Source organism: Bacillus sonorensis NBRC 101234 = KCTC 13918, from assembly GCF_001592005.1.
Lineage (GTDB): Bacteria > Bacillota > Bacilli > Bacillales > Bacillaceae > Bacillus > Bacillus sonorensis.
On sequence record NZ_BCVZ01000006.1, the window covers coordinates 1 to 57671 of the forward strand.

The 57671-nt window shown below is 46.5% G+C and carries 58 protein-coding genes (1 of these 58 running past the window's edge); 53 read left to right on the forward strand and 5 right to left on the reverse strand.

Annotated features, from left to right (window positions below):
- From hag to uvrA, 22 genes are all read left to right on the forward strand, one after another.
- Window positions 1-853: flagellin Hag (gene hag / locus BTR1S_RS09395; protein ID WP_061781673.1), on the forward strand; the 853-nt coding region annotated here is incomplete at its 5' end.
- Window positions 854-1033: 180 nt separating this feature from the next.
- Window positions 1034-1375: a flagellar protein FlaG gene (gene flaG, locus BTR1S_RS09400; RefSeq protein WP_006639251.1), complete on the forward strand. Its 342-nt coding sequence runs from the start codon at window positions 1034-1036 to the stop codon at window positions 1373-1375.
- Window positions 1376-1393: 18 nt separating this feature from the next.
- Window positions 1394-2875, forward strand: a complete 1482-nt coding sequence (locus tag BTR1S_RS09405; protein WP_006639250.1) for a flagellar hook-associated protein 2 — start codon at window positions 1394-1396, stop codon at window positions 2873-2875.
- A gap of 21 nt (window positions 2876-2896) precedes the next feature.
- Window positions 2897-3298 carry a flagellar export chaperone FliS gene (gene fliS / locus BTR1S_RS09410; protein ID WP_006639249.1) on the forward strand — a complete coding sequence of 134 codons (402 nt, stop codon included), beginning with the start codon at window positions 2897-2899 and terminating at the stop codon, window positions 3296-3298.
- The gene (gene fliT, locus BTR1S_RS09415) at window positions 3298-3639 is read left to right on the forward strand and encodes a flagellar protein FliT (RefSeq protein WP_006639248.1); all 342 of its coding nucleotides are present in this window, start codon (window positions 3298-3300) and stop codon (window positions 3637-3639) included. The genes fliS and fliT overlap by 1 nt, the downstream gene beginning before the upstream one ends.
- Window positions 3640-3648: 9 nt before the next feature.
- Entirely contained in the window at window positions 3649-4026 is a 378-nt protein-coding gene (locus BTR1S_RS09420) for a DUF8042 domain-containing protein (RefSeq protein WP_006639247.1), read from the forward strand.
- A gap of 310 nt (window positions 4027-4336) precedes the next feature.
- Window positions 4337-4897, forward strand: a complete 561-nt coding sequence (gene hpf / locus BTR1S_RS09425; protein WP_006639246.1) for a ribosome hibernation-promoting factor, HPF/YfiA family — start codon at window positions 4337-4339, stop codon at window positions 4895-4897.
- A 162-nt stretch (window positions 4898-5059) separates the two neighbouring features.
- Entirely contained in the window at window positions 5060-7585 is a 2526-nt protein-coding gene (gene secA, locus BTR1S_RS09430) for a preprotein translocase subunit SecA (RefSeq protein ID WP_006639245.1), read from the forward strand.
- 60 nt (window positions 7586-7645) lie between these two features.
- A protein-coding gene (gene prfB, locus BTR1S_RS09435) for a peptide chain release factor 2 (RefSeq protein WP_100244896.1) occupies window positions 7646-8747 on the forward strand; the annotation gives its coding sequence in 2 pieces (ribosomal slippage) (window positions 7646-7717 and window positions 7719-8747; 1101 coding nt in all).
- A 204-nt stretch (window positions 8748-8951) separates the two neighbouring features.
- Window positions 8952-9806, forward strand: a complete 855-nt coding sequence (locus BTR1S_RS09440; protein WP_029419576.1) for a YitT family protein — start codon at window positions 8952-8954, stop codon at window positions 9804-9806.
- Window positions 9807-9852: 46 nt separating this feature from the next.
- Complete coding sequence (gene cccB / locus BTR1S_RS09445) at window positions 9853-10176, forward strand: cytochrome c551 (protein WP_006639242.1); 324 nt, start codon at window positions 9853-9855, stop codon at window positions 10174-10176.
- A 359-nt stretch (window positions 10177-10535) separates the two neighbouring features.
- On the forward strand, window positions 10536-11222 hold the full coding sequence (gene ftsE, locus BTR1S_RS09450; RefSeq protein WP_006639241.1) for a cell division ATP-binding protein FtsE: 687 nt from the start codon (window positions 10536-10538) through the stop codon (window positions 11220-11222).
- Window positions 11215-12105, forward strand: a complete 891-nt coding sequence (ftsX, locus tag BTR1S_RS09455) for a permease-like cell division protein FtsX (RefSeq protein ID WP_006639240.1) — start codon at window positions 11215-11217, stop codon at window positions 12103-12105. The genes ftsE and ftsX overlap by 8 nt, the downstream gene beginning before the upstream one ends.
- Window positions 12106-12193: 88 nt before the next feature.
- Window positions 12194-13462 (forward strand): murein hydrolase activator EnvC family protein, encoded by a 1269-nt coding sequence (locus tag BTR1S_RS09460; RefSeq protein WP_006639239.1) that lies wholly within the window; start codon window positions 12194-12196, stop codon window positions 13460-13462.
- A gap of 155 nt (window positions 13463-13617) precedes the next feature.
- Window positions 13618-14676 carry a tartrate dehydrogenase gene (locus BTR1S_RS09465; protein WP_006639238.1) on the forward strand — a complete coding sequence of 353 codons (1059 nt, stop codon included), beginning with the start codon at window positions 13618-13620 and terminating at the stop codon, window positions 14674-14676.
- Window positions 14677-14815: 139 nt separating this feature from the next.
- Entirely contained in the window at window positions 14816-16252 is a 1437-nt protein-coding gene (ctpB, locus tag BTR1S_RS09470; RefSeq protein WP_029419575.1) for a carboxy-terminal processing protease CtpB, read from the forward strand.
- Window positions 16253-16608: 356 nt separating this feature from the next.
- Entirely contained in the window at window positions 16609-16962 is a 354-nt protein-coding gene (gene swrA, locus BTR1S_RS09475; RefSeq protein WP_034326694.1) for a swarming motility protein SwrAA, read from the forward strand.
- Between the two features lie 339 nt (window positions 16963-17301).
- A complete protein-coding gene (locus BTR1S_RS09480; RefSeq protein WP_087962539.1) occupies window positions 17302-18471 on the forward strand; it encodes a PDZ domain-containing protein in 1170 nt (389 codons plus the stop codon).
- Window positions 18472-18597: 126 nt separating this feature from the next.
- Entirely contained in the window at window positions 18598-18891 is a 294-nt protein-coding gene (locus BTR1S_RS09485; protein WP_006639234.1) for a DUF5316 domain-containing protein, read from the forward strand.
- Window positions 18892-19014: 123 nt separating this feature from the next.
- Complete coding sequence (locus tag BTR1S_RS09490; protein ID WP_006639233.1) at window positions 19015-19248, forward strand: CsbA family protein; 234 nt, start codon at window positions 19015-19017, stop codon at window positions 19246-19248.
- A gap of 180 nt (window positions 19249-19428) precedes the next feature.
- Window positions 19429-21414 (forward strand): excinuclease ABC subunit UvrB, encoded by a 1986-nt coding sequence (gene uvrB, locus BTR1S_RS09495; protein ID WP_006639232.1) that lies wholly within the window; start codon window positions 19429-19431, stop codon window positions 21412-21414.
- A gap of 7 nt (window positions 21415-21421) precedes the next feature.
- On the forward strand, window positions 21422-24295 hold the full coding sequence (gene uvrA, locus BTR1S_RS09500; RefSeq protein ID WP_006639231.1) for an excinuclease ABC subunit UvrA: 2874 nt from the start codon (window positions 21422-21424) through the stop codon (window positions 24293-24295).
- 263 nt (window positions 24296-24558) lie between these two features.
- Here uvrA and BTR1S_RS09510 read toward each other — a convergent pair whose 3' ends face one another.
- A complete protein-coding gene (locus tag BTR1S_RS09510; RefSeq protein ID WP_006639229.1) occupies window positions 24559-24789 on the reverse strand; it encodes a hypothetical protein in 231 nt (76 codons plus the stop codon).
- Window positions 24790-25010: 221 nt separating this feature from the next.
- Between BTR1S_RS09510 and BTR1S_RS09515 the strand changes: the two genes are divergently transcribed.
- From BTR1S_RS09515 to BTR1S_RS09535, 5 genes are all read left to right on the forward strand, one after another.
- Window positions 25011-25337 carry a hypothetical protein gene (locus BTR1S_RS09515; RefSeq protein WP_006639228.1) on the forward strand — a complete coding sequence of 109 codons (327 nt, stop codon included), beginning with the start codon at window positions 25011-25013 and terminating at the stop codon, window positions 25335-25337.
- 23 nt (window positions 25338-25360) lie between these two features.
- Window positions 25361-26455 (forward strand): DUF4097 family beta strand repeat-containing protein, encoded by a 1095-nt coding sequence (locus BTR1S_RS09520; RefSeq protein WP_029419573.1) that lies wholly within the window; start codon window positions 25361-25363, stop codon window positions 26453-26455.
- Between the two features lie 4 nt (window positions 26456-26459).
- A complete protein-coding gene (locus tag BTR1S_RS09525) occupies window positions 26460-26657 on the forward strand; it encodes a PspC domain-containing protein (RefSeq protein ID WP_006639226.1) in 198 nt (65 codons plus the stop codon).
- On the forward strand, window positions 26658-27017 hold the full coding sequence (locus BTR1S_RS09530) for a phage holin family protein (protein ID WP_006639225.1): 360 nt from the start codon (window positions 26658-26660) through the stop codon (window positions 27015-27017). It begins immediately after the preceding gene.
- A gap of 94 nt (window positions 27018-27111) precedes the next feature.
- A complete protein-coding gene (locus BTR1S_RS09535; protein WP_029419572.1) occupies window positions 27112-31218 on the forward strand; it encodes a metallophosphoesterase in 4107 nt (1368 codons plus the stop codon).
- 17 nt (window positions 31219-31235) lie between these two features.
- Here the strand turns inward: BTR1S_RS09535 and BTR1S_RS09540 are convergent, their stop codons facing one another.
- Both BTR1S_RS09540 and BTR1S_RS09545 read right to left on the reverse strand, forming a co-directional pair.
- Window positions 31236-32126 (reverse strand): MFS transporter, encoded by an 891-nt coding sequence (locus tag BTR1S_RS09540; protein WP_029419571.1) that lies wholly within the window; start codon window positions 32124-32126, stop codon window positions 31236-31238.
- Between the two features lie 143 nt (window positions 32127-32269).
- Window positions 32270-32752 carry a MarR family transcriptional regulator gene (locus BTR1S_RS09545; RefSeq protein ID WP_006639222.1) on the reverse strand — a complete coding sequence of 161 codons (483 nt, stop codon included), beginning with the start codon at window positions 32750-32752 and terminating at the stop codon, window positions 32270-32272.
- A gap of 200 nt (window positions 32753-32952) precedes the next feature.
- Here BTR1S_RS09545 and hprK point away from each other — a divergent pair, with 200 nt between their 5' ends.
- The 5 genes from hprK to BTR1S_RS09570 are packed head-to-tail and all read left to right on the forward strand — an operon-like array spanning window position 32953 to window position 36831.
- Complete coding sequence (gene hprK, locus BTR1S_RS09550) at window positions 32953-33885, forward strand: HPr(Ser) kinase/phosphatase (RefSeq protein WP_006639221.1); 933 nt, start codon at window positions 32953-32955, stop codon at window positions 33883-33885.
- 11 nt (window positions 33886-33896) lie between these two features.
- Window positions 33897-34709: a prolipoprotein diacylglyceryl transferase gene (lgt, locus tag BTR1S_RS09555; RefSeq protein WP_006639220.1), complete on the forward strand. Its 813-nt coding sequence runs from the start codon at window positions 33897-33899 to the stop codon at window positions 34707-34709.
- Between the two features lie 22 nt (window positions 34710-34731).
- On the forward strand, window positions 34732-35679 hold the full coding sequence (locus BTR1S_RS09560) for a nucleoside recognition domain-containing protein (protein ID WP_006639219.1): 948 nt from the start codon (window positions 34732-34734) through the stop codon (window positions 35677-35679).
- Window positions 35669-36316 carry a pyrophosphatase PpaX gene (ppaX, locus tag BTR1S_RS09565; protein WP_006639218.1) on the forward strand — a complete coding sequence of 216 codons (648 nt, stop codon included), beginning with the start codon at window positions 35669-35671 and terminating at the stop codon, window positions 36314-36316. Before BTR1S_RS09560 ends, ppaX begins: the two co-directional genes overlap by 11 nt.
- The gene (locus tag BTR1S_RS09570; protein WP_006639217.1) at window positions 36313-36831 is read left to right on the forward strand and encodes an acyltransferase; all 519 of its coding nucleotides are present in this window, start codon (window positions 36313-36315) and stop codon (window positions 36829-36831) included. Before ppaX ends, BTR1S_RS09570 begins: the two co-directional genes overlap by 4 nt.
- Before the next feature lie 18 nt (window positions 36832-36849).
- On the opposite strand, the gene BTR1S_RS09575 is transcribed toward BTR1S_RS09570, so the two are convergent.
- On the reverse strand, window positions 36850-37515 hold the full coding sequence (locus BTR1S_RS09575) for a pectate lyase (protein WP_006639216.1): 666 nt from the start codon (window positions 37513-37515) through the stop codon (window positions 36850-36852).
- A gap of 356 nt (window positions 37516-37871) precedes the next feature.
- Here BTR1S_RS09575 and BTR1S_RS09580 point away from each other — a divergent pair, with 356 nt between their 5' ends.
- On the forward strand, window positions 37872-38906 hold the full coding sequence (locus BTR1S_RS09580; protein WP_029419570.1) for a glycosyl hydrolase family 18 protein: 1035 nt from the start codon (window positions 37872-37874) through the stop codon (window positions 38904-38906).
- A gap of 111 nt (window positions 38907-39017) precedes the next feature.
- Here BTR1S_RS09580 and BTR1S_RS09585 read toward each other — a convergent pair whose 3' ends face one another.
- Window positions 39018-39746 (reverse strand): C39 family peptidase, encoded by a 729-nt coding sequence (locus tag BTR1S_RS09585; RefSeq protein WP_006639214.1) that lies wholly within the window; start codon window positions 39744-39746, stop codon window positions 39018-39020.
- A gap of 228 nt (window positions 39747-39974) precedes the next feature.
- On the opposite strand from BTR1S_RS09585, the gene BTR1S_RS09590 reads away from it, so the two are divergent.
- The 20 genes from BTR1S_RS09590 to BTR1S_RS09685 all read left to right on the forward strand — a co-directional run.
- Entirely contained in the window at window positions 39975-41150 is a 1176-nt protein-coding gene (locus BTR1S_RS09590; RefSeq protein ID WP_006639213.1) for an ATP phosphoribosyltransferase regulatory subunit, read from the forward strand.
- Entirely contained in the window at window positions 41143-41784 is a 642-nt protein-coding gene (gene hisG / locus BTR1S_RS09595; RefSeq protein WP_006639212.1) for an ATP phosphoribosyltransferase, read from the forward strand. The genes BTR1S_RS09590 and hisG overlap by 8 nt, the downstream gene beginning before the upstream one ends.
- Window positions 41781-43061 (forward strand): histidinol dehydrogenase, encoded by a 1281-nt coding sequence (gene hisD, locus BTR1S_RS09600; protein ID WP_029419569.1) that lies wholly within the window; start codon window positions 41781-41783, stop codon window positions 43059-43061. The genes hisG and hisD overlap by 4 nt, the downstream gene beginning before the upstream one ends.
- Entirely contained in the window at window positions 43061-43645 is a 585-nt protein-coding gene (gene hisB / locus BTR1S_RS09605) for an imidazoleglycerol-phosphate dehydratase HisB (RefSeq protein ID WP_006639210.1), read from the forward strand. Before hisD ends, hisB begins: the two co-directional genes overlap by 1 nt.
- Window positions 43646-44284, forward strand: coding sequence for an imidazole glycerol phosphate synthase subunit HisH (gene hisH / locus BTR1S_RS09610; protein ID WP_006639209.1), 639 nt, complete (start codon window positions 43646-43648; stop codon window positions 44282-44284).
- Window positions 44281-45018, forward strand: a complete 738-nt coding sequence (hisA, locus tag BTR1S_RS09615) for a 1-(5-phosphoribosyl)-5-[(5-phosphoribosylamino)methylideneamino]imidazole-4-carboxamide isomerase (protein ID WP_006639208.1) — start codon at window positions 44281-44283, stop codon at window positions 45016-45018. The genes hisH and hisA overlap by 4 nt, the downstream gene beginning before the upstream one ends.
- Window positions 45015-45773 carry an imidazole glycerol phosphate synthase subunit HisF gene (hisF, locus tag BTR1S_RS09620; protein ID WP_006639207.1) on the forward strand — a complete coding sequence of 253 codons (759 nt, stop codon included), beginning with the start codon at window positions 45015-45017 and terminating at the stop codon, window positions 45771-45773. Before hisA ends, hisF begins: the two co-directional genes overlap by 4 nt.
- Window positions 45770-46399: a bifunctional phosphoribosyl-AMP cyclohydrolase/phosphoribosyl-ATP diphosphatase HisIE gene (gene hisIE / locus BTR1S_RS09625; RefSeq protein ID WP_006639206.1), complete on the forward strand. Its 630-nt coding sequence runs from the start codon at window positions 45770-45772 to the stop codon at window positions 46397-46399. The genes hisF and hisIE overlap by 4 nt, the downstream gene beginning before the upstream one ends.
- 293 nt (window positions 46400-46692) lie before the next feature.
- Window positions 46693-48153: a tetratricopeptide repeat protein gene (locus BTR1S_RS09630; protein ID WP_006639205.1), complete on the forward strand. Its 1461-nt coding sequence runs from the start codon at window positions 46693-46695 to the stop codon at window positions 48151-48153.
- Between the two features lie 167 nt (window positions 48154-48320).
- Window positions 48321-49271, forward strand: coding sequence for a thioredoxin-disulfide reductase (trxB, locus tag BTR1S_RS09635; protein WP_006639204.1), 951 nt, complete (start codon window positions 48321-48323; stop codon window positions 49269-49271).
- A 413-nt stretch (window positions 49272-49684) separates the two neighbouring features.
- Window positions 49685-50158: an 8-oxo-dGTP diphosphatase gene (locus BTR1S_RS09640; RefSeq protein WP_087962538.1), complete on the forward strand. Its 474-nt coding sequence runs from the start codon at window positions 49685-49687 to the stop codon at window positions 50156-50158.
- 19 nt (window positions 50159-50177) lie between these two features.
- The gene (gene rapZ, locus BTR1S_RS09645) at window positions 50178-51068 is read left to right on the forward strand and encodes an RNase adapter RapZ (protein WP_006639202.1); all 891 of its coding nucleotides are present in this window, start codon (window positions 50178-50180) and stop codon (window positions 51066-51068) included.
- Window position 51069: 1 nt separating this feature from the next.
- Window positions 51070-52023, forward strand: coding sequence for a gluconeogenesis morphogenetic factor MgfK (mgfK, locus tag BTR1S_RS09650; protein ID WP_006639201.1), 954 nt, complete (start codon window positions 51070-51072; stop codon window positions 52021-52023).
- Window positions 52024-52051: 28 nt separating this feature from the next.
- Window positions 52052-53002: a DNA-binding protein WhiA gene (gene whiA / locus BTR1S_RS09655; RefSeq protein ID WP_006639200.1), complete on the forward strand. Its 951-nt coding sequence runs from the start codon at window positions 52052-52054 to the stop codon at window positions 53000-53002.
- Window positions 53003-53025: 23 nt separating this feature from the next.
- Window positions 53026-53283 (forward strand): HPr family phosphocarrier protein, encoded by a 258-nt coding sequence (locus BTR1S_RS09660; protein WP_006639199.1) that lies wholly within the window; start codon window positions 53026-53028, stop codon window positions 53281-53283.
- Window positions 53284-53332: 49 nt separating this feature from the next.
- Complete coding sequence (locus tag BTR1S_RS09665; protein ID WP_029419568.1) at window positions 53333-54094, forward strand: arylamine N-acetyltransferase; 762 nt, start codon at window positions 53333-53335, stop codon at window positions 54092-54094.
- A gap of 359 nt (window positions 54095-54453) precedes the next feature.
- Complete coding sequence (locus BTR1S_RS09670) at window positions 54454-55158, forward strand: response regulator transcription factor (RefSeq protein ID WP_006639197.1); 705 nt, start codon at window positions 54454-54456, stop codon at window positions 55156-55158.
- A gap of 1 nt (window position 55159) precedes the next feature.
- Window positions 55160-56233, forward strand: a complete 1074-nt coding sequence (locus tag BTR1S_RS09675) for a sensor histidine kinase (RefSeq protein WP_029419567.1) — start codon at window positions 55160-55162, stop codon at window positions 56231-56233.
- A gap of 85 nt (window positions 56234-56318) precedes the next feature.
- A complete protein-coding gene (locus tag BTR1S_RS09680; RefSeq protein ID WP_029419566.1) occupies window positions 56319-57098 on the forward strand; it encodes an ABC transporter ATP-binding protein in 780 nt (259 codons plus the stop codon).
- A protein-coding gene (locus tag BTR1S_RS09685) for an ABC transporter permease (RefSeq protein WP_006639194.1) crosses the window boundary here: on the forward strand, window positions 57073-57671 show its 5' end (the start). It continues 1345 nt past the right edge of the window; only the first 599 of its 1944 coding nucleotides appear in the window; its start codon is at window positions 57073-57075; its stop codon lies off the right edge, out of view. The genes BTR1S_RS09680 and BTR1S_RS09685 overlap by 26 nt, the downstream gene beginning before the upstream one ends.

The window sequence follows — 57671 nt, forward strand, 5'->3', positions numbered from 1 at the left end:
AGGTCTTAAAATCAACCGTGCGGGAGATGACGCAGCAGGTCTTGCAATCTCTGAAAAAATGAGAGGTCAAATTCGCGGTTTAGAAATGGCTTCCAAAAACGCTCAAGATGGTATCTCTCTTATCCAAACTGCTGAGGGAGCATTGACTGAAACTCATGCGATTCTTCAACGTATGCGTGAGCTTGTTGTTCAAGCGAACAACACAGGTACACAAGATACTACTGATCTTGGTGCAATCCAAGATGAAATCAATGCACTGAAAGAAGAGATTGGTGGATCAACTAAGGCCGGTGCAAGTAAAGGTATCTCTGACCGTACACAATTCAATGGTAAAAACCTTCTTGATGGCACATTCAATTCTACTGACGGAGAAAAACTACAATTCCAAATCGGAGCAAACAGTGGCCAAACGATTTCAGTTAATATCGAAAGCATGGCCGTTGGTAAGATCGGAACAATCGTTGATCCAGCTGATGCTACAAAAAACTTCACTGTTGAGCAAATCGATGTTGTAGCACTAACTGGTAAAGTAGACGAAAAAGGAACTGATATTTCAGCTGATCCTTCAGGATTCACTTTTGACAAACAATTAGGTGCGATCGATAATGCAATCAAACAAGTATCAACTCAACGCTCTAAACTCGGTGCAGTCCAAAACCGTCTAGAGCACACAATCAACAACCTTGGTGCATCTTCTGAGAACTTGACAGCAGCTGAGTCTCGTATCCGTGACGTTGACATGGCGAAAGAAATGAGCGAGTTCACAAAGAACAACATTCTTTCTCAAGCTTCTCAAGCAATGCTTGCTCAAGCGAACCAACAGCCGCAAAACGTGCTTCAATTGTTACGTTAATTGCATAAAAAGATCTTGGCTTTGGCCAAGGTCTTTTTTTATTGAATGGCAAACAGGAATCCTCCAAGGTGGATTCCTGTTATTTTGATTTTAAAATAAGTTTTTTCCATAAATTTATTAAAATCTATCACTGGCTTAGCCGATATAAATTTTAGATCATAGCATAGGGGATGGTAAATAATGTCGATCGGGAGACTGACATCTTTGGAACCTATTATTGATGCTTACAAGACACAGATGACGAACAGGCAGCAAGAAGTTTCGGAAGAAGTGCAGGCGGCTGACATGGATGGTTTTTCATTTCCGCAGCTTGAAAAAACGGTCCAGGGAGCAAACAAGCTTTTGGAGCCTTCCCAAGTCCATCTCCAGTTTGAGCTTCATGAAAAACTGGGCGAGTATTATGTGAAGGTTGTGGACAATCAGACGGATGAAGTGATTCGGGAAATTCCGCCGAAAGAGTGGCTTGATTTTTATGCGGCCATGGCAGAGTTTATGGGTTTAATTGTCGATAAAACAACATAGAAGAGGAGTGTTTGGCATATGGTAATGAGAATTTCAGGTTTGGCTTCAGGAATGGATATAGACGATATCGTCAGTAAATTGATGAAAACAGAGCGCGCGCCGCTTGATAAGCTGAAACAAAAGAAACAGCTTCTTGAATGGCAGCGGGACAGCTACCGTGAAATCAATACGAAAATTAAAGACTTGCAGGAATCGATCAATAAAATGCTCCGCCCAAGTACATACGGCGCGAAAAAGGTGACAAGCTCTAACGAATCTGCAGTCACTGCGACAGCAACGACAAACTCGGCCTCTAGCACAATTCAAGTGAACAAGCTGGCAACTGCAGCAACCTATAAGTCTTCCGACATTTCAGGCTACACGGGAAGTGACCAGACGCTCACCTTTCAGGTGACAGCTCCTGGCGAAACTACAGCGAAGAAGGTTGAAATCAGTGTAAGCAGCACGGATACATTGGATAACATTGTTTCAAAATTAAACAGCTCCGGTCTAGGTGTTACTGCGATTAAAGATAAGATTTATAACGGATCCGAATATGTAGAGACGATCGCCTTAACATCCAAAGCGACAGGGGCGGGCGGCAGCATTCAAGCCGCTGATGCCGCGACGGCAAGTTTCATGACAGACCAGCTCGGCTTTGCGCTTGATGCCGACAACAAGCTGACGGCCAGCCAAGCGGGCCGAAACGCAGAAGTCGTCATCAACGGATTGCAAATGGAGAAAACGTCAAATAACTTCACTGTCAATAATGTAACCTATACGCTGAAAAATGAGACGGCCAGTCCTGTTTCACTAGATGTATCAACAGACGTTGACGGCATTTATGAATCGATCAAGGATTTTGTCACAAAGTACAATGAATTGATCGATATGGTCAACGGCAAGCTGACTGAGGAAAAATACCGCGATTATACACCGCTGACAGATGAACAGAAGGAAGATATGACAGATAAACAGGTCGAGCTTTGGGAAGAAAAAGCGAAAAGCGGGCTGTTAAGAAACGACACTATTTTAAGCGGCGCCACCAACCAAATGCGGACTGACTTCTATTCAAGTGTTTCCGTCAATGGAGAATCTTTGCAGCTTACCCAGTTCGGTATTACGACTTCAAGCTCTTACAGTCAGCGCGGTCATCTAGAAATCAATGAAGAAAAGCTGAAAGCGAAAATCAAGGAAGATCCCGACAGTGTGGCTAATTTGTTTATCGCAGGAACGAGCAGCACTGAGAATGATAGCGAAAAAGGCATCGTAAGACGGCTTCAGTCTGTTTTAACAAATACGAAGAAACAGATTGAAGAAAAAGCCGGAAACTCTAATATGTCGACAAACGATTATTCAATCGGGAAAAATTTAAACCGGGTCGCTTCCGATATTTCGACATGGACGGATCGTCTCACAAAAATTGAAGACCGCTACTATTCGAAATTCACAGCGATGGAAAAAGCGATTCAAAGAATGAACGAACAATCGACATATATATCGCAAATGCTAGGACAATAACCGTAATCTGGAGGATTAAGAATGGCTTTGAACAATCCGTATGCTGCTTATCAGCAAAATTCGATTAATATGAAAAGCCCGGGGGAACTGACGCTCATGCTGTATGACGGCTGCCTGAAATTCATGAAGCTGGCCAAACAGGCGATGGAGCAAGGGGATATGGAAATGAAAAATACGAACCTTGTCAAAGCGCAAAAGATCATCCAGGAGCTGAATTTGACCTTAAACCGGGAAGTGGAGCTGTCCCAATCAATGGGTGCGATGTATGAGTATATTCACCGCCGTTTAATCGAGGCGAATATCAACAATGACCAGGATATTGTGAGTGAAGTCGAAGGATATGTGAATGACTTCCGCGATGCCTGGAAGCAGGCGATTCAAATCGAACGGCAAGGCCGGTACGGAACAGGCGGACGAGCATAATGAACAGGACAGCGCTCTTGTACAGTGAAACCAAAAACATGCTGGCCAAGGTGAAGGATGCTCCTGAAAGCGATGAGCTGCTTCAGTCGATTGAAGAATTTCTCCAGAAACGCGAAGGCTTGATCAATGAGATCAAGCCGCCGCTTTCTGAGGAAGAAAAGCTGAAGCTGGAACAGGTGCTTGAATTGGAGCCGCTGGTGATGACCGAATTGAAAAGATTGCGGCAAGACGTCAAAAACGAGCTGCTTCTGGCGAAGAAAAAACGATCTCTGCATCAGACGTATAGAAATCCATATAACAATATGACGATCGACGGTACGTACTACGACAGGCGCAAATAGGTGATAGTTTTGACGAGCACCGGGGATTATATGCTTTTATCAACTTACTACCAACTTCTGTTTACTATCGAGGAGGGGCTGTGCTATTTAGTCGAGGCTGATCAGGATTTTGCCAAAACAGAAGGCGAACGGATCTTCCATGATCTCATCTATGCATTTTTTCAAATCGATTCATCGCATGCCCTTCTTCTTTCGATTATGAAGACGAGCTGTGCCGAGTCCTCCATCCGTTCTTTTGACAGAGTCTTCCGTGATTTCGACAGCCTGATCGATTGCTCTTTTCCTTCCGGCGAATTTCAAAACTACTTGCAAAACCGTTTTTTGCCTCTTTATCGAAGCTGGATGGATGCGATTCATCAATGTATGAAGCCGTTCGTCATTCATTAATTTTGGGAATCGAAAGAGTAGATGGAAAACAAGTCTGCCTTGCAGACGTCAGTTTGACCATTGGGGCATGATTGCCCCTTTTTTTGATCAAGGAAGCCGAGGGATTTCAGGAAAGCGGCAGAACTGTTCTGATTTCTGCCGTCCCTGAATATACTTAGAATTCTATAAAGGGTTACCTCTTCACATCTTTGGGACAAACTTCGTCAAAATTCACGAATTTTTCACAAAATTTTTATGTTTGTGCAGGAATGACGAAGGGAAAAGGCGAAATATATTTACATATCCTTAATATAAAGGAGGCGTTCTTTTGATGGAGTTCAACGTCAGAGGAGAAAACATTGAGGTGACAGCAGCATTAAGGGAACACGTCGAGAAGAAAATTGGAAAGCTGGGACGTTATTTTGAAAATGATGTCGATGCGATTGTCCAAGTCAACTTGAAATTCTACAATGATCAGGAATCCAAAGTTGAAGTGACAATTCCAATGATAGACCTCTCTCTCCGTGCCGAGGTTCATCACGAAGATATGTACAATGCAATCGATCTCGCAGCAACCAAACTCGAACGTCAAATACGCAAACATAAAACAAAAGTGAACCGGAAATTCCGTGAAAAAGGTTCACCAAAGCACTTGTTTGCGGAAGGAAACGGCATCGGCACAGCTGTGCAGGAAGAAACCGATGAAGAACAGCCTCAGGTTGTCCGTCAAAAACGATTTAATTTAAAGCCGATGGATAATGAAGAAGCGATTTTGCAAATGAACATGCTTGGCCACGACTTCTTCGTATTCACGAACGCCGAAACCAATCTGACCAATGTGGTCTATCGAAGAAATGACGGAAAGTACGGTTTAATTGAACCGAATGAATAGAAGATAACCAAATCCCTCTCGGTCTTCCCGCAGAGGGGTTTTTTTCCGCATCCGCACGGTAAATTGTTTGGAAATGACAAAAGGTGTGATATGATATTGCATATATGAAAATCACTGTTTGCTGTTGACTAAACAAGGAAATTTACAGAGGAGCGTTATTCTATGCTTGGAATTTTAAATAAAGTGTTTGATCCGACTAAACGCACGCTCAGCCGTTATGAAAAGAAAGCGAATGAGATCGATGCGCTCAAGGCCGATATGGAAAAACTTTCAGATGAGGCATTGAAAGATAAAACCATCGAATTTAAAGAGCGTCTTGAAAAAGGTGAAACACTTGACGACCTGCTGACAGAAGCATTCGCCGTCGTCAGGGAAGCCTCCCGACGGGTAACCGGTATGTTCCCGTTCAAAGTTCAGCTGATGGGTGGTATCGCCCTGCATGAAGGAAACATCGCTGAAATGAAAACCGGGGAAGGTAAAACACTGACCTCCACGATGCCTGTGTATTTAAACGCGCTTTCCGGAAAAGGCGTTCACGTCGTGACTGTCAACGAATATTTGGCAAGCCGCGATGCTGAAGAAATGGGCCAGATCTTTCAGTTTCTCGGTCTGACTGTCGGCTTGAATCTGAACAGCTTATCAAAAGACGAGAAGCGTGACGCGTACGCTGCCGATATTACGTATTCAACGAATAATGAGCTTGGTTTTGACTATTTAAGGGACAACATGGTTCTTTATAAAGAGCAGATGGTGCAGCGTCCGCTTCATTTTGCGGTCATCGATGAGGTGGACTCCATCCTGATCGATGAAGCGAGAACACCGCTGATTATTTCCGGCCAAGCGGCGAAATCGACAAAGCTTTACGTCCAGGCGAACGCGTTTGTCCGTACGCTGAAAGTTGAGCAGGACTACACGTACGATATTAAAACAAAGAGCGTTCAGCTGACTGAAGAAGGAATGACAAAAGCCGAGAAAGCGTTTGGCATTGAAAACTTGTTCGATGTGCGCCATGTGGCGCTGAACCACCATATTGCGCAGGCGCTTAAAGCGCATGTGGCGATGCATAAAGATGTTGACTATGTTGTTGAAGAGGGACAGGTCATCATCGTCGATTCGTTTACGGGCCGTCTGATGAAGGGGCGCCGCTACAGCGACGGACTTCACCAGGCCATTGAAGCGAAGGAAGGGCTTGAAATTCAAAACGAGAGCATGACGCTTGCAACGATCACCTTCCAAAACTACTTCCGTATGTACGAAAAACTGGCCGGTATGACAGGTACGGCGAAAACGGAAGAAGAAGAATTCCGCAACATCTACAACATGCAGGTTGTGACGATTCCGACGAATAAGCCGGTGATCCGTGATGACCGTCCGGATTTGATCTACCGCACCATGGACGGCAAATTTAAAGCCGTGGCTGAGGATGTCGCCCAGCGCTACATGGTCGGTCAGCCGGTTCTTGTCGGGACGGTTGCGGTCGAAACGTCTGAATTGATATCCAAACTGCTGAAAAACAAGGGAATCCCGCATCAGGTTCTAAATGCGAAAAACCATGAGCGCGAAGCCCAGATTATTGAAGACGCCGGTCAAAAAGGCGCGGTGACGATCGCGACAAACATGGCGGGACGCGGTACGGACATCAAGCTTGGCGAAGGCGTTAAAGATCTTGGCGGATTGGCAGTTATCGGTACGGAGCGCCATGAATCACGCAGGATCGATAATCAGCTGCGCGGACGTTCAGGCCGTCAGGGTGATCCTGGTATTACCCAATTTTATCTTTCAATGGAAGATGAATTAATGAAACGGTTCGGGGCCGAGCGGACGATGGCTATGCTCGACCGCTTTGGAATGGACGATTCAACGCCGATTCAGAGCAAAATGGTGTCAAGAGCGGTGGAATCTTCACAGAAACGGGTGGAAGGAAACAACTTTGACGCCCGTAAACAGCTGCTTCAATATGACGACGTTCTTCGTCAGCAGCGGGAAGTCATTTATAAACAGCGCTTCGAAGTCATTGATTCGGATAACCTCCGTTCAATCGTGGAGAATATGATCAAATCTTCGCTTGAGCGCACTGTTGCATCATATACTCCAAAAGAAGAATTGCCTGAAGAATGGAATCTTGACGGTCTGGTCGAACAGATCAATTCGAATTTCCTCGATGAGGGCGCGCTTGAGAAGAGCGACATTTTCGGAAAAGAGTCTGAAGAAATTACAGAGCTTGTCTTTGACCGAATCAAAACGAAATATGATGAAAAAGAAGAGCGTTTCGGCTCTGAACAAATGCGCGAATTTGAGAAGGTCATCGTGCTCCGCGAAGTGGATACGAAATGGATGGACCACATCGACGCGATGGATCAGCTTCGCCAAGGTATCCATTTGCGTGCATATGCCCAGACGAACCCGCTCCGCGAATATCAGATGGAAGGCTTTACTATGTTTGAAAACATGATCGCCGCCATTGAAGATGATGTCGCAAAATTCGTCATGAAGGCTGAAATCGAAAACAACCTTGAGCGCGAAGAGGTTATTCAGGGACAAACGACGGCCCATCAGCCGAAAGAAGGCGATGAGGCGAAGCAGGCTAAGAAAAAACCGGTCCGTAAAGCGGTCGATATCGGACGAAACGACCCTTGCTACTGCGGAAGCGGAAAAAAATATAAAAATTGCTGCGGAAGAACAGAATAAAAAGAGGGATGCACCTCTTTTTATTTTGACCGTACTGAATTTCATGATGAGGTGAAGGAAATGGAATTAACTGAAATCAGACAGGAACTTGAAAATATGGCTTCTCGATTAGCGGACTTTAGGGGGTCTCTTTGACCTCGAAGCAAAGGAAGCAAAAATAGCCGAGCTGGAAGAAAAAATGGCTGACCCGGATTTTTGGGGAGACCAGCAAAAGGCGCAGACGATCATTAATGAAGCGAACGCTTTAAAGGAATATGTGAACACGTATAAGGAATTAAGCGAGTCGCATGAAGAGCTGCAGATGACACACGATCTTTTAAAAGAAGATCCTGATGAAGACCTGCAAAATGAGCTCGAAAACGAACTGAAAAGCTTGACGAAGAAGTTTAATGAGTTTGAACTTCAGCTCCTGTTAAGCGAGCCTTATGATAAAAACAACGCGATCCTTGAGCTTCATCCCGGAGCCGGCGGAACAGAGTCGCAGGATTGGGGCTCGATGCTTCTCAGAATGTATACGAGATGGGCTGAACGCCGCGGATTTAAAGTGGAAACCCTTGATTACCTTCCTGGGGATGAAGCGGGGATTAAGTCTGTCACACTTCTGATTAAAGGCCATAACGCCTACGGCTATTTAAAAGCCGAAAAGGGCGTTCACCGGCTTGTCAGAATTTCTCCATTTGATTCCTCGGGGCGCAGGCACACCTCGTTCGTGTCCTGCGATGTCATGCCTGAATTCAATGAGGAAATCGATATCGAGATCAGGACCGAGGACATCAAGGTTGATACGTACCGGGCGAGCGGAGCCGGCGGTCAGCACGTCAACACGACAGACTCTGCCGTCCGGATTACCCACTTGCCGACAGGCGTCATCGTGACATGCCAAACAGAACGTTCTCAAATTAAAAACCGCGAACGCGCCATGAAAATGCTGAAGTCGAAGCTGTATCAGCGGCGGATTGAAGAGCAGCAGGCGCAGCTCGATGAAATTCGCGGCGAGCAAAAAGAAATCGGCTGGGGAAGCCAAATCCGTTCCTATGTCTTCCACCCGTATTCTCTTGTCAAGGACCATAGAACCAATACGGAAATGGGGAACGTCCAGGCTGTTATGGACGGTGACATTGACTCCTTTATTGACGCGTATCTGCGTTCTAAACTTTCGTAAATATAAGAGCACATCCGATGGGATGTGTTCTTTTTTTGCGGGTAAACCTGCTGTCAGTTGTCCATCCTAAGGTCGAGGTCCATGTGGACGGCCTTTTTTCCTCTGCCGCTTTATCCGATTAATACGTTATTTGGCTGTTATTTACTTACAATAGGCTACATGCTATACTCTCGATGGTATTAGACTTGGCGGGGGATGACAGAAATGACATTTAATAAAACGAGACATCATTTTTTTGCGGTTATGCGCGATTATAGCTATATTCTGATCGGTTCGGCGATTGTCGGAGTGTCATTTAATATGTTTTTGCTCCCCAACCGGATTGCAGCGGGCGGGGTCAGCGGAATCAGTACGATTTTGCAGACGTTTGGCTTTGAAGCGGCTTATGTGCAGTGGGCTTTTAACATCCCTTTATTTATAGCCGGCGTCCTGATACTCGGAGGAAAATTCGGGCTGAAAACGCTTGTGGGTTCAGTTTTTCTCCCGCTTGTCGTTTATTTGACGCGGGACATCAGTCCGGCGACCCACAATGCCCTCTTGGCAGCCATATTCGGCGGGGTCGGGATCGGAACCGGAATCGGAATGGTTTTCCTTGGAAGAGGTTCGACTGGCGGTACGGCGCTGGCAGCACAAATCATTCATAAATTCACCGGGCTGTCCCACGGAACATGTCTGGCATTGATTGACGGAATGATCGTGCTGTCGGCAATGTTCGTCTTTACTATTGAGCAGGGGCTTTACGCGATGCTCGGCGTTTATATATCAAGCAAAACTATTGATGTTATTCAGGTCGGGCTGAACCGCTCAAAAATGGCGATGATTATTACAAACCGGGAAGAGGAAATTCGCAAAGCGGTGCTGGTGAAGATCGACAGGGGCATTACAAAGATCTCGGCAGTCGGAGGCTATACAGATGATGAACGTCCCATTCTGATGTGTGTCGTCGGGCAAACCGAGTTCACAAAGCTGAAACAACTGGTAAAACATATTGATGAATCTGCTTTTGTCATTGCCATGGACGCTTCAGAGGTGCTCGGTGAGGGTTTTAAACGCGCGTAATCAAGGTTATAATAGTGGTTGATCTGTTAAAGGAGCTGACCTCAAAATGAAAAAGAAGCTGTTTACTCTGTTTTTAGGTGTTTCTTTTGTTCTTGCCGCCTGCGGAGGAAATAACGAAAGCAAAGACAACAATACAGGCGGACAGACGACTGCAAAAGACGGCGAGGAAATTTATCAGCAAAACTGCACCGGCTGTCATGGAAAGGATTTGGCCGGCGGTTCCGCCCCAAGCCTGAAAGAAGTCGGAGGCAAGCTTAAAGAGAGTGAAATCAAGGATATCGTTGAAAACGGCCGCGGCGGTATGCCAGGCGGACTTGCAAAGGGAGAAGAGGCTGAAGCGGTGGCAAAGTGGCTGGCAAAGAAAAAATAGCGGCTGCCTAAATGACGTTCCCGCTGAGCCTGGGGAAGGCGAAGGGACCATGTTCACTTTAATGTGAATATGGTCCCTTTTTCATTTGTAAAGAGTCTTTTTGACTATTTAAAAATGAGGGATTATCACGATTCACACCTTAAAAAAGGCCTAAAGTCCAAAGTTTTTGTCTGATTTTGCGTTTTTCCTATAACTTATGTCGGCATTGAAACAAAACTGTAATATCATTTTGTCTAATCATGACGTATAATGGGTGTTGTTGAAAAAGACAAGCATTTGCATTGACGTACATAAAGACAGAAAGCGACATACTTTCTCGAAGAGTATGACCGTATAAACATAAAAGATTAGGTGATTACATGATCGAAATGAAAGATGTGTATAAGACTTATTCCAACGGGGTGTCTGCGCTGAACGGAATAAGCATCTCAATACATCCCGGTGAGTTTGTTTATGTCGTCGGACCGAGCGGAGCGGGAAAATCAACTTTTATCAAAATGATCTACCGCGAGGAAAAACCGACCAAAGGGAAGGTTGTCATAGGCAATAAAAACCTGGCGCAGTTAAAAGAAAGAGAAATACCTTTTATCAGAAGAAAAATCGGTGTTGTATTCCAGGACTTCAAACTGCTTCCGAAGCTGACGGTATTTGAAAATGTCGCTTTCGCATTGGAAGTCATCGGCGAGCGCCCTGATGTCATCAGGAAAAAAGTGCTTGAAGTGCTTGATCTCGTTCAGTTAAAGCATAAAGCGAGACAATTTCCGGATCAATTGTCAGGCGGGGAGCAGCAAAGGGTCTCAATCGCAAGATCGATCGTCAACAGCCCGGACGTTGTCATCGCTGACGAACCGACAGGAAACCTTGATCCTGAGACATCCTGGGAAATCATGAAGACGCTTGAAGAAATCAACAACCGCGGAACGACGGTCGTTATGGCGACTCATAACAAAGAAATTGTTAACACCATGAAGAAACGGGTCATCGCAATCGAAGACGGAGTCATTGTGCGTGATGAAGCTAGAGGGGAGTATGGTTCGTATGATTAGAACTCTCGGACGGCATTTGCGCGAGAGCTTAAAATCTCTCGGAAGAAACACGTGGATGACTTTCGCATCCATCAGTGCTGTAACAGTTACACTCATCTTGGTCGGCGTATTTTTGGTCATCATGTTCAACCTTCTGAATATGGCATCAAACGCCGAAAAACAAGTGGAAGTCAAAGTTTTAATCGATTTAACTGCTAAACAGGATCAGAAACACACGCTTGAACAAGAGATTAAAAAAATATCAGAAATCAGCAGTGTTAAATACTCTTCAAAAGAAGAAGAGCTTAAAAACCTGAAAGACAGTTTTGGCGAGGATGGGAAAGTCTTTTCTATGTTTGATCAGGAGAATCCGCTAAACGATGCATATATCGTCAAAACAACGGATCCCCAAGACGCTCCTAAAGCAGCCAAAAAAATCGAAAAATTAGATAATGTTTATAAGGTAACCTACGGGAAGGAGAATGTGGACCGCCTGTTCAACATCAGTAATGTCGCCAAATTCATTGGAGGCGTACTGGTCGTCGGATTGCTGTTTACGGCCATGTTCCTCATCTCAAATACTATTAAAATCACAATTTTCGCGAGACGCAAAGAAATTGAAATTATGAAGCTTGTAGGCGCCACAAACTGGTTTATCCGCTGGCCATTCTTTATTGAAGGCCTGCTGCTGGGAGTCTGCGGTGCAATTATTCCGGTCGCTTTGTTGCTCTCAACCTATGATTATGTTGTTCAATGGATCGCACCGAAAGTTCAGGGAACGATTATCGAACTGTTGCCATACAATCCGTTTGTTTTCCAGGTTTCCGCCGTGTTAGTGCTGATCGGAGCACTCATCGGCGTATGGGGCAGCTTGATGTCTATACGGAAATTCCTAAAAGTATAGCCGGCTTGTTCTTCAGCCGGCCCTATTTTTCATGCTGGGACCTGTAAAAGCTGGATCCCTTGATTCTGAAGGCAAGGAGGAACCAAGGTTGAAAAGAAAGTTTATGACGCTGGGCTTAACCGCTTTACTCGGAACGTCGGCTGTTTTGCTTCCGTTAAAAAGCAACCAGGCTTCAGCATATGAAGACCTGGAGAAAAAAAAGAACGACGTCCAGAGCAAGCAGTCAAAAAACCAGACAAAGCAGGAAAAGAAGAAGCAGGAGCTTTCAGAGCTTGAATCAAAGGAAGCAAGCCTGAAAAGCGAGATTGAGAAAATAGACGGTCAAATGACTGATACGAATGAAAAACTGGAAAAGAAGAACGAAGAAATCGACAAGACGAAAAAAGAGATTGAAGAGCTGAAAGCACAGATTCAAGAGCTGAAAGAAAAAATCGAAAAGCGGAATAACATATTGAAGGACAGGGTTCGTTCCATTCAGGAAAACGGCGGTTCCAACCAATACATAGATGTTCTGCTGGGGGCAGAAAGCTTTGGTGACTTCATCAGCCGGGCCGGGGCTGTTTCAACAATTGTTGAAGCGGACAATGTTTTAATAGAAGAGCAGAAAAAGGATCTTAAGCTTGTTGAGGAAAAGGAAACGAAACTGAATCAGGATCTTCAAAGCCTTGAAAAAGCGCTGAAAGATCTGGAAAAATTAAAAAAGACGCTTGATGATCAGCAAAAGAAAAAATCGAAAGTGATGAAAAAGGTGAAGCATGATAAAGATCATGCCCACGCGGAGCTTGGTTCCCTTGAGAATGAAGCTGAGATTCTAAAGCGCCAGGATGAAGCGATTAAAGCCGAAGAAGCGTATAGAAAGAAGCAGGAAGCCGAAGAGCGGCGCAAAGCCCAAGAGGCTGCATCACAAAATTCCGGTAATTCAGAGGCTTCTTCATCCAAGCCGTCCGCTCCGAGCAGTTCAGGGTTTATCCGTCCTGCTGCAGGCACATTTACATCAGGATTCGGAAACCGTTCTCTCGGAAACCATTTCGGTGTTGACATTGCCAAGCGCGGCTCTGGTGTACCGATCTATGCGGCTGCATCAGGAACGGTTTACAACGCCCATTATTCGTCAAGCTATGGAAATGTCGTGTTTATTACCCATAATATCAATGGACAGACATATCAAACAGTTTATGCCCACATGTCATCCATAAAAGTTCACACGGGTCAGCGTGTCGAACAGGGCCAAATCATCGGGACAATGGGCAATACAGGCCAGTCCTACGGCCAGCATTTGCATTTTGAAATTCATAAAGGCCTGTGGAACAACGCGAAATCCAACGCTGTTGATCCGGCAGACTATATACCGCTGTAAGGCACGAATTGCCGGCTCGGTCATATTGACCAGGCCGGCTTTTTATTTTTCCTCCAAAATTTCTTTTCTGAATGTCTTGTCAGTACGCAGGACGGGGTATAGAATGAAAATGAAACAGTCGACCGTCGACAAATTAAAAAGTGGGGGATGAACTGATGAAAGGGTTCAGTATTGCGAGTATACCGGGAGACGGTGTGGGGAAAGAAGTAGTTCCTGCTGCACAGCGTGTTTTGAAAGCGATTTCAGATGTTCATGGCGGCCTGTCATTTGAATTTACAGAGTTTCCATATAGCTGTGAATATTATTTGGAACACGGGAAAATGATGGCTGATGACGGATTGGAGCGGCTGAAGGAATTTGACGCGATATTCTTGGGAGCGGTCGGCAACAGTCTGCTTGTTCCAGACCACGTGTCTTTATGGGGGCTCCTGATTAAAATAAGACGCGAATTTGAACAGGTGATCAACATCAGGCCTGCGAAGCTTTTGCAGGGGATCAGGTCTCCTCTGGCGAATCCCAACGATTTTGATCTGCTTGTCGTACGGGAGAACAGTGAAGGCGAATACAGCACTGTCGGCGGAAAAATGTATCAAAACGAAGATCAGATCGCGATTCAAAATAATGTGTTTTCAAGAAGGGGAACGGAGAGAGCGATGCGTTTCGCTTTTGAGATGGCGGCCAAGCGGAAAAAGCATGTCACAAGTGCGACAAAATCAAATGGAATCGTCCATTCAATGCCTTTCTGGGACGAGGTATTTCAATGTACGGCAAACGATTATCCTGAGATCGCAGCAGATTCACAGCATATTGATGCACTGGCTGCTTTTTTTGTCACACAGCCTGAGAGATTTGACGTCATTGTTGCCAGCAACTTATTCGGAGATATTTTGACTGACATCGGAGCGGCGATCATGGGAAGCATTGGAATTGCGCCCGCAGCAAACATAAATGTCAACGGCAAATATCCTTCCATGTTTGAACCCGTTCACGGTTCCGCTCCGGATATTATCGGAAAAGGAATTGCCAATCCAATCGGCCAAATCTGGACGGCGAAGCTGATGCTCGACCACTTTGGCGAAGAAGAGCTTGGAAGCAAGCTGCTGGATGTAATTGAAGACGTTTTGAAAAGCGGGTTTTTAACACCGGACATCGGAGGGACAAGCACGACTAAGGAAGTGACAGATGAAATCATCAAGCGTCTGAAAAGCCTGTAAAGAAAACTAAGAAAGCTGCCGGAAATCATTTCGGCGGCTTTTTTAGTTTCTTTATTAGAAAATCAATTACATAACAAAGCATTTTTGACGCATACTACATCAAGCAACAAAAAAGTGGAGCCAGATGAGGAGGTATAGGATGAATCAGAAGTTGATGCGGCTCATCGTTGCCATAAGTCTGCTATGCGGTTTAATAGCGGGAATCGACCTCAATACATGGCATGACGATATACCGAAAGCTGCAGCGGCTGCGGGTGGCAGAGACGCAGCCAAAAACGATGCGATGGAGAAGATTGAGAAAGCATACGATCTGATCTCGAATGAATACGTAGAGCAGGTAGACAAGGAAAAGCTGCTGGAAGGAGCCATTCAAGGCATGCTTTCCACATTAAACGATCCCTACTCCGTCTATATGGATAAACAGACCGCAAAACGGTTTTCCGATTCTCTTGATTCCTCCTTTGAAGGAATCGGGGCAGAAATAGGAATGGAAGACAGAAAGATCATTATCGTCTCTCCTTTCAAAAGATCTCCGGCGGAAAAAGCCGGACTTAAGCCGAACGATGAAATTATCAGTATTGACGGCGAATCGATGGCGGGAAGGGATCTGAATGATGCTGTATTAAAGATCAGAGGAAAAAAAGGCTCGACGGTTACGTTGAAGGTTCACCGTCCGGGAATGAGGGATCAGCTTACATTTACGATCAAACGCGATGAAATACCGCTTGAGACCGTTTTTGCCTCGATGAAAAGAGTGAAGGGCAAGCCTGTCGGCTATATCGCGATTTCTTCTTTTTCCGAACATACGGCCAAGGATTTTACGGCAGAGCTGAAAAAACTTGAGAAAAAGGGAATTGATGGTCTTGTGTTAGATGTCAGGGGCAATCCTGGCGGATATTTACAAAGTGTTGAAGACATTTTAAAACATTTTGTGACAAAAGATCAGCCGTATATTCAAATTGCTGAGAGAAACGGCAATAAAAAACAATACTTCTCCAAATTGAAAGAGAAAAAACCTTATCCTGTAAGCGTAATTACGGACAAAGGCAGCGCATCTGCGTCTGAAATTCTCGCCGGGGCTTTAAAAGAAGCATCCGGGTATCATGTCGTGGGTGACCCTTCCTTCGGAAAAGGCACCGTTCAGCAGGCTGTCCCGATGGGCGATGGAAGCAATATCAAATTGACGCTTTATAAATGGCTGACGCCAAAAGGAAATTGGATCCATAAGAAAGGCATTCAGCCGACGGTTCCGGTCAAACAGCCATCCTATTTTTCGGTAGGGCCGGTTCAGCTGAAAGAGCCCCTTAAAACTGATATGAACACTCGCGAAATCAAACGGGCGCAGCTGCTGTTAAAAGGCCTGGGCTTTGATTGCGGGCGGTATGACGGCTATTTCAATGAAGGAACAAAAAAGGCTGTTGCTGCGTTTCAGGCGCAAAACAAACTGAAAAAGTCTGGAGTTATTGACCAAAAAACGGCAAATACTTTAAATCTCCGAATTGAGGAAAAAAAGCTGGATGAGAAAAATGATCTGCAGCTTCAAACCGCATTAAACGTGTTGTTTACAAAAAAGTGAGGGCAAGGATATCCTCACTTTTTTTTATTCTCAGAAAATAAATTCTCAATCTTTTTACCTAAAATTTTTGTTTTTTCATAAAAAAAACATTCAGAATGAATAAGAAATACCCGATAACATTAATATATGGGAGACTTTATAAGCATGTAAACATGCAGTGAAAATGTAACTTTTGCAAGTTGTATTAACAGACGAAAGTTTTTAAAATAAGAAATAAAGCTTTCTAAATTATAATGTGTGCATTTTTTTTGCGGAGAATGTTAGCGCTGTTTGCGTTCTTCGTCTCTGTTTGGTGGAGTCGTCTAGCGCTTGCGCTTTTCTTTTCTTATATATAAATAAAAAATGGGGGTACACGATTGAAAAGGGCAAGTATTGTGAGAGAGAAAAAATACTATGAATTAGTGGAGCAATTAAAAGTTCGATCACAAGACGTTACGTTTTCCGCTACAAAGGCAGTAGGATTGCTTATGCTGTTCAGCAGATACCTCGTTAACTACACTTCTGTTGAAAGTGTGGATGATATCAATGAGGACTGCGCGGAACTTTATTTCAACTATTTAATGGACAACCATAAGCGCTTGGGCATCAATTTAACAGATATTAAACGTTCCATGCAGCTGATTGGAGATATCTTGGATGTCGAGGTGAATCACTACTTAAAAGACTTTTCTTTGTCCAATGTGACGCTTTGGATGAGTCAGGAAAAATAAACCCGCGTTTACCATACCCAAGCATTTTATTATTTGTTAGAATAATAATAAAATGCACCAGCTTGTCTGAAGGCGCTTGCATGCGTCCGCGAATGCAAAAGACAATTCGCCCGGCGGCTGCAACATGACGAAAGGCTAAGCGGCCGCCGGCTCAGGCGCTCCTGTCTGAAAGCCGCACGTCATCTCCTTCCGCAGCCGCCAGGACAAGCTGGCTTTCTCAAAATATCCAACGTGTAAAAGCTGTCGTTTTACAGATGGTTTTTATATGTTTGGTTTTAGGCGGTGAACGTTTCCTTGTCAGTTGAAGATACTCTAATTGAACTTTTAAAAGGAGCAGGAATGTTCTTTTTGCATCCGCTCTTCTATTTTATGATGATCATGAGTCTTGCTTACGGATATGCCCGGATCAAACGTGAAAGAAAAACATTTCATACGCGCATTGAAGATATACATGATGAATTCAAGTTTACATATTCTAAAGGGCTGTTGGCGGGTATCCTCTTGTCGATTGTCTCTTTCGGCTTGGGGATTCTGCTCCCTTTCGGAATGGTCGTCTTGATAGCGGCGGTGACCGCGATATCAGCCTTGACATTCAGACAGAGCCTGCTGTCATCGGCATATACGCTTGGACTGAGCATGGTGATCGGCTTCTGTTTCGATTATTTCAATCCGGAAGCGGCTGATGCCGTTCTTCCGCAGCTGTCCCTTGCCAATTGGTCTGCGGCTGCCGTTTTGCTCGGCCTTCTTTTGATAACAGAAGGGATATTGGCTTATAAAACGGCTCATGTGAGGACCTCTCCGTCGATCGTGATGAGCAAGAGAGGGCTTCCGATCGGACAGCAAATTGCGGGACGCACCTGGCTGTTGCCATTGTTTATTCTGATCCCGGGCGATGCGATCCAATCATCTGTTCCGTGGTGGCCGGTTTTGACATTCAATGGAGACGCCTTTCAATTATTATGGATTCCGTATATTATCGGCTTTGGCCAGAGAGTGCAGGGATCGCTTCCGAGCGAAAGCATCAAAATTACGGCAAGGCGGATCAGCATTCTCGGCGTCATCGTTTTGCTGATAGCTGCCGGGAGCATATGGTGGGCGCCGCTTGCCGCAGCCGCGGCAGGAGCCGCTATAGCGGGGAGAGCCTTTTTAACATGGAAACAGCGGGTTAACGACAATTCCGCTCCGTTTTACTTTTCAAAAAGAGATCAGGGGCTGATGGTGCTGGGCATCATTCCGAACACGCCGGCTGCAGATCTCGGCCTTCAGATTGGCGAGATCATCACGAAGGTCAACGGTACGGAAGTGAAAAATGTTGCGGATTTTTATGAAGCTCTTCAAAAGAACCGCGCCTTTTTCAAGCTTGAAGTGGTCGGCTTGAACAATGAGGTTCGTTTTGAGCAGAGGGCTTCATATGAAGGAGAGCACCATGAGCTCGGAATTATTTTTGTGAAAGAGGAGGGCTTTCCGTCTGGTCGAATTGAAGCTGCCGCATCTGAGGAAACCTTATAGCATATACCTAGAAAAAGCGTCATAGCAGGGCGCTTTTTCTTTGCTTCAATAAACCTTTTGCTTGTCATGTTCCGATCCGTTTGACCAGGGAAATCGGTATATCTTAAAAAAAGGAGAATGATAAAGATGAAGATGGCTTTTCTGGCCGGTCTTGCTGTTTGTCTCGTTTCGATAACGGCCTCCCTTGCGACGGGGGATTTGATGCTTGTCTTCAGAATTTCAGGGACGGCCGGTCTTGGCGCCGGGCTTCTTTCTGCTTTATTTTCGGGTGTGTTTATCAGCGGAGACCGTTTGAGGGGAAACCATCATTCGGAAACGCAGGAGCACAGAAAGGCGAATCACAAGACATCGAATGCCCTCGCTTTTTTCGCAATCCCCAATCTGCTGGCGGCGGGAATCTCATTCTTTTTTGCCTTTTAATGGGGCACTATCGAATAGCGCCGCTTTAAGGTGGGTAATATAAAGAAGTGAGTGTCTTGGTTTGTCCGTTTCTTTGTTCTTTAATATAATCAAATAAGATCAAGAAACGTGAGGGGGGTTTTTGTGTTTACAAAAGCCGTTTTTGCACTAATTTTTCCGTTCTTGCTTGTTTTGTTTTTTACAAGGGTGACCTATAACCATTATGTCGGAATCGCTCTTACCGCCGCTTTATTGTTTGCTTCCTATTTGAAAGGCTACACAGAAACCTTTTTTATTGTAGGACTTGATGTTGTTTCTCTTGTTGCCGGAGCGTTGTATGCCGCCAAAAAGGCGGGCGAAAAGAAGGAAGAGTCATAGAACCTTGGATTGTTTGCCGCGAAGCCCTGCTTTTGATCATAAAAGGAGGGGTTTTTTGATAGGACCGGAAAGGCCGTTTTTGTAGAAAAAATACGAAAACCGAACTTTAGTTCGTATTTTTGGTTTGATTGTGTTAAAATAATGAACAGGAAGATTTCGTAAGGAAACGGAGGCTTTTTTGTGAAAGACCGCTTTGAATTAGTCTCAAATTATCAGCCCCAGGGAGATCAGCCGAAAGCGATTGAACAGCTCGTTAAAGGCATAGGGGAAGGCAAAAAGCATCAAACGCTTTTGGGCGCGACCGGTACGGGAAAAACGTTTACCATTTCAAACGTGATTAAAGAGGTCAATAAACCGACCCTTGTCATTGCCCACAACAAGACGCTTGCCGGGCAGCTGTACAGCGAATTTAAGGAGTTTTTCCCCAACAATGCCGTCGAGTATTTTGTAAGCTATTATGATTACTATCAGCCTGAGGCCTATGTTCCGCAGACTGATACGTTTATTGAAAAAGATGCCAGCATTAATGATGAAATAGATAAATTAAGGCACTCGGCCACATCGGCACTTTTTGAACGCAAAGATGTCATCATCGTGGCGAGTGTCTCTTGTATTTACGGTTTGGGTTCTCCTGAGGAGTACAGGGAACTGGTGCTCTCTCTGAGAACGGAAATGGAAATCGAACGAAACGAGCTTCTCAGAAAGCTCGTCGATATCCAATATGCGCGAAACGACATCGATTTTCAGCGCGGAACATTCAGGGTGCGCGGCGATGTCGTCGAAATTTTCCCGGCGTCAAGGGATGAACATTGCATCCGGGTCGAGTTTTTCGGGGATGAAATCGAGCGCATCAGGGAAGTGGACGCCCTCACTGGCGAAATTTTGGGAGAGCGCGAACATATCGCAATTTTTCCGGCTTCCCACTTCGTAACGCGCGAAGAAAAAATGAAAAAAGCGATCATAAACATTGAAGCGGAGCTTGAAGAGCGGCTCAAGGTGCTGCGCGACGAAGGCAAGCTTCTCGAGGCCCAGCGTCTGGAGCAGCGCACGAAATACGATCTGGAAATGATGCGGGAAATGGGCTTCTGTTCAGGGATCGAAAACTATTCGAGACACTTGACGCTACGTCCGGCGGGATCCACTCCTTACACGCTGCTCGATTATTTTCCGGATGACTTCCTGATGGTCATCGATGAGTCGCACGTCACCATTCCTCAGGTCAGAGGGATGTATAACGGCGACCAGGCGAGAAAGCAGGTTCTCGTCGACCACGGGTTCAGGCTTCCTTCGGCTTTGGACAACAGGCCGCTGAGGTTCGAGGAGTTTGAAAAACACATTCATAACATCGTGTATGTATCGGCGACGCCTGGTCCTTATGAGCTTGATCATACTCCTGAAATGGTTGAGCAGATCATCCGGCCGACCGGGCTGCTTGATCCGATCATTGATGTAAGGCCGATCGAGGGACAGATCGATGATCTGATCGGGGAAATCCGCCAGAGAATCGACCGGAATGAGCGCGTGCTTGTCACAACACTGACGAAAAAGATGTCCGAGGATTTGACGGATTATCTGAAGGAGATCGGAATAAAGGTTACATACCTGCATTCCGAGATCAAAACGCTTGAACGGATCGAAATCATCCGTGATCTCCGCCTTGGCAAGCATGATGTCCTCGTCGGCATCAACCTGTTAAGGGAAGGTTTGGACATTCCGGAGGTTTCGCTCGTGGCGATACTGGATGCCGATAAAGAAGGCTTCCTCCGTTCTGAGCGCTCCTTGATCCAAACGATCGGCCGGGCGGCAAGAAACGCCGACGGCCGGGTCATTATGTACGCGGATAAAATCACGAATTCCATGGAAATCGCGATCAATGAGACGAAGCGACGCCGCGAGCAGCAGGAGGCATTTAACAGGAAACACGGCATTACACCGAAAACGATCAACAAAAAGATTCGCGATGTCATCCGTGCGACCTATGCGGCTGAGGATCAGGAAGAATATAAAGTGAAAGAGGAACCGAAGCTTTCGAAAATGACGAAGAAAGAGCGGGAAAAAGTAATCGCCCAGATGGAGCACGATATGAAGGAAGCTGCAAAAGCGCTTGACTTTGAACGTGCCGCTGAGCTTCGGGACTTGCTTCTAGAGTTAAAATCGGAAGGGTGAATTGAATATGGCAATGGAACGAATAGAGGTGAAAGGAGCAAGGGCGCATAATCTGAAAAACATCGATGTCTCCATCCCCAGGGATAAGCTTGTCGTTTTGACTGGCCTTTCCGGGTCAGGGAAGTCCTCCCTTGCGTTTGACACTATATATGCTGAAGGACAGAGACGCTATGTCGAATCTCTTTCCGCATATGCCCGCCAGTTTTTAGGGCAGATGGACAAACCTGATGTAGACGCGATCGAAGGCCTTTCTCCCGCGATCAGCATCGATCAGAAAACGACAAGCCGGAATCCCCGCTCAACAGTCGGAACGGTAACGGAAATCTATGATTATCTGCGTCTTTTGTATGCCAGAATCGGAAAGCCGGTTTGTCCGGTGCACGGGATCGAAATCACATCGCAGACGATCGAACAGATGACAGACCGGATTTTGGAATATCCGGAGCGGACAAAGATTCAAGTGCTTGCGCCGGTCGTCTCGGGACGAAAAGGATCGCACGTCAAAGTCCTGGATCAAATCAGGAAGCAGGGCTATGTGAGGGTCCGCATCGACGGAGAAATGAACGATCTTTCTGAAGAAATCGAGCTTGAAAAAAACAAAAAGCATTCGATTGAAGTGGTCGTCGACCGCATCGTCGTCAAAGAAGGCGTGACTGCCCGTCTGACAGATTCACTCGAAACCGCGCTCCGCCTTGGCGAGGGCCGGGTCATTATCGATGTGATCGGCCAGGAAGAGCTGCTTTTCAGCGAGCATCATGCCTGCCCCCACTGCGGCTTTTCGATTGGAGAGCTGGAGCCGAGAATGTTTTCTTTTAACAGTCCGTTCGGCGCCTGTCCAAGCTGTGACGGCCTGGGATCAAAGCTTGAAGTCGATGTGGAGCTCGTCATTCCGAACGATGAGCTGACGCTGAAGCAGCACGCCATCGCGCCTTGGGAACCGCAGAGTTCTCAATACTATCCAAAGCTGCTGGAAGCGGTGTGCAGTCATTATGGAATTGATATGGACGTGCCTGTGAAAGAGCTGCCGAAACACCATCTTGACAAGATTCTCTACGGCAGTGACGGTGAACAGGTTTATTTTAAATATGAAAATGACTTTGGACAGGTCCGTGAAAATTATATTGAATTTGAAGGCGTCATCCGCAATATCGAAAGACGCTATAAAGAAACAAGCTCAGACTATATCCGCGAGCAGATGGAAAAATACATGGCCAATCAGCCTTGTCCTTCATGCAAAGGATACCGGCTGAAAAAAGAATCGCTGGCCGTCCTGGTTAACGGCCTTCATATCGGAAAGATCACAGATATGTCGGTGGCGGACGGACTTCAGTTTTTCCGCAGTCTGGAGCTGTCCGAAAAAGATATGAAGATCGCCAATCTGATTTTGCGGGAGATTGAGGAAAGGCTCGGATTTTTAAATAATGTCGGACTGGATTATTTGACGCTCAGCCGGGCGGCGGGTACCCTTTCCGGAGGGGAGGCGCAGCGGATCCGCCTCGCGACGCAGATCGGCTCAAGGCTGACCGGCGTCCTTTACATCCTTGATGAGCCGTCAATCGGGCTTCATCAGCGCGACAATGACCGCTTGATTGACACGCTGAAAAATATGAGGGACATTGGCAACACATTGATTGTCGTTGAACATGATGAGGATACGATGCTTGCCGCCGATTATTTAATCGACATCGGACCCGGAGCGGGTGTTCACGGAGGCGAAGTCATTTCGGCGGGAACTCCTGAAGAAGTCATGAACGATGAGAAATCATTGACAGGACAATATCTGTCAGGGGAAAAATTCATTCCTCTGCCGCTTGAACGGAGAAAGCCCGACGGACGCTATATCGAAGTAAAAGGGGCAAAGGAAAACAATCTGAAAAATGTTTCCGTTAAGTTTCCGCTTGGCGTGTTTGCCGCTGTCACCGGTGTTTCCGGTTCAGGCAAAAGCACCCTCGTCAATGAAATTCTGCACAAAACGCTTGCCCAAAAACTGCATCGTGCAAAGGCCAAGCCGGGGGAATTCAAGGAAATCAAGGGGATCGAGCACCTCGATAAGGTGATTGACATCGACCAGTCCCCGATCGGCCGGACGCCGAGGTCAAACCCTGCCACATACACGGGCGTGTTTGACGATATCCGGGATGTGTTTGCCCAGACAAACGAAGCAAAAGTCAGAGGCTATAAAAAAGGGCGCTTTAGCTTCAACGTCAAAGGCGGCCGTTGTGAAGCATGCAAAGGCGATGGAATCATCAAAATCGAAATGCATTTTCTCCCGGATGTATACGTGCCTTGCGAAGTCTGCCACGGCAAACGGTATAATCGGGAAACGCTGCAGGTGACATACAAAGGAAAAAATATTTCTGACGTGCTTGACATGACGGTTGAAAATGCGGTGCAGTTTTTTGAAAATATACCGAAGATCAAGAGGAAGCTTCAGACCTTATATGACGTCGGTCTTGGCTATATTAAGCTCGGACAGCCTGCGACGACGCTTTCAGGCGGTGAAGCGCAGCGCGTCAAACTTGCGTCTGAACTGCACAGAAGGTCAACCGGCCGATCCCTCTACATTTTGGACGAGCCGACGACAGGTCTGCATGTAGATGACATCGCAAGGCTTTTGGCCGTTCTCCAGCGGCTGGTCGAAAACGGCGATACCGTGCTTGTCATTGAACATAATCTCGATATTATTAAAGCGGCCGATTATTTGATCGATTTAGGTCCTGAAGGCGGTGACGGCGGCGGAACCATTGTTGCCGCCGGCCCGCCGGAAGATGTCATCAAAGTCGAAACTTCCTATACAGGCCGTTATTTAAAGCCGATCATCGAACGCGACAAAAACAGAATGAAAAAACGGCTTCAGGAGAAAGAAGCCGTCAGACCTTGATAAGCGAAGCTGTCGACGCAACGTCGGCAGCTTTTTCGAATCGCTTCAAATTGTTCAAGCGATTTTCATTGCGCTTTCAAGAAATAGCTGTTATAAATCTTAGGGAAGAAAGAAAAAGCTGTAATATAGCATGCATGAGAAAGCATCAGGTTCCAAACTCCGGGGCAACCCACGACGCGGACCAGTCTGGCGATTCAAGCGGGCAGGCGCCGGACCGTTCATCTAGCCGGGCTGACAAACTGACACGTGCCGATTGAATCTTACTATTTATTCGGATCACTGAGTTGTTGTGCCGCTTCCGTCAGGCTGTTTGTGATATGTGTGCTGCTGCTGCTGAGCAGAACTTTCAGATAGCGGATTTCATTTGAAAGCGGAGGCGCCGAGTTGATCGCTTCCAACTGGTTAATGATCCCTTGATTGATCCGTTTTTGTTCCTGAATCAGTTCAAAAAGCTGCGGAGCAAATGACGCATGTTCCGCCTGTCTATGTTTCATGACGCCGCCTCCTTCTTATTACTGGGCTTTGCACATATTGTAAAGGGTTATAAAAAAAGAATCTATTCATAAAATCTAGAAAAATCAATTTGCGAAGATTGACGCATGCCCATCGAATGAAAATGAAACAAAACGGCTATGATACACGTAGACTTGAGTATAAGGTCATTGTACATTGGACTCAGGAAGAACTGTTTTAAAACCTCAGGAGAGTGATCAGAATGACGAGAAACAACGCACTGATTTCTGCAATTTGTTATTTTAGCGTTTTTTTTGCCCCGCTTATTTTGCCTATTGCCGCGTATTTTATAACAGATGATCAAGAAACGAAAAAGCATGCGCTGCGCTCGCTCATATCGCATATTATTCCGTTTATCAGCGTAGTCATACTGGCGGCGGGTGCGGTGAGCGGAATGTTTATATTTGATGACGGCGGCTATTTCGCATTTTTTTCTGTTTTCGGCGGCTTTATTTTTTTCGTGATCATCAGCTTGATTATTGCGATTTGGAACGTTATCCAGGGAATTAAAATGCTGACTCGGGTATAAAAGAACGAGAACGGGGGATTTTCATGACAAATGAAAAAGAACGGATTTTAAAATTGGTTGAGGCAGGGAAGCTGTCAGCGAAAGAAGCGCTGATCCTGATTGAAAAACTGGAAGAAGACTACAAGCAGAAAGAAAGCAAGATCACGGCATTATCCGAGAATGTCATTGAATCAGAACAGTTTTACAGCGAAAAGAAGAGAGAGCCGAAACCTTCAATCGGTTCCAAGCTGTTTGAATGGATTGACACCGCGGTTAAAAAAGTGAAAGAAGTTGATCTGGATTTGAATTTTGGGCAGTCATACGAAGTCCAGCACATTTTCCAATTTAAAGATATAGATTTTTCCACACTCGACATTCAGCTGGCCAATGGCAGCGTCAATCTCCTCCCGTGGAGCGATGCAGATATGCGGGTCGAGTGCCAGGCGAAAATATACCGGGCCGAAACCCTTGATGAAGCGAGGCGGGCTTTTCTTGAGCATATTGAATGCGGAAGCGAAGGAGATAAATTTTTGATCCGCACCGAGAAAAAGACGATGAAGACCAATCTGACCGTCTATATTCCAGACAAGGAATACGGCAAAATCCGCTTCAAGCTGTTTAACGGCCCGGTCAGGGGGGAACATTTAAACGTAAAAGAGCTTTCGGCCAAAACGACAAACGGCATTTTATCGTTTTCGGGGCTGACCGCCGGCAAAGCTTCATTGGAAACGGCCAATGGGCAGATCAAACTGGCGGACCACGAGTGCGGGGAGATTGAAGCGGAAACGATCAATGGGCTAATTGATCTGAAGGGATCGTGTGAGACCCTTGATTTGCAAAGCTTCAACGGCAATATTGCCGCAACTGTCAAGAGTCCGCACTGCCGTTCGGCTTATGTGAAAACGACGACGGGCAGCATTGAATTGAATGTTCCCCGCGACTGCGCCGTCACCGCAGAGCTGAAAAGCAATCTGGGTTCCCTGTCTAATGAACTGTCCGACGCGGAAATCCTTAAAGAAAAAAATGAAACGATACAGAAAGAAATGTATATAAAAGCAAATCAACATCATGATCAAAACATGACGGTATTTTTAGAATCAAAGACTGGATCGATTCATTTAAACCATACACAGGAGTGATATAATGAAAAGGCTATTTCGATCCGAAACAGACAGAAAAATTGCCGGGGTCGTCGGCGGCCTGGCCGAATATTTCCATATCGACGCAGCACTGCTCAGAATCATAACCGTCTTGTTGTTTATTTTTTCGACGGGAATTCCCGTGCTGCTGATATATATCGTCTGGGTGTTTGTAGTTCCAAATGAAGGAGACGTCAAATAGATGATAAGATGGATCATAAGCGTTCTTGTCAACGCCTTGTTACTCATCGTTATTGCCGGATATTTTGATTCGGTTCATGTCGGAAGCATCGGAGCGGCCATTTTGGCCAGCTTGATTTTATCGATTTTGAATGCATTTGTGAAGCCGGTGCTGATCATTCTCACATTGCCTGTCACGGTTGTGACGCTCGGTTTATTTTTATTTGTAATCAATGCCGTCACACTGTATATGACAGCGGCGATTATGGGCGACAGTTTTAACCTGGACGGCTTTGGGACAGCCATATTCGCGTCCATTGTCCTGTCGGTCTTTCACCTGCTGATCCAAAAAGCAATCATCGAACCGATGACAAAAAAGTAAAAAGGAGCCTGAAGCCTCAGGCTTCTTTTTTTTGCCTCGGATAAGTTTTCATAAAAAAGATGCGACAAGGCAAAATACGAAAGGGAGGTAGACGATGAAAAAGAACAGAAACCGCCAAACCCTTTTGTTGATTGTCGCAGCATATCTTTCGGTTATATCGGTGTCTCCCGTTTATGCGGCTGACATACAGCCGATAAGCGCAGAGCATGTTCAGCCAGCAGCAGGCGCAGGCGAAAACTCGCCTGTCATAAGGCATACACCTGTAGAAAAAGGGGAGAAGGGCGAGGATTTGCTTTTTACGGCAAAGACGGATGCAGACACCGTGATCCTGTATTACAAACAAAATGAAGAGCTGCCGTTTCGTGCGGTTCCAATGGAAATTGTACCAGGCAAAAAGGAAAGCTACATTGCCAAAGTTGACAGCGGAGCATTCACTTCCGACAAGGTTGTTTATTATATTGAAGCCCGGCATGGCGATCATTCTGCCAAAACGGAGATGTACACCATCGATATAAACGGGTTTCAAGAAGATGTTCAGAAGCTGCCTGAGCTTTTGATTACTGAAATGGTTGTCGATTCAGCCAATGTCGGCGGAAAAGACGGATATGAATTTATTGAAGTTTATAATAATACGAATGAACCTGTTCATTTGAACAGCTACAATATGAGATACAGACATCCTGAAAAGGGAAAGGAATCTGATGTGCTCTGGCCTTTTGAACAGGACGGTATCACGATTCCTTCAGGAAAAACACATGTTTTTTGGCTGAAAAACGAGGCCAACGGACATTTAACGGCTGCTGATTTCAACCGTCATTACGGCGTTCATCTGGAAGAAGGCAAGACATTGTCCGGATTGAAAGGAGGCGGGATGGCCAACCTGGCATCAAGGGATCTGGTCATGACCACGGACAGCGGGGAAGAGATCGCCGTCGCACATTATGATCATCAGCCCGGATGGACCGACGCGGCCGAGGATAAAGCGATTCTTTATAAGTACCCGATTGACGGTACAAAGCATATGGCGAAAATATCGAGCGGGGAAATGAAACCGTCGCCAGGCTCGCTTTTAAGGGAACAGACACCATCAGAAATGGTGACGATTCTGCCGGATAGAGAAAGACCGCGAATCCGGGATCTCACTGCCCGTCAACCGGTTAAGCCTGGAGAGACGATTCAGCTTTTGGCAGATATAAAAGACAATAAACAGGTCAAAAAAGCACAGTTTTTTTACCGGATGAGCGATGATGAAGCATTTATCGGAGTCAGCGCCGAAAAAAGCGAAACGGACGGCCTCTACCGTCATACCATCGATTTCACCGAATGGATCGGTAAGGAAAAGTTTGAGTATTATATAAAAGCGAGTGACGGCTCTAATACGGTCGCTGGAGGAAAGAAAACGATCCCGTTTGAACAAAGCTTTCTAAAAGGACTCAGGCTTAATGTGCAAGAGGGAGACACCGTTTCCGGGAATATGATGCTGAAGGCCACTTCGGAAGGACCGCCTGAGGAGACGGTCATCCGGATTGACGGAAAAAAACAAAAGCCGGCCGGCACAGCCCTTGAAAAGACCGCCTATTTTGCTTTTGACGTCAATAAAACGAACCTTTATTTTAAAAATGCGGTGACCATCGGAAAGCGGGTTCAAAAAATATTTGATGACACATACCATCGGTACAAGACGATTACCGTACCGGTTCCGCCTGAAGAATTTTCAAAGGGCAAGCCCTTTTCCATCAAAGTCCGTTCAGGTACGAAAGCATCTCCATTTCAACAATCGGCTGCAGAAAACCGCGACGATTTTTTACTGAAAAACCCGCGCCTCATTTTGGCGGACGGAACGGTCATCCGTGATGATCGCTATACCGATCCGTCATCTGCTCTCCGCGTCGGGAACAACCGGGATGCGGAGAAGTGGTATGAATTTCGTTTTTCTCTGCACGATGCCAGTTTTAAGTCGCTGGCCTTTCATTGGAAAACAAAAGACTGGAAGGAAGGCTGGCATACGATTGAAGCGGAGAACCGTGAAGAAAGAGTAAAACGGAAGGTAATGGTTGATCACAGCGGTCCGCAAATCAAAACTTCCATAAAAGACGGAAAAGCCTATAAAGGGGTGTTTACCCTTGATGCGGCCGTCAAAGACAAACGGAGCGGAATCAAAGAAATCAAAGCGTCTCTTGACGGCAAAACGATTTCTTTGCCGCATGCCGCGGCATCCGCAGACCTGGCTGCCGGAAAACATGTCTTTAAAGTAAAAGCGGTCGACAGCGCGGGCAATGCCACGGTTGCGAAAAAAGTCTTTTACATCAAAAAGGAACAGCCTGAAAAACCCGAAAAAATCAAAACCCGCTCCGGCAGCACACAGGCTGAATTAGCCGTACGCGTCAAAGATCCTACAAAAGACAAACTGAAGGTTTCCTTTTATCGGGGCCATCAATATACGGTAAAGGATGAAGAGCATGTCAAAGTCTCGGTAAATGGAAGCGAGACAGAGCCGCCCAGGGGGTTTGCCGTTCATGGAGAGAAGCCGCTGTCCAAAGAAGAGCGCAGCAGCTTATCGGCAGCCGACGGACAAGGCTTTGAGACCGTTTCTACGACCCGGTTTCCGTATCACCGTTTTGATGTGAAAATCGCTGGAAATGTTGGTCGACATGATAAAGCGGAAGTGACATGGCGGGGAAGCTCCCTTCCGGGGAGAAAGGTATCCATGTTCGCCTGGAACTTCAAGAAAAATAAATGGGATGCGATTGTTTACCAAATTGCAAAAGATGAAAAGGCTTTTACACTTAAGGGAAACATCAAGACGGCAGACCATGTCCGCCATTCCCGGGCGAGCATCATCATTCAGGACCAAATCCGGCTTTCTCCTGATGATTATACCTTTATCTGGATGTCGGACACCCAATATTATGCCGAAAGCTATCCGCATATTTTTGAAAAGCAGGTCAAATGGATCGCAGAGCAGAAAGACAGGCTGAACATTCAATATGTTTTCCATACGGGAGATATTGTGGATGAAGCCGATCAGCCCGTTCAATGGAAGCGGGCTGATCAATATATGAAGGTGCTTGACAAGCATCAGGTGCCATACGGCGTACTGGCGGGAAACCACGATGTCAGCCATAAGGATCGTTCGTATGTGAGCTACGGCAAATACTTCGGCGAGAAGCGCTTCAAGCATAAACCATTTTACGGAGGCTCCTTTTTGAACAATAAGGGGCACTACGATTTGATTTCCAGCGGGGGCAACGACTATATCATGCTCTACATGGGCTGGGGAATCGGAACAAAAGAACTGCGGTGGCTGGATGAGGTGCTGAAAAAGTATCCTGACAGGAAAGCGATCCTGTCGTTCCACGAATTTTTGCTTGTGAGCGGTAGCAGGAGCCCGATCGGCGACAGGATATTTGAGCATGTCATCAAACCGAATCAAAATGTCATCGCTGTTTTAAGCGGCCATTATCACAGTTCCAATTTGAAAGTAGACAAGCTTGATGACGACGGCGACGGCCGTCCGGACAGGAACGTGTACCAAATGCTTGCCGATTATCAAGGCGGACCTGAAGGCGGTCAAGGCTATTTGAGGATTTTTCAGGTCGATCCGAAGCGCGATACTATTCATGTCAAAACATATTCGCCATACCTTGATGATTATCATTTTTATGATCCGCATCAATATGGAGCAAAAGATGAATTCAGCATCAAAACCGATCTGAAACCGCGCCGGAAAAAAGTCAAAACCGACTACTTTGAACTGAATGTGTTTTCTCGCCAGCAAATCGGCGAAGCGAAAAAAGTCAAAAGCGGAAAAACGGCGTCTGTAACTTGGGACCGTTTAAAGCCGAACACAGACTATTTTTGGTATGCCGAAGCGGTTGACCAATATGGCGGCAAAAGCCGGTCTGACATTTGGAATTTCACGACGAAGCAAGAAGATGTGAAGCCGTTTTCAAGTAATAAAGGGCCAGAGTGGCCTGCTTCCGCACACCACAGGAACATGTCGGACAGTTCTGCGACAGGCTGTGGAAAGTCAACAGATCCACCCCTCTCAGCCGGACATGATGGGCCCGCCCGCATGGTATGCGAAGCGGGGCTCCCTTCCTTGATCAATGTCTTAAAAAACCGGCTTCCGCTTGCCGAGATTGGTTTTTTGCTGGCCACATACACGATTCTCGATCGTAAAAAGCACTTGTTTTCCTAGCGGATGGCAAGTGTTTTTTACATGTCCCGGCGGGCCTGTTTGTTTCTATAGGCCGATAATATGGTGATTGCGCCAATCACAATAATGGACATGACGGCAGCGGCTAAGTAAAGCTTTCCAAACCCGGTTCCAATGCTCTCTTGAATCGCGTCTGTGATGATCTGTTTTATATTTGGATCCGGAATTTGGCTGAGCTTTTCTTTCAGCTGCAGCGCGTTTGCTTCGCCTCCTGCAAATGAATTCGCGGGGATGCCGTACATGACGGACAAAATCGCCAAAGATAAAATGACGGTTCCCGTCAGATCGAGAGGTTTTATTTGATCGGCTTTTGTTTCGCTGATAAGCGGAAAGCTGAAGAGGACAAGCCCGGCGGCAATCGGCAAATTAATTAAAAACAGCCAATGCCAGCTTCCGGCGATATCAAGAATAAAGCTGCCGATATTCGGACCGAGCACGGCGGCGATGCCGTTCATCGCGCCCAACAGTCCAAGCGCAGTCCCTTGTTTTTCTTTCGGAAGCACCGTGAGAACATGGGAGCTTCCGATAATGAAAATGCCGCCCCCGCCAAGCGATTGAATGAGACGCGCCAATAAAAACATCGGAAAGCTTTGGCTGATGGCAACCAATAATGACCCTATGCCAAAAAGCGTGACCTCTGCAATAAAAAGCTTTTTTCTTCCATAACGGTCTGACAGCTTTCCGACAATCGGAACACTGACGGCCAAGCCGAGTGTATAAAGCGTAATTCCCCATGCCCCCCATGAAGGGGATACTTGAAAAGACTTATTGATTGTCGTAAGTGCTGCTGAAATAATGCCATTGTCCAAGGCTGCCATAAACACGCCGATCGTAAACAGAAAAATCGCCCATTTCTGGTTTGGTTCGGCTTTTGGAAGAGTGGCGGACATCATGATTCCCTCCTTATATGATTAACTTAAAATAAATAATTCACTTTAAATGAATTATTTTTATCATCCTTGAAAATCCTTATTTTGTCAAAAGGAATTTTTCATCAAAAAAAAAGCCGCGCCTGTACCGGCTGCGGCTTTTTTTAGTCTGCTTCATTTGATTTCAGCGCTTTTTCAAGGATGCTGAGCCCCTCATTCACTTTTTTCTTTTCGTCTTCATTCAGCATCTGGAGGGCCTTTTTCAGCTTCTCATGCCCTTTTTTATACAAGCCCCGGAAAATGTCTTTTGCTCTTTCCGTCAATTCGACGACGATCGTTCTTCGATCTGTCTCAGAATGCGTTCTTTTAATAAAATCGGCCTGTTCAAGGCGGCCGAGCAGCCCGGTCATATTTGGCAGGGAGGCGCCCATTTTTTCGGCGATCTCCGAGACTTTCAGTTTTCCGTGGTTGTTCAAAAGCATTAATACTTTCATTTGCGGCATACTGATATCAAGCTTCATCCATTCAGAGACATCCCCAAGTCCCGCGGCTGTCAGGACTTTCATATATAGAACCCATGTTTCTTTTTCCTCAGGTGAAAGGATGTCCTCATTCAGCACGGTTGTATCATGAATATTGTATTCCACGCTCTGTTCACTTCCTTTAAACGTTCCTCTCTTCATACTACTGATTTTTCGGGATGAAAGAAAGCCTTTCACCGGGCGGCCGCCGGGAAATCGTCATAAGCTTTATTTATCAAAAATAGTTTTAGGTTCATTTTGAAAGTGATAGAATAAAGCTGAATGTCTAGTTTTTCTTCACCTGAGAAGAGGAGGGTGCATCAATCGTGCCGAAAGTTCGAACAAAAGATGTGATGGATAAATTTAAGCTGGAGCTGATCAGCGGAGAAGAAGGAATCAACCGACCGATTACGATGAGTGATTTGTCAAGGCCGGGGCTTGAAATGGCGGGATATTTTACATACTATCCGAAAGAACGGGTCCAGCTGCTTGGAAAAACCGAAATTACCTTTTTTGAGAAGCTTCCTGAAGAAGAAAAAAAACAGCGGATGCTTTCGTTGTGCACTGAAATTACGCCGGCGATCATTCTGTCGCGTGATTTGCCGATTCCGTCCGAACTGATTGAAGCTTCTGAAGAAAAAGGCGTACCTGTGCTGCGTTCGCCTTTGAAAACCACGCGCCTGTCCAGCCGCCTGACGAATTTTCTCGAAAGCCAGCTGGCTCCGACGACGGCAATTCACGGCGTGCTCGTGGATGTCTACGGCGTAGGGGTTTTGATTATTGGAAAGAGCGGCGTCGGAAAAAGTGAAACCGCTTTGGAGCTTGTCAAAAGGGGCCACCGTCTTGTTGCGGATGACTGCGTGGAGATCAGGCAGGAGGATCAGGACACACTGATCGGGAGCGCGCCTGAATTAATTGAGCATCTCCTTGAAATCAGAGGACTCGGCATTATCAATGTTATGACATTATTCGGCGCGGGAGCCGTCAGAAGTTTTAAACGGATCACCCTTGTGATGAGCCTGGAGCTTTGGGAGCAGGGAAAACAATATGACCGTTTAGGGCTTGAAGAAGAAACAATGAAAATCATAGATACCGACATTCCAAAGCTGACCATTCCGGTCCGTCCGGGAAGAAACCTCGCTGTCATTATCGAAGTGGCCGCCATGAACTTCAGGCTGAAGCGGATGGGTCTGAATGCGGCGGAGCAATTCACCAATAAACTCGCGGATGTGATTGAAGATGGTGAGCTTGAAGAATAGGAGCTGACAATATGAATGAAACGATTGAACCTTTAAATCCGATTGCCTTTCACTTAGGGCCGATTGCCGTCCACTGGTACGGGATCATCATCGGTTTAGGCGCGCTGCTTGGATTGTGGCTGGCAGTCAGGGAAGGCGAACGGAGAGGGCTGCATAAAGACACGTTTGTAGATCTGGTGCTTTTCGCGATCCCGATTGCGATTATATGCGCGAGAACATACTATGTCATTTTTCAATGGGACTATTACAGCCAGCACCCTGATCAGATCATTCAGATATGGAACGGGGGCCTTGCGATCCACGGCGGTCTCATAGGGGCCGTGTTGACGGGGATCATTTATGCAAGGGTAAAGGGCCTTTCCTTTTGGAAGCTCGCCGATATCGCGGCTCCAAGCATTCTTTTGGGCCAGGCGATCGGCCGCTGGGGGAACTTTATGAATCAGGAAGCCCACGGCGGAGCTGTATCAAGGGCGTTTTTAGAAAACCTGCATTTGCCTGATTTCATCATCAACCAAATGTATATCAACGGGCAATATTATCATCCTACATTTTTATATGAATCATTATGGAGCTTTACGGGAGTCATTGTTTTACTTCTTTTGAGAAAAGCGAATTTAAAGAGGGGCGAATTGTTTTTACTCTATATCATCTGGTATTCGATCGGCCGCTACTATATCGAAGGCCTGCGCACGGACAGCCTGATGCTGACGGAATCGCTCCGCATCGCCCAGGTCATTTCCATTGCTCTGATCGTATGCGCCGTTGCGCTTCTTCTGTTCAGACGTTTAAAAGGTGATGAGATTAAACGATATCAAGAGATGTAGATTGCATAAAGGGGAGACAGCAATGAAGGGAACCTTAAAAGCCGGGGCGGAAGCGGGCCTGAAAACGACATGGACGCTCGGAAAGGTGATTTTTCCGGTTACGCTGATTGTCAGCCTGCTTCAGCATACTCCGGTGATGGACTGGATGATCAAGCTGATCACTCCGGCGATGGGAATTTTCGGTCTTTCAGGGGAAGCGGCAATCCCGCTTGTTTTGGGCAACATGCTCAATTTGTATGCCGGAATTGCGGGTATACTGACGCTCGATTTGTCTGTCAAAGAAGTCTTTATATTGGCTGTCATGCTGTCGTTTTGCCATAACCTGATTATTGAATCGACAGTCGCTTCAAGGGTCGGAATCAAGATATGGCTCATTCTGATTGTCCGCATCGGCCTTGCCGGCGTCTCCGCCATCCTGATCAATCTTGTGTGGCACGGAGGACAGGAGGCGGCCAAATACGGTTTGATATCGGCAAAGGCTGCGGCTCCATCCGGCTGGATTGACATCTCGCTTGAAGCCGTCACAAAGGCGGGGCTTGGGATTCTGCAGCTGGCAGCGATTGTCATACCGCTGATGATCATCATTCAGTATATGAGGGACCTCGGCTGGCTGAACATCTTTTCCAAGTGGTTCGCGCCGTTGACGAGAATGCTCGGAATGAAAGAAAACACATCGATGACAATGGTCGCCGGACTGACCATCGGGCTAGCCTATGGAGCAGGCGTCATGATCAAGGCTGTCGAGGAAGACGGCGTCAGCAACCGGGATGTGACGCTTGCATTCATTTTTCTTGTCGCCTGCCATGCCGTCGTTGAAGATACATTGGTATTTATTCCGCTCGGCATTCCGGTCTGGCCGCTGCTTATGATCAGGCTTGTGACAGCGGTCATCTTGACGATCGCAGTCTCGCGTCTGTGGAGGAAACCGGGTTATTCCGTTCGGAGAAAGGAAGCTTTGTATGAAAATTAATACGGTTTTATTTGATTTGGATGGAACGCTCATTAATACAAATGAGCTGATCATCGCATCGTTTTTGCATACCCTTGAGCATTATACCCCAGGCCGCTATACAAGGGAGGATGTGCTTGCATTTATTGGACCTTCCCTTTACGAAACCTTCAGCGGCATAGATCGGGATAATACTGAAGAAATGATCAGCATGTACCGCGAGTTCAACCATAAAATGCACGATCAGCTCGTGACGGAATATGATACGGTTTACGAGACGCTCGACCGCTTGGCCCAAGAAGGGTATAAGCTCGGCATTGTGACGACGAAGCTGCGCGATACCGTCAACATGGGTCTTGAGCTGACGGGTTTAGGCCGTTTCTTTGATACGGTCGTGACGCTTGATGATGTAAAGCGTGCCAAGCCCGATCCTGAGCCTGTTCTGCTTGCGCTTTCCAAGCTTGGCAGCCGCCCCGATGAAGCGATCATGGTCGGCGACAATTACCACGATATTTTAGCTGGGAAACATGCGGGCACAAAAACGGCGGGCGTCGCTTGGGCGATTAAAGGGGAAGCAAGCCTTGCCAAGCATCAGCCCGACTATATGCTCGGCAAAATGAGCGACCTTCTTGCGATTCTCGGAGTGGAGCAGGCTTGAGAAAAACGAAGCGTTATCCGGTGTCAGGCGCCAACTCCTTATGGCATGTCTATCAAACGGTTCCGTTTTTCAAAGTGGTCAAAAACTTTATCGTCATTCAGACGGCCCGCTATACACCGTTTCTCGGGGTGAAAAACTGGATGTACAGAACGTTTTTGCGGATGAAGATCGGAGAGCAAAGCTCATTTGCCTTGATGGTCATGCTTGATGTGATGTTTCCCGAAAAAATATCCGTCGGCCGTAATACCGTGATCGGCTACAATACAACGATTCTAGCCCATGAGTATTTAATTAAAGAGTATCGTCTCGGTGAGGTCGCAATCGGAGATGAGGTGATGATCGGAGCGAACACGACGATCCTTCCCGGCGTAACCATCGGAGACGGCGCCGTCGTTTCCGCCGGAACGCTCGTTCATAAGGACGTTCCGCCGGGAGCTTTTGTCGGCGGCAATCCGATGCGGCTCATTTATACAAAAGAAGAAATGGAGAAACGGATGGAAACCCCCTCTGAGTAGACAGAGGGGGTTTCATTGCTAGAATTCCTGATTGTTTTTTTCCGTCACATGCTTTACTCCGATCCACTTTTTGCCGACATTCGAGTATCTTGTGTTTGTCATCGTCACGGTGCTTGTCGAGCTGTCCGTTCTGAAAATGGCTTCCTTCATGTTGGTGATGGTGCAGCTGTCAATCACGACGGAAGTCTTAAAGGTTGAGCCGCCGAGCTGGCGAATGAACTTGCCCCCTTGATCAGCGGTGAAGTTTTTCACCGTAAACGTGCTTGCTTTGTTGATTTGAAAAATCTTATCTGAGGCCAGGCGCGCAGATCCGCCGTTGATCGTGACATTTCCCTTTTGTTTCACAGTCAGGGCGTCCTCTCCGACATCCTCCCAAACGACATTATTGATCGAAGCGTTTCCGTAAGTGTGAACGCCATCAGCAGCCGGTGCGCCAAGCACGACATTTTTCAGCGTCGCCCCATCCTCCACCTTGAAAATCGGTTTTTGGCCTTCTTTCTGACTGCCGTCGCCAAGCTCCGGACCAGCCGTAAAACGCTGTCCTTTTCCATCATAAGTCTTCCCTTTTTCAACGACAATCGTTTGATGGACGACCTCTGCGGCAGAGGCTTTTTCGGGAAAAGCCTGTCCGCACAAACCGGCAACCAAACCTGACAGCACGACCAAACCAGCTAATTTTTTCATGACTGAAACCCTCCTAAAGATTTAGTTTTGGCTGACATTCAGCCATGTCTCCTGCCTTCATCCCTGCCGTCATTTTCGTTCTGGTTCTTTTGCATCGAAAGTGAGACATCTAATTTCGCTATTATCATAAAAGGATATCTCGCGATTGTAAACTAATCATTTCAAAATATGTAAAAATACAGTAAATTACACACGGAATGAGACATCGGTTTATTCATTTTTTTAAATCTGTCAATGAAAATTGAGCTATTTTCGAACAGGATAAAAGAATCGATAGAAAAAATTGCTAGTCATTTCACAATTTTTTCATTTGCTTTCATGTTAAAATTGGAAAAAATGAAAAGGGGAATATGACGATGAAAAAGAAATTGTGGGTATGCATGGCGCTTTCGGCTATTATTGTATTCTTTACATATGCGAAAGCAGATGCAGCTGAAAAGATGGTTCTCGGCTATACGACGTGGGATGCCGCTTCAGATCAATCGCTTGCGGCGCATCATGAATATATCAATTCCATCGCCACCGATACATTTGCCTTTAATGAAAACGGAAATATCATCGGCGACAGCCCTGAAAACCAGCTGGCGCTCGCTAAAAAATACAATATCAAGACATGGGCCGTGATCTCGAATTACAGCGAAGCGATTCAAGATTTTGACGGCGATCTCGCGTCAAAAGTCATGAAAAACGCAACAATCAAAAAACGATTCGCCAGTCAGCTTGTAAAGCTGGCAAAAGAGCATGGCTATCATGGCGTCAATATCGATTTTGAAGCGGTTTTTCCGAATGAGCGGGCGGATTATTCAAGCTTCATCCAATATGTTGCAGACACTTTGAAGAAAGAGCAGATCCAAACGATGGTTTCTGTACCTGCCAAAAGTGCGGATGATCAGGAGGATGAATGGAGCTGGCCTTACGATTATGCAAAGATTGGACGGGCCGCCGACTATGTGCAAGTCATGACATATGACGAGCATGGCAGCTGGAGCGAGCCTGGTTCTGTAGCAAGTATGGGCTGGATCACAAGCTCTCTTGATTTTGCGGTTCAGGAAATAAGGGCCGATAAAGTGGTCATGGGTATTCCTGCATACGGGTATGATTGGGATGAAACAAATCAAGAAAACAATACGATGAAGCAGTGGAATGAGATTCAGTCGCTCATAAAAGAGACGGGGGCCAGACCCGTATATGATAAACAGACAGCTTCAATGACGTTTTCATATGTCGATCAGAAGGGGCATCAGCATGTTGTCTGGTATGAAAATGAAGACACCGTGGAAATGAAAAGCCGCCTTTCAGTCGAATATCAAATTGCAGGGGTTTCTGTCTATGCACTAGGCCATGAATCCGAGTCTTTTTGGCAGGCTGTTCAAAAAGGAACAAAATCGTAACGGAAACGCAGGCCTGCCGGCCAAACTCCTTTAAAGGAGCTTGGCCGGCGGTTTTTTTATTTATACGCATAAAGAAAGAGGCTGGTGATGAGTCCGGCCTCATTTTCTTTTTTAGGAAGCAATCACAATCGCTTGATTCCCCATTTGCTCCCATGACTGTTCGAAATTGTCTTTGTCGGTTTTTCTGTTTTTATAACCGTATGGATCGTTTACATACACGTGGTTCTGATCATAGCCTGTGACCACCACGCTGTGGACGCTGTATGTCACATCAACTTTGCCTGAGGGCGTTTCCCATGTTTCCATATCATTCACCGGGGTGAATTTTACGGTGGTAATCACCCAGACCGGCCTCCCGCGATTTAATTGCTCGTAGATGGCTTCAGGTTTGCTTCCCGTTAAGTCGATGACTTTATTTCCGGCATATGATTGGGCCAGCTCATAAACCGGTCCGTGGTAGACGCTGAGGCCGGGGCCGTTTTCCATATCGCCGACAAAGCCGTCGTTAGGGTTTCCTTTTAAGCCGTTTTTATAATGTAAAGGAACTTTTTGGACGTTTTTGGCAAGCTCATTTTTTGTCACATCATGGCCGCTGTAATTTAAAATCATCGCCAAGCTGGCTACTTCGCAGCCATTAAAAAGCTTGGGCGGGTCCATTTGCTTAATCAAAGGGACGTCGAGCGGCTTGATTTCATCCTTTATGTTTTGGCTGCCCAAAATCTGACCGCTTTTTAGCATGTCGGTTAACGGGCTGAATGCATCTTTGGAAAACAATATGAAAATGGCGAATATAACAGCTGCTAAGAAGAAAGTAAGGAAAAGTGTTTTGAAAAATTTCATATGAGTCTCCTGTTCCCGTTCATGATCTATATGAATAAATGAATTGCGTTCTTGATTAATTATATCATCAAGTGGTTCTTTAGATAAGTTATCATTTTACAGACCGTGGGCTGTCCGAATTTTCCGGCTGTTATTGATTTTGATTCTTTTATCTGTTAGCATATTATCATATTAGCGAACTAAAGGATTCGGAATTTTCCTTCTAACGTATATGGGGGTGCAAGTCAGATGTTTATGTTCGAAAAACCGCACGGCATGAGAGATACACTGCCGGGGCTCTATGAAACGAAGAAAAGGGTGCGCTCTTCATTGACAGAGGTCATGGGTCTGTGGGGATATGAATTCATGGAGACGCCGACGCTGGAGTTCTATGAGACGGTCGGCGTACAGTCGGCCATTTTGGAGCAGCAGCTTTTTAAGCTGCTTGATCAGGAAGGAAAGACCCTTGTGTTAAGGCCTGATATGACGGGGCCGATCGCAAGGGTGGCGGCTTCAAAGCTTCTTAAAGAGCATCATCCGATTCGTGTCGGATATGCGGCGAATGTATTCAGAGCGCAGGAACGGGAAGGCGGCCGACCCGCAGAATTTGAACAAGTCGGAGTCGAATTAATCGGGGATGGTTCGACAAGCGCTGATGCCGAGGTGATTGCGCTTGTGGTATGCTCGCTCAAAAAGGCGGGGCTTACATCTTTCAAAATTTCGATCGGCCATATCGGAATCGCAGACGCTTTATTTATGGAGGTTCTGGGTAATGAAGAAAGAGCCCATGTGCTGCGGCGTTTTTTATATGAAAAAAACTATGTCGGCTACCGCGAGCATGTGAAAGCTTTGAACCTATCATCAATCGATAAAAACCGGCTGCTCGAGCTCCTGGAGCTGAGGGGCGGTATTGAAACATGCGGCGCTGCTAAAGCCATCGTCGATTCTGAAAAAGGAAAGAATGCGATCTCAGAGCTGGAGACGCTTTGGCAGACGCTCGGCGACTATGAATGCGCAGATGATGTAAAGCTCGATTTGAGCATGGTCAGCCATATGAGCTATTATACGGGCATTTTATTTGAGATATACGCTGAAAACGTAGGATTCCCGATCGGAAATGGAGGGCGCTATGACCAGCTTCTCGGCCGATTCGAATCCCCCGCCCCGGCCACGGGTTTCGGGATTCGAATCGACAGGCTGCTTGAAGCGTTGAATCCGGAAGATGAAACGGAAAAAATAGATGTCGTCATTTTCAGCACAGAGCAAAGGGCAGAAGCGATCAAGTTTGCCGGAGAGGAGCGGCGGAAGGGCAAAAAAGTCGTTCTTCAGGATTTAGCGGGGATCGAAAACATCGACCAGATGACAAAGTACTTTCGAAACGTGGCCTACTTTATCGGTTCCAGAAAGGAAGAGCAGCATGGGTAAACAATTGACGATTGCGATGCCGAAAGGACGGATTTTTGATGAAGCTGCCGGTCTGCTTCGGCAAGCCGGCTACCGGCTTCCGGAAGAATTTGAGGATTCAAGAAAGCTGATCATCGATGTGCCTGAAGAAAGCCTTCGCTTTATCCTAGCAAAGCCGATGGATGTCACGACATATGTGGAACATGGCGTGGCAGACGTCGGAATCGCAGGCAAAGACGTCATGCTTGAAGAAGAGCGTGATGTCTACGAGGTCCTTGATTTGAACATCAGCAAATGCCGCCTTGCAGTAGCGGGATTACCGCAGACGGCCGCCGGCGGTGTTGCGCCGAGAGTGGCGACAAAATATCCGAATGTCGCATCAAGCTATTTCAGAGAACAGGGAGAGCAGGTCGAAATCATTAAGCTGAATGGTTCAATTGAGCTTGCTCCGCTCATCGGCCTTGCCGACCGGATCGTCGATATCGTCTCAACAGGACAGACGCTGAAAGAAAACGGCCTTGTCGAAATTGAGAAAATTTGCGACATCACTTCACGGTTTATCGTGAATCCGGTCAGCTACCGGATGAAAGATAGTGTCATTGATGAAATGGCTTCACGGCTTTCACTTATTGTGGAAGGGGAAAAGACAATATGAAGATTAAGTCTATTAGCGGGAATGCCGCTGTTTCGCTAAAAAGGTCGATCAGCTCCGGTACGGAAGAACAAAGAAAAACAGTGCTTGCGATTATTGATGAAGTAAAAAAGAGCGGGGATGCCGCTGTTGCCGCTTTTACAAAGCGGTTTGACGGCGCAGAAGTATCGGCTCCGCACGTTTCCGAACAGGAAATCAAAGAAGCGTACGGCATGCTGAAGCAGGATGATATTGAAACATTGAAATCAGCGATTCATAACATTAAAGAATATCATGAACGGCAGCTGTCTTCTTCATGGTTTTACTACAGAAAGGACGGAACGATGCTCGGCCAAAAAATCACGCCGCTTGATTCGGCGGGCGTTTATGTACCTGGAGGGACGGCGGCTTACCCGTCATCCGTTCTGATGAATGTGATTCCGGCTCTTGTCGCAGGCGTCGGGCGAATCGTCATCGCTTCTCCCCCTGGCAAGGATGGCAGGCTGTCTCCCGGGGTGCTTGTAGCGGCGGCGGAGCTCGGTGTAGAAGAAATATACAAAATGGGAGGGGCCCAGGCGATTGCGGCTTTGGCATATGGAACGGAAACGATTGCCCCTGTCGATAAAATCACGGGGCCGGGCAACATTTATGTCGCCTTGGCTAAACGCGAAGTATTCGGCCAGGTTGACATCGATATGATCGCAGGGCCGAGCGAAATCGCCGTTCTCGCAGATCAGACGGCAAATCCGCGGGAAATCGCCGCAGACCTCCTTTCACAGGCCGAGCATGACGCGATGGCATCAAGCGTGCTTGTTACCGATTCCCGAATTCTTGCTGAAGCTGTAAGGAAAGAAGTGGATCAACAGCTTGAGCGCTTGCCGAGAAAAGAGATTGCCCGGCGGTCCATTGAGAATCACGGCTGTATTTATGTAGCGGAAACACTTGCTGATGCTGTCTCCGCAATCAATGAGCTAGCCCCTGAACACCTTGAAATCTTGACGGAACAGCCAGAAGCGCTGCTGGGGAAAATCAAGCATGCCGGCGCGATTTTCCTGGGGCGCTACAGCTCGGAGCCTGTCGGAGATTATTTTGCGGGTCCCAATCATGTGCTGCCGACCAATGGTACAGCCAAATTCTCAAGCCCGCTCGGCGTCAGCGATTTTCAAAAGCGGTCGAGCATTATTTCATACAGCAGGGAAGCGTTTGAAGCAAACGCCGGAAAAATAGCTGCGTTTGCCAGAATGGAAGGGCTTGAAGCCCATGCTAGAGCGATTGAATCCAGAAACCGGGAGGAAGACTGATGAGAAAAGCTGAACGGGCAAGAAAAACGAATGAAACGGATATTAAGCTGTCTTTCCATATTGATGGTGAAGGGGAGGCGGATATTCAAACTGATGTGCCGTTTATGACGCATATGCTTGATTTATTTACAAAGCACGGCCAATTCAACCTTTCCGTCGAGGCTAAAGGCGACGTGGAAATCGATGACCACCATACGACAGAGGACATCGGCATTTGTCTCGGTCAGGCGCTTTTGGAGGCGCTCGGCGACAAAAAAGGCATTAAACGCTACGGAGCAAGCCTGGTGCCGATGGATGAAGCGCTTGCCCAGGTTGCGGTTGATTTGAGCAACAGACCGCATCTTGAATATAGAGCGCAGTTTCCCAGTCAGAAAATCGGAACATTTGATACAGAGCTTGTACACGAATTTTTATGGAAGCTGGCCCTTGAAGCGAGAATGAACCTTCATGTCATCGTCCATTACGGGATGAATACCCATCATATGATTGAAGCGATTTTTAAAGCGTTGGGCCGCGCCCTTGACGAAGCGACGATGATCGATCCACGTGTCAAAGGAATTCCATCAACGAAAGGAATGCTGTAAATGATCGGTGTCATTGATTATGGGATGGGAAACCTGTACAGCGTCTCAAAAGCGCTGGAGCGGATCGGAGCGCCCTATATTGTATCAGAGCAGATGAGTGAGCTGCAGAAAGCGGACAGCTATATCCTTCCGGGAGTGGGCGCTTTCCGTGATGCGATGGAAATTTTAAATAAAACAGGCCTGAAAACCTTTATTCAAGATGCGGTCAGCGAAGGAAAGTTGCTTCTCGGCATTTGCCTCGGTATGCAGCTGTTGTTCGAAGAAAGCGAAGAACAGGGCAGCACGGAAGGTCTCGGCCTTTTGAAAGGAAAAGTGATCAGGCTTGAGGCGCGCGACGCGGCGGGAAATCGTCTGAAGGTGCCTCATATGGGCTGGAACCGCCTCGCGATACACCGGGAATCCCCGCTTTTGACGGGGGCTGATGAAGGGTACGCTTATTTTGTTCATTCCTATTATGTCAGCGGGATAGATGAGGAAGCGCTGCTGGCAAGCGCTGATTACGGCGTGCGCGTACCGGCCGTCGTCGGCCTCGATCATGTATACGGCGCCCAGTTTCACCCTGAAAAAAGCAGCACAGTCGGAATGTCGATGTTACAAAGATTCAAACAGCTGACAGAAGAACAGAAGGTGACAAAATGAGCGGATTTACATTATACCCGGCGATCGATATGAGAAATGGAAAATGTGTGAGGCTTGTACAAGGAGATTACGCTAAAGAAACAATATACGGAGATTCACCGCTTGAAATGGCGTCATTATTTGCTGATGAGGGTGCGGAATGGATTCATCTCGTTGATTTGGACGGCGCAAAAGAAGGAAAAAGAGTCAATCACCGTGATGTAAAAGCGATTGCTGAAAAACTGAATATCAAAGTTCAGGTCGGCGGGGGCATCAGAACCGAAAAAGATGTTGATGAATATTTGTCAAATGGTGTAGAACGAGTGATTTTAGGGAGCTCAGCTGTATCAGATCCGGCTTTTGTCAAAAAAATGCTGAAAACATACCGGCGCCATATTGCGATCGGGCTTGATGCAAGAAACGGTTTCGTTTCAACGGAAGGCTGGCTGGAAACGTCGGAAGTGAAAGCGGTAGAACTTGGCAGAGAGCTTGCGGAGGAAGGCGCTGACGTTTTTATTTTTACAGATATTGCGACAGACGGAATGCTGTCCGGACCGAACATTGACAGTACGGTTGAGCTGGCAAAAGCGACCGGAAAACAGGTGATTGCCTCAGGCGGTGTCAGCTCTTTGGCAGATCTTGAAGCCCTGGCGGCCCGGCGCTCGGAAGGAGTCGGCGGCGCGATTGTCGGAAAAGCTCTTTATACGAATCAATTCACCGTCTCTAAAGCGCTTGAAAGGGTGGGGACAACGTGATTACGAAACGCATTATACCGTGTCTGGATGTAAAGGACGGACGCGTCGTCAAAGGAATACAGTTTCTTGAGCTGAAGGACGCCGGCGATCCGGTTGAACTTGCCGAAGTGTACGACAAAGAAGGAGCCGACGAGCTCGTCTTTCTCGATATCTCCGCTTCCCATGAAGGGAGAAAAACGATGGTTGACGTTGTGGAAAGAGTGGCGGCGAAGCTCGCGATCCCTTTCACCGTCGGCGGAGGCATCAACCATCTGGAAGATATGAAAACGATTTTGCGGGCCGGAGCTGATAAAGTCTCCGTCAATACAGCAGCCGTTCTGCGCCCTGAGCTGATTGCGGAAGGCGCGGCCTTCTTCGGCTCCCAATGCATCGTTGTCGCGATTGACGCCAAATATGATCAGGATGAAGGCAAATATGTTGTGTACACACACGGCGGCCGGAAAAAGACGGATCTGGAGGTTGTCTCATGGGCGAAGGAAGCCGTTCAGCGGGGAGCCGGAGAGATTTTGCTGACAAGCATGGATTCCGACGGCGAAAAAAACGGGTTTGATCACAGGCTGACAAAGCTCGTGTCAGAAGCCGTCCCGGTTCCCGTCATTGCCTCGGGCGGCGCGGGAAATGCCGCACATATGCAAGCCGTGTTTGAAGAAGGCGAAGCTGATGCAGCACTCGCCGCTTCCATCTTTCACTATAAAGAAACATCGGTCAAAGAGGTCAAAGCTTATTTAAAAGAGCGCGGGGTGAATATCAGATGATAAAAGCAGATGAATTGACATTTAATGAAGCCGGTTTAATCCCGGCGATCGTCCAGGACGCAGCAAGCAAAGAGGTCCTGACATTGGCTTATATGAACAAGGAATCGTTTGAAAAAACGGTGGAAACAAAAGAAACGTGGTTTTTCAGCCGCTCCCGCGGAGAGCTGTGGCATAAAGGAGCGACATCAGGAAATGTTCAGCATGTGACAGACATCCGCCTTGATTGCGACAGTGATGCCCTGGTCGTCCTTGTTGAACCCAAAGGCCCCGCTTGCCATAAAGGAAGCTACAGCTGTTTCTCATCCGTGGAGAACAAAAAAGCGTCAGGCAGCGATCGGTTTGCCATTATCAATGAGCTTGAGACCGTCATCGCCAAACGGCAGGCAGAAATGCCTGAAGGGGCTTATACAACGTATTTGTTTCAAGAAGGCCTTGATAAAATATTAAAGAAAGTCGGCGAAGAAGCCGCCGAGGTGATCATCGCTTCGAAAAACCGCGATCATGAAGAATTGAAATGGGAAGCGGCTGACCTTATCTATCATCTGCTCGTGCTGTTAAGGGAACAGGCCCTTCCGCTTGATGATGTGTTGAACGTGCTGGAAAAACGCCATGAAGGATCAAGCTGACACAGACCAAAAAATCCAGGCCGTAAAGGTTTGGATTTTTTTGATTGAAAATCAAGGTGTTCTGCCGATATAAATCATCCATCAGAAAGGGAGTGATTCGATGTCAGGCCGCATGCCGTCAAAGCTTTCTGATGAGGCAGCGAACAGCATGGAAAAAACGATTTTAGTTTCATAATCCGCCGCCAAAAGTGGAAAATGCAGAGAATTCTCTCGGAACTTGTTTTTGATCTGTTAAGCGTGCCGGAAACTATGTTATACTACTCACGGTATACAGTTTGAAATGGAGGGTATCTGTGGGAAAGTACACTTCTGAAGATCATAAAAAGGCAAGAATTGTCGAGCTCTTTCAAGATGGACAGTATTTTTACCATAAAGGGCTCAAAGCATACAGAGAGCGAAATTTATCCCGCGCGAGCAAGCTCATTCAGAGAGCGATTTTTCTTGAACCGGAAAATACGGGCATGCTGTCACAGCTTGCCGTCATTTATACAGAGATGGGCTACTATCAGCAATCAAACGAACTATTGGACTTTATTTTAAAAAATATAAATGAAAAAATGACTGAATGCTATTATTTCAAAGCGAACAATTATGCACATCTTGGACTTTTCCAGGAAGCCTATAAGGCGGCGGAAACCTATTTAAAGGAAGATCCGAACGGCGAGTTCAGCGCGGAAAATGCGGAGCTCCTTGATTTATTGGATATGGGTGAAGAAGATTCAGGCTACTCGGAGTATGATCAGGACGATTTAATCCTGAAACAGGACCGGGCGAAATCGCTTTTGGAAAATGGACAGCTGCAGGAGTCGATCAGCATCCTTGAGGAGGTCATCGCCGATTATCCCGAGTTTTGGTCAGCCTATAATAATCTGGCGCTCGCTTATTTTTACACCGGTGATGTTCAGAAAGCGAAGACGACGATTTTCACCGTTTTGGAAAAAAGCCATGGGAACCTCCATGCGCTTTGCAATCTTCTTATTTTTTACCATTATGAAAGAAAAGATGAAAAGGTCAAATCGCTTTCTGATCAGCTGTCAAATATTTATCCAATGCTGATCGAGCAAAGATATAAGCTTGGGGCGACACTATCGCTTGTCGGCAGGTACGACCTCGGGTTTAAATGGCTGAAATCCCTTTACCGCATGGGTTTTGAAGGTGATGAAACTTTTTACTACTGGCTTGCCTGCTCCGCATATTTTACCGGGCGCACTCAGTTCGCCCGGAATGTGTGGAAAAAAATGCAGGAGGAGCATCCTTCAGACGGCCGGATAGAGCCGTGGAAAGAACGGATGGAAAAAAGCCCTGTTCAGCGCCCGGTTGAGGAGCGCCTTGCCGCATATTTTCTCAGCGGAAGAAAAGGGGAAAAAGAACAGCTGAAGGCAGTCCTTGATTCTCGAATCGCCAAAACGTCGTTTGAAGAGCAGTTTGTCAGGCTCGTTCTATACGGTGAAAGCGGAACGGCCGTCACTTCAAAAGACGCTCTTCTCGCTTACAGAACCGCGAAGGCGATCGAAGAAGCGGATCGTTCTGCGGTCGAGCAGGAGGCGATGTGTTTTTGGATCTTTCACGTTATTCAGCAGATCAGGGCTTTCGGGCTTCAGCTGAAAAACGCCGGCGGTTTGGCCGCGGCGATCTATTTCATCTGGAAAACAGAGCATCAGGAGCTCTTAACCAAAGCGGAAACGGCAAAGCTTTTCGGGATTTCGCCAGGAACGCTTTCAAAATACGAACGTACATTAAAAGAACATCTGTAAAAACAGGATGAACCAATGTTCAGCCTGTTTTCATTTTTGAGCAAAAAAATAGCGCTTATTCATGATATTTTATAGGATATGGGTAAGGAAGAAACAAGAAGGGAATCTTATAGAAATGGACTGCTTGCCAGCAAAAGCAGCAGAAGATTCATGAAGGAGTGAACATTGTGTCAGAAGAAAAAATTTATGACTGCATTATTATAGGGGCGGGTCCTGCGGGGATGACGGCGGCCGTTTATACCTCAAGAGCGAACCTGTCAACCTTGATGGTTGAAAGAGGAGTGCCGGGCGGACAGATGGCCAATACGGAAGATGTTGAAAACTATCCGGGATTTGAAAGCATTCTGGGGCCTGAACTTTCAAATAAAATGTTTGAGCATGCGAAAAAGTTCGGTGCGGAGTATGCTTACGGAGATATTAAAGAAATCGTCGACGGCGAAGAATACAAAATTGTCAAAGCCGGATCAAAAGAGTTTAAAGGACGCGCCGTGATCATTGCGGCCGGCGCCGAATACAAGAAGCTCGGCGTTCAAGGCGAAAAAGAGCTCGGCGGACGCGGCGTCTCCTATTGTGCAGTATGCGACGGCGCTTTCTTTAAAAACAAAGAGCTCGTCGTTGTCGGCGGCGGAGATTCCGCCGTTGAAGAAGGCGTCTACTTAACCCGTTTCGCTTCAAAAGTAACGATTGTTCACCGCCGCGACAAATTAAGAGCGCAAAGCATCCTTCAGGCGCGCGCGTTTGACAATGAAAAGGTCGATTTCCTTTGGAACAAAACGGTCAAGGAAATCCATGAACAGGATGGAAAAGTCGGCAAAGTGACGCTTGTTGATACCGTCACAGGCGAGGAAGAAGAATTCCGTACGGATGGCGTCTTTATTTACATCGGCATGCTGCCGCTGTCAGAGCCGTTTAAAAATCTCGGCATCACTAATGACGAGGGCTATATTGTAACGAATGAGCAGATGGAAACAAAAGTAGCGGGAATTTTTGCGGCGGGTGACATTCGTGAAAAATCCCTCCGCCAGATTGTAACCGCAACAGGCGACGGAAGCATCGCCGCGCAGAGTGTGCAGCATTATGTTGAAGAGCTCGCTGAAAAAGAAAAGGCTGTAAAATAAACGAAAGTTAATCGTCATCTTGATTTAACCGCCTTGTAACACCAGTGAAACAATTATTCGTTATGATGGAGACAGTAATTGACCCCCTTTTATAATGAATTTTTTGGCACGGATTTTCTTGATCCGTGTCCTTTTTTTGTACGGCTTAAGATCTATTTTTACATATTTTCACAATTTATTCATATTTACAACATGAATATGATGATTTTGCTGTAAAATAGAAGAAAGAAAGTTTTTCGCAAGCGCTTCCATTCGTTTGTTTATCTATGTTTGACCTGCCTGCGCCGCTTTCTTTCATATGAAGCGGGGGGCAGCCCCGAAAAGACGTTTTCCCGGGTTGGACTGCATGTTCATTGTGGGCGGCATCAGGAAACGGTATAATAATAAAAAGAATTGATGGAATTAAAGGATGGGTGACAGACTTGCAAAGAGTGACGAATTGTGTGCTGACTTCAGATGATAAAGTCCTTTTGCTGAAAAAGCCGCGCCGGGGCTGGTGGGTAGCTCCGGGTGGAAAAATGGAAAGCGGGGAAACGGTAAGGGATGCTGTCATCAGGGAATTTCGCGAAGAGACAGGCATCTATGTGCTTAACCCGAAATTAAAAGGAATATTCACCTTTATCATAAAGGAAAATGATCAGGTTGTTTCAGAATGGATGATGTTCACGTTCGTCGCCGATCATTATACAGGCAGTCATGTTGAGGAGTCTGAAGAAGGCATCATCAGGTGGCATCAGGCTGAAGACATGGAGAATTTGCCGATGGCGCCGGGTGATGTTCATATCCTGGATTTTATGCTGAAAGGCAGCGGATTGCTTCACGGCACCTTTACGTATACGCCGGACTTTGAACTCTTGTCCTACCGTCTCGATCCGCAAAGCGAATAAATATAAGGGGGGAAGAATCATGAGTTCGAATGGAAGCCAGGAAATTCAGCTTGTGATTATAACCGGAATGTCAGGAGCAGGAAAAACGGTTGCGATTCAAAGCTTTGAAGATCTCGGTTTTTTCTGCGTCGATAATCTGCCGCCGTCTCTGCTTCCGAAATTTTTGGAGCTGATGAAGGAATCAAGTTCAAAAATGAGCAAGGTAGCCCTTGTCATGGACTTGCGCGGACGGGAATTTTTCGACAGCCTTGTTGAGGCTCTTGATGAAATTGGGGAAACATCATGGATTACACCGCGTATTTTGTTTTTAGATGCAAAGGATTCGGTCCTTGTTTCACGGTATAAAGAGACAAGGCGTTCACACCCTCTTGCCACGACAGGGCTGCCGCTTGAGGGAATTGAAACCGAACGCGAGCTTTTGGAAGAACTGAAAGGCCGTTCACAGATCATTTATGACACATCTGATATGAAGCCGAAGGATCTTCGGGAAAAAATCGTCCAGCATTTTGCGGCGGATAGCGGCCATCATACTTTCACGGTCAATGTCATGTCGTTTGGATTTAAATACGGGATTCCGATTGATGCCGATCTTGTCTTCGATGTGAGATTTCTTCCGAATCCATACTATATCGACAGCATGAGGCCGCTGACCGGAAAGGATCAGGAGGTATCCTCCTATGTGATGAAATGGAGCGAAACGCAGAAGTTCCTGGAGAAGCTCACCGAACTTCTCGGCTTTATGCTTCCTTCTTACAAACGCGAAGGAAAAAGCCAGCTCGTGATTGCAATTGGATGCACGGGGGGACAGCATCGTTCGGTCACCCTTGCGGAGTACCTTGCCGATTACTTTAAGAAAGACTACTACACTCATGTCACTCACCGGGACATTGAGAAGAAAAGCAGAAAATAGGATGGCAGATCAGAAAAAAATCGCAATCTTTGGCGGGGGGACAGGTCTTTCCGTTTTGCTGAGGGGATTGAAGCATCAGCCTGTGGACATTACGGCTATTGTGACGGTTGCCGATGACGGGGGAAGCTCGGGAAGATTAAGAAATGAGCTGAAAATACCTCCGCCCGGTGATGTCCGGAACGTGCTGGCCGCGCTCTCTGATGTGGAGCCGCTCGTCGAAAACCTGTTTCAGCACCGCTTTAACAAAGGCGGCGATTTAATTGGCCATTCGCTGGGGAACTTAATTTTGGCGGCGATGACGAATATAACCGGTGACTTCTTTCACGCCATAACCGAAATGAGCAAGGTATTAAATGTTCGCGGAAAAGTTCTCCCAGCCGCAAATACAAGCGTTATCCTCCATGCGGAAATGGAAGACGGTCGGATTATATCCGGAGAGTCGGTGATTCCTTCCTATGGAAAGCGGATTAAACGGGTGTTTTTAACCCCGGAAAAAATCGAGCCGGTCCCGGAAACGATCGAAGTGATCCGGGAGGCAGATCTGATTATTCTCGGACCGGGCAGTCTTTATACGAGCATTTTGCCAAACCTGCTCGTCCCGAAGATCGGAGAAGAAATTTTAAAGGCATCAGCCAAAAAGGTCTACATTTGCAATGTGATGACCCAGCCGGGAGAAACTTTATACTACAGTGCCGCTGATCATGTAAATGCCTTGAATCAGCATATGGGCGGGCCTTTTATCGATACGATCCTTGTCAACAGTGAGGAAATTCCGGAGGATATCCGGGAAAGATATGCAAAAGAATCGGCCCAGCCAGTTCAGTTCAACATTGATGTACTCACTGCCATGGGGCTTGAAGTCATCAAAGATCAGATTGTGACGTATGAGAATGGCGTGATCCGCCATGATACACATAAAGTCGCTTCGCTTCTTGTTGATTTGTTAAAAGAATAGCAGGCCTTGGAATGGGGGTGTCTATAAAATGTCATTTGCATCGGAAACGAAAAAAGAACTCACAAACCTGGAGGTAAAGGATTGCTGCGCCAAAGCGGAACTCTCCGCCCTCATTCGGATGAATGGTTCACTGTCTTTTTCAAACAGAAAGGTGGTTCTCGATGTCCAAACCGAGAACGCGGCCATCGCAAGAAGAATATATACATTGCTCAAAAAACAATATGAGGTATCAGTCGAACTGCTGGTTCGGAAAAAGATGAGACTGAAAAAAAATAACGTCTACATCGTCCGTCTGATCGAAAATGCAAAATCCATTCTTGAAGATTTAAAAATTCTCGGCGAAAACTTTGTCATCGCGAGAAACATATCAGAGGAGCTTGTCAAGAAAAGGTGCTGCAAGCGGTCTTATATGAGAGGGGCTTTTTTAGCCGGAGGTTCTGTCAACAATCCTGAGACGTCTTCGTACCATCTTGAAATTTTCTCGATGTATAAAGAGCATAATGATTCATTATGCAGGCTGATGAACCAGTTTCATTTAAACAGCAAAACGCTGGAGCGAAAAAAGGGGTATATCACGTATCTGAAGGAAGCCGAGAAAATTACCGAATTTTTAAATGTGATCGGCGCTCATAACTCGCTGCTCCGTTTTGAAGATGTCCGGATCGTCCGCGACATGAGAAATTCGGTGAACCGTCTCGTCAATTGCGAAACGGCGAATTTAAACAAAACGATCGGCGCTTCCCTCAGACAGGTGGAAAACATTAAACTGATCGATGAGAAAATCGGTCTTGACGCTTTACCCGAAAAGCTGAGGGAAATCGCCCAGCTCCGCATTGATTATCAGGAAGTGACTTTAAAGGAGCTCGGGGAAATGGTCGCCAGCGGAAAAATCAGCAAATCGGGCATTAACCACCGTCTTCGAAAATTGGACGAAATTGCGGAACAGCTGCGTTTAGGACAGTCTGTCTCTTTAAAATAATTGCAGGGAACGGGGGAGATTACATGGTTCAACAAAAAGTGGAGATCCGTTTGAAAACAGGACTTCAAGCGCGTCCTGCGGCATTGTTTGTTCAGGAAGCCAACCGCTTTCAATCTGACATTTTTCTTGAAAAGGGAGATAAGAAAGTAAATGCCAAAAGCATTATGGGCCTGATGAGCCTGGCCGTCAGCTCCGGATCTGAGGTCACGCTTATCGCTGATGGAGCCGATGAACAAGATGCCCTTGAAGTATTGACTGCTTATGTCCAGGAAAAAAGCTAAACCCCTGGGGGGTTTGGCTTTTTATTTTCAATGTGAAAGGAGATTCATGATGACGAAGGCTCTGCTCGATTCTTTTTATAAAAGGATTGGATACCGGTCCGATAAAGGCGTCACATTCGCCGACTTGCCAAAAATTTTATCTCTGACAGCCTTGCAGTTTCCGTTCGAAAATGAGGCTGTTTTAAAAAATGAACGGATTCCGATGACAAAGCAAAGCCTGACAGAAGCCTTGCTGAACAATAAACGGGGCGGGTTATGCTATGATTTGAACGCCTTTCTCTATTATGTGCTGAAAGAAATCGGTTTTTCCGTTCAGATGGTTCAGGGAACCGTCTTTCATCAAAAAGAAGGGGCCTGGGCGCAGACGGGAACGCATGTCTCCGTCATTCTTCAGGAAGAGAGCGAAATGTATCTGCTGGATACCGGGTTTGGTGCAAATCTTCCGCTGGCGCCCGTTCCGTTTTCAGGAGAGCCCGTTACGTCAAAAACGGGGATATACCGCGTCAGAAAAGCCAAAACAGATAAAGGCGACTACCTGCTTGAAATGGATAAAGGGGAAGGATGGCAGATCGGCTATGCGTTTACATTGAAACCAATCGATGAAAAGGTGCTGGCTGATATCCGTGATGCAATCTTCGATGAAGAGGAATCGCCGTTTAATAAAAACCCGCTTGCCTCAAAGCTGACAAAAGACGGGAAATTGATTTTATCGAAGGATCATTTCACAAAGGAGACGAATGGAGATCTCACAAAAGAAGCCATTACTTTAGAGGAATTCTCCAAAATATTTAAAAGTGTGTTCTTTGATTGAAAAACGGGCTGTCTGTTCCAATTCCAAGCCGGCGGTTGAAAGCTGGCTGCCGCTTCTCACCCGCCGCCGCTGCCTTGGAACAAATGGCTGAAGTGAGCCTGACATGATGGAAGGTTCATTTCAGAACAGTGATCTGTCTGTTTCCCAGCTTCGTTCTTATACCGGGTGTATAGTTGATATCTTCGACCATCCCGCTAATCTCCTCGCAATCAAGATTTGGCAGCGGAGCCCTGCTGCGAGGCTTTCCTCTTCTGCCTGATCGAGCTGCGTTTCATCATTTTCCATATATCGTCTATAATAATATTGAATCACTGCCAAAATCATCATATTTTGATATTTTTCCATAAAGGGTGACAAACATGTATAAGATATTTATTGCCGAGGATGACGAACGGATCGCCTCCATATTGAGCAGTCATTTGCATAAATACGGCTATGAAGTCAGCATGGCTGAGGCGTTTGACCGGATTAAACAGGAGTTTCTCGAAAAAAACGCCGATTTGGTTCTATTGGATATTAATCTCCCATATTTTGACGGCTTTTATTGGTGCAGACAAATCCGCGCCGTTTCAAATGTGCCGATCATTTTCATTTCAGCCAGGACGGATGAATTGAATCAGGTAATGGCAATTGAACACGGCGGTGATGATTATATTACAAAGCCGTTTCATCTTGAGGTCGTTCTCGCCAAAATCAAAAGCGTTCTGCGCCGTACATATGGCGAATACTCATCAGCCTTGCACCAAGAGACGCAGGTGGTGGAGCTCGGCGGTCTGTACATATATCCTGATAAATTTGAAGCGGAATGGGACAACAAGCGGATTTCTCTTTCGCAAAAAGAATTTCAGCTTTTATCCATCTTTGCGAAGGAGCATGATCGAATCGTCACAAGGGACGAGCTGCTTGAAGCGTTATGGGATGAGATCGAGTTTGTCGATGACAATACACTGACCGTTAATGTGAATCGTTTGCGAAAAAAGCTTGGCGAATTGGGGATTGAAAATGCCATCGCCACTGTTCGCGGACAGGGATATCGATTTTGCGTGAATTGGAAGGATGAATAGGATGGTAAAGACATATTTGCGGGATCGGGCCTGGCTGATGATCTTTTCGTTCTTGGGCACGGGCTTTGTGGTTGCGGCCGCATGGCTCGGCGTGTTTGAGAACGAAGGAGGCGTTTCAGGGGATAATATCTTGTATGTGTTTATATTGATGGCCGCTTTTCTGGTGGCAGGTTTTGCAATCGATTACGGCAGGCAGCGTTCCTTCCTTCTTCAATTAAAAAGGCATCAGCTTGACGTCTCATCCATGCAGACGGGTGAAGCGCTCAAAGCCTATCAGCCGCAAACGGGGGAACAGCGGATCTGGACTGCGCTTATTTCTGAAATCAACAAAGAATACCGGGAAAGGCTTGCCCGTTTTTCAAGACAGCGTAAGCAGCATGTCGATTTTACCAATCAGTGGATCCATCATATGAAAACGCCTGTTTCCGTCATTTCGCTTCTCATCCAGGAAGGAAAAAAACAGTCTGATATCACGTCTCTCCGTACTGTGCTGGGTGAAATTGAAGAGGAAAATGAACGGTTTCGCCGCGGGTTGGACATGATGCTTCATATGGCACGACTCGATCATTTTGCAATTGATCTGAAGCCTGAGAAAATAGACGTCATCCGCTTGCTTAGAGAGATCATTAATGAGGAGAAGCGGCAGTTTATCAAACGCCGTCTCTTTCCAAAGCTGCAGACAGCGGACGATTCGGTGATCATATACAGCGACAAAAAGTGGCTGACCGTCGTTTTTCAGCAGATCATCTACAATGCGTTGAAATACTCGCCCCAAAACAAGGGGGAAGAGATTGTATTTGCGGTTGAAAAAAAGGGGGATCAGACGGCTGTTTCGATCATTGACCGGGGCATTGGGATCCCCGCGCATGATCTGCCGCGGATTTTCAACCCTTTTTTCACCGGAGAAAACGGACGGACACAAAAAGAAGCGACAGGAATGGGACTCTATTTGTCAAAAGAAATCTGCGGCTATTTGGGGCATGAGCTGAGCGCTCTTTCAGAGCCGGGAAAAGGAACAGCCGTGACGGTCGCTTTTTCCAGCAGCACCCTTCATGGCAATGTGACAAAATTGTAAGGTTGGCCGTCCGGTTTGCAAGGTAATTCGATGGGAGTTGTTTTCGCTCCTTTTTATAATAAAAGAAAAAAAGGAGAAGGAAGCAATGACTGTATTAGAAACAAAGCATTTATCAAAAACGTATTTTTCGGCTAAAGGCGGCTTTTCGCATCAGGCGCTCGACAATTTTAATATATCGGTTGAACAGGGTGAATTTGTAGGCGTGATGGGGCCTTCCGGAAGCGGAAAGACGACGCTTCTCAACCTCCTGGCGACGATTGACCTGCCGACAAACGGCGATTTAATCATAAACGGAACAAATCCGGCAAAACTGAAAGACCATAAGCTCGCATTATTTCGCCGACGTGAGCTCGGCTTTATTTTTCAAGACTTCAACCTCCTTGAAACGTTAACGATCAGGGAAAACATCCTTCTGCCGCTTGCCCTTGATAAGGTGAGGGCGAAGGAAATGGAGTCAAAGCTGCTAGAATTAGCGAGAACATTGCAAATCGACCATATTCTCAATCACCGTACCTACGAGGTTTCCGGCGGACAGCAGCAAAGGGCGGCCTGCGCCAGAGCGATGATTCATGAGCCGGCCCTTATTTTGGCTGATGAACCGACAGGCAATCTTGATTCAAAATCGGCCAAACAAGTGATGGATTCATTGACAAAATTGAACCGGGAAAAAAGCGCGACGATTTTAATGGTTACTCACGACCCGACAGCGGCGAGTTTCTGCGAACGGATTATCTTTATTAAAGACGGCAAGTTTTTCTCTGAAATCCGCAAAGGGACAAACCGGCAGGATTTTTATCAAAGCATCCTTGACGCTGTAAGCGTATTGGGAGGTGATTTCCATGAACATGAGAGTCATCGCCCGTAAAAATATTCAAGGAAATATCCAGCGCTACCTCGCTTATTTCCTAAGCTGTGTGTTCACGGTTTCCGTGTTTTTTATATTTTCTTCTTTTATTTATCATCCTGATGTAACGGAAGATAATATTTACGGAGGAGAAACTGTAAAGGCCTGCCTTTATGCGGCTGAAGTCATCATCATCGTATTTGCAATCTTTTTTATCATGTATTCCAATTCCGCCTTTTTGCAGGCTCGAAAAAAAGAATTTGGTTTATTAAGTTTGTTTGGTACGTCAAAACACCAATTGCGGAAAATGATTTATTACGAACAAACGATCATTTCTTTTGTTTCAATCGCGATGGGGATTGGTGTCGGGCTTTTATTTTCGAAGCTGTTTTTCATGGCGATGACGGCCTTGATGGATGTGAAGGCTCCGATTTCGTTTGCGATCGTTCCCAAGGCCTTGATCATTACGGCTGTCGGCTTTACCGTCCTGTTCCAGGCGCTGACGATCCTGTCGTTGGCGCGGATTCGCAAGCTTCAGATCATCGACCTGTTAAAGGCCAAACAGCAGCCGAAAGGAATGCCCGTATATTCAAA

Coding starts and splice junctions, on each gene's coding strand:
- flaG (WP_006639251.1), top strand. CDS start 1,034: ATGTCGATCGGGAGACTGACATCTTTGGAACCTATTATTGATGCTTAC.
- BTR1S_RS09405 (WP_006639250.1), top strand. CDS start 1,394: ATGGTAATGAGAATTTCAGGTTTGGCTTCAGGAATGGATATAGACGAT.
- fliS (WP_006639249.1), top strand. CDS start 2,897: ATGGCTTTGAACAATCCGTATGCTGCTTATCAGCAAAATTCGATTAAT.
- fliT (WP_006639248.1), top strand. CDS start 3,298: ATGAACAGGACAGCGCTCTTGTACAGTGAAACCAAAAACATGCTGGCC.
- hpf (WP_006639246.1), top strand. CDS start 4,337: ATGGAGTTCAACGTCAGAGGAGAAAACATTGAGGTGACAGCAGCATTA.
- secA (WP_006639245.1), top strand. CDS start 5,060: ATGCTTGGAATTTTAAATAAAGTGTTTGATCCGACTAAACGCACGCTC.
- BTR1S_RS09440 (WP_029419576.1), top strand. CDS start 8,952: ATGACATTTAATAAAACGAGACATCATTTTTTTGCGGTTATGCGCGAT.
- cccB (WP_006639242.1), top strand. CDS start 9,853: ATGAAAAAGAAGCTGTTTACTCTGTTTTTAGGTGTTTCTTTTGTTCTT.
- ftsE (WP_006639241.1), top strand. CDS start 10,536: ATGATCGAAATGAAAGATGTGTATAAGACTTATTCCAACGGGGTGTCT.
- ftsX (WP_006639240.1), top strand. CDS start 11,215: ATGATTAGAACTCTCGGACGGCATTTGCGCGAGAGCTTAAAATCTCTC.
- BTR1S_RS09465 (WP_006639238.1), top strand. CDS start 13,618: ATGAAAGGGTTCAGTATTGCGAGTATACCGGGAGACGGTGTGGGGAAA.
- ctpB (WP_029419575.1), top strand. CDS start 14,816: ATGAATCAGAAGTTGATGCGGCTCATCGTTGCCATAAGTCTGCTATGC.
- BTR1S_RS09480 (WP_087962539.1), top strand. CDS start 17,302: ATGTTCTTTTTGCATCCGCTCTTCTATTTTATGATGATCATGAGTCTT.
- BTR1S_RS09485 (WP_006639234.1), top strand. CDS start 18,598: ATGAAGATGGCTTTTCTGGCCGGTCTTGCTGTTTGTCTCGTTTCGATA.
- uvrA (WP_006639231.1), top strand. CDS start 21,422: ATGGCAATGGAACGAATAGAGGTGAAAGGAGCAAGGGCGCATAATCTG.
- BTR1S_RS09510 (WP_006639229.1), bottom strand. CDS start 24,789: ATGAAACATAGACAGGCGGAACATGCGTCATTTGCTCCGCAGCTTTTT.
- BTR1S_RS09515 (WP_006639228.1), top strand. CDS start 25,011: ATGACGAGAAACAACGCACTGATTTCTGCAATTTGTTATTTTAGCGTT.
- BTR1S_RS09520 (WP_029419573.1), top strand. CDS start 25,361: ATGACAAATGAAAAAGAACGGATTTTAAAATTGGTTGAGGCAGGGAAG.
- BTR1S_RS09525 (WP_006639226.1), top strand. CDS start 26,460: ATGAAAAGGCTATTTCGATCCGAAACAGACAGAAAAATTGCCGGGGTC.
- BTR1S_RS09530 (WP_006639225.1), top strand. CDS start 26,658: ATGATAAGATGGATCATAAGCGTTCTTGTCAACGCCTTGTTACTCATC.
- BTR1S_RS09535 (WP_029419572.1), top strand. CDS start 27,112: ATGAAAAAGAACAGAAACCGCCAAACCCTTTTGTTGATTGTCGCAGCA.
- BTR1S_RS09540 (WP_029419571.1), bottom strand. CDS start 32,126: ATGTCCGCCACTCTTCCAAAAGCCGAACCAAACCAGAAATGGGCGATT.
- lgt (WP_006639220.1), top strand. CDS start 33,897: ATGAATGAAACGATTGAACCTTTAAATCCGATTGCCTTTCACTTAGGG.
- BTR1S_RS09560 (WP_006639219.1), top strand. CDS start 34,732: ATGAAGGGAACCTTAAAAGCCGGGGCGGAAGCGGGCCTGAAAACGACA.
- ppaX (WP_006639218.1), top strand. CDS start 35,669: ATGAAAATTAATACGGTTTTATTTGATTTGGATGGAACGCTCATTAAT.
- BTR1S_RS09575 (WP_006639216.1), bottom strand. CDS start 37,515: ATGAAAAAATTAGCTGGTTTGGTCGTGCTGTCAGGTTTGGTTGCCGGT.
- BTR1S_RS09580 (WP_029419570.1), top strand. CDS start 37,872: ATGAAAAAGAAATTGTGGGTATGCATGGCGCTTTCGGCTATTATTGTA.
- BTR1S_RS09585 (WP_006639214.1), bottom strand. CDS start 39,746: ATGAAATTTTTCAAAACACTTTTCCTTACTTTCTTCTTAGCAGCTGTT.
- BTR1S_RS09590 (WP_006639213.1), top strand. CDS start 39,975: ATGTTTATGTTCGAAAAACCGCACGGCATGAGAGATACACTGCCGGGG.
- hisG (WP_006639212.1), top strand. CDS start 41,143: ATGGGTAAACAATTGACGATTGCGATGCCGAAAGGACGGATTTTTGAT.
- hisD (WP_029419569.1), top strand. CDS start 41,781: ATGAAGATTAAGTCTATTAGCGGGAATGCCGCTGTTTCGCTAAAAAGG.
- hisB (WP_006639210.1), top strand. CDS start 43,061: ATGAGAAAAGCTGAACGGGCAAGAAAAACGAATGAAACGGATATTAAG.
- hisH (WP_006639209.1), top strand. CDS start 43,646: ATGATCGGTGTCATTGATTATGGGATGGGAAACCTGTACAGCGTCTCA.
- hisA (WP_006639208.1), top strand. CDS start 44,281: ATGAGCGGATTTACATTATACCCGGCGATCGATATGAGAAATGGAAAA.
- hisIE (WP_006639206.1), top strand. CDS start 45,770: ATGATAAAAGCAGATGAATTGACATTTAATGAAGCCGGTTTAATCCCG.
- rapZ (WP_006639202.1), top strand. CDS start 50,178: ATGAGTTCGAATGGAAGCCAGGAAATTCAGCTTGTGATTATAACCGGA.
- mgfK (WP_006639201.1), top strand. CDS start 51,070: ATGGCAGATCAGAAAAAAATCGCAATCTTTGGCGGGGGGACAGGTCTT.
- whiA (WP_006639200.1), top strand. CDS start 52,052: ATGTCATTTGCATCGGAAACGAAAAAAGAACTCACAAACCTGGAGGTA.
- BTR1S_RS09660 (WP_006639199.1), top strand. CDS start 53,026: ATGGTTCAACAAAAAGTGGAGATCCGTTTGAAAACAGGACTTCAAGCG.
- BTR1S_RS09665 (WP_029419568.1), top strand. CDS start 53,333: ATGACGAAGGCTCTGCTCGATTCTTTTTATAAAAGGATTGGATACCGG.
- BTR1S_RS09670 (WP_006639197.1), top strand. CDS start 54,454: ATGTATAAGATATTTATTGCCGAGGATGACGAACGGATCGCCTCCATA.
- BTR1S_RS09675 (WP_029419567.1), top strand. CDS start 55,160: ATGGTAAAGACATATTTGCGGGATCGGGCCTGGCTGATGATCTTTTCG.
- BTR1S_RS09680 (WP_029419566.1), top strand. CDS start 56,319: ATGACTGTATTAGAAACAAAGCATTTATCAAAAACGTATTTTTCGGCT.